This is a genomic window from Achromobacter sp. 2789STDY5608615 (genome assembly GCF_001298995.1).
GTDB classification, from domain to species: domain Bacteria; phylum Pseudomonadota; class Gammaproteobacteria; order Burkholderiales; family Burkholderiaceae_B; genus Achromobacter; species Achromobacter insuavis.
Map to the genome: position 1 here is coordinate 55,798 of NZ_CYTY01000001.1, position 55,559 is coordinate 111,356.

53 protein-coding genes and 1 tRNA gene (1 of these 54 running past the window's edge) are annotated in these 55,559 nt (G+C 67.4%); 36 read left to right on the forward strand and 18 right to left on the reverse strand.

Annotated features, from left to right (window positions below; translation table 11 throughout):
* The first annotated feature begins 608 nt into the window (after window positions 1-608).
* From rimP to typA, 6 genes are all read left to right on the forward strand, one after another.
* Entirely contained in the window at window positions 609-1,112 is a 504-nt protein-coding gene (gene rimP / locus AOZ49_RS00275) for a ribosome maturation factor RimP (protein ID WP_054429438.1), read from the forward strand.
* Window positions 1,109-2,587: a transcription termination factor NusA gene (gene nusA, locus AOZ49_RS00280; RefSeq protein ID WP_054473901.1), complete on the forward strand. Its 1,479-nt coding sequence runs from the start codon at window positions 1,109-1,111 to the stop codon at window positions 2,585-2,587. The genes rimP and nusA overlap by 4 nt, the downstream gene beginning before the upstream one ends.
* 92 nt (window positions 2,588-2,679) lie before the next feature.
* Complete coding sequence (gene infB / locus AOZ49_RS00285) at window positions 2,680-5,730, forward strand: translation initiation factor IF-2 (protein ID WP_054429437.1); 3,051 nt, start codon at window positions 2,680-2,682, stop codon at window positions 5,728-5,730.
* Between the two features lie 23 nt (window positions 5,731-5,753).
* Window positions 5,754-6,155: a 30S ribosome-binding factor RbfA gene (gene rbfA / locus AOZ49_RS00290; RefSeq protein ID WP_006388333.1), complete on the forward strand. Its 402-nt coding sequence runs from the start codon at window positions 5,754-5,756 to the stop codon at window positions 6,153-6,155.
* Window positions 6,156-6,194: 39 nt separating this feature from the next.
* On the forward strand, window positions 6,195-6,944 hold the full coding sequence (gene truB / locus AOZ49_RS00295) for a tRNA pseudouridine(55) synthase TruB (RefSeq protein WP_054429436.1): 750 nt from the start codon (window positions 6,195-6,197) through the stop codon (window positions 6,942-6,944).
* Window positions 6,941-8,764 (forward strand): translational GTPase TypA, encoded by a 1,824-nt coding sequence (gene typA / locus AOZ49_RS00300; RefSeq protein ID WP_054473902.1) that lies wholly within the window; start codon window positions 6,941-6,943, stop codon window positions 8,762-8,764. Before truB ends, typA begins: the two co-directional genes overlap by 4 nt.
* A gap of 142 nt (window positions 8,765-8,906) precedes the next feature.
* Here typA and AOZ49_RS00305 read toward each other — a convergent pair whose 3' ends face one another.
* Complete coding sequence (locus AOZ49_RS00305) at window positions 8,907-9,299, reverse strand: tautomerase family protein (RefSeq protein WP_054473903.1); 393 nt, start codon at window positions 9,297-9,299, stop codon at window positions 8,907-8,909.
* A gap of 106 nt (window positions 9,300-9,405) precedes the next feature.
* Here AOZ49_RS00305 and AOZ49_RS00310 point away from each other — a divergent pair, with 106 nt between their 5' ends.
* A complete protein-coding gene (locus AOZ49_RS00310; RefSeq protein WP_054473904.1) occupies window positions 9,406-10,266 on the forward strand; it encodes a LysR family transcriptional regulator in 861 nt (286 codons plus the stop codon).
* Here AOZ49_RS00310 and AOZ49_RS00315 read toward each other — a convergent pair.
* Entirely contained in the window at window positions 10,230-11,231 is a 1,002-nt protein-coding gene (locus AOZ49_RS00315; RefSeq protein ID WP_156355547.1) for a LysR family transcriptional regulator, read from the reverse strand. The genes AOZ49_RS00310 and AOZ49_RS00315 overlap by 37 nt on opposite strands.
* Window positions 11,232-11,358: 127 nt before the next feature.
* Between AOZ49_RS00315 and AOZ49_RS00320 the strand changes: the two genes are divergently transcribed.
* Together AOZ49_RS00320 and AOZ49_RS00325 are read left to right on the forward strand one after the other, a co-directional pair.
* The gene (locus AOZ49_RS00320; RefSeq protein WP_054474064.1) at window positions 11,359-12,342 is read left to right on the forward strand and encodes a Bug family tripartite tricarboxylate transporter substrate binding protein; all 984 of its coding nucleotides are present in this window, start codon (window positions 11,359-11,361) and stop codon (window positions 12,340-12,342) included.
* Window positions 12,343-12,425: 83 nt separating this feature from the next.
* Window positions 12,426-13,850 (forward strand): M20 family metallopeptidase, encoded by a 1,425-nt coding sequence (locus AOZ49_RS00325; protein WP_054473905.1) that lies wholly within the window; start codon window positions 12,426-12,428, stop codon window positions 13,848-13,850.
* A gap of 69 nt (window positions 13,851-13,919) precedes the next feature.
* On the opposite strand, the gene AOZ49_RS00330 is transcribed toward AOZ49_RS00325, so the two are convergent.
* Entirely contained in the window at window positions 13,920-14,546 is a 627-nt protein-coding gene (locus AOZ49_RS00330; RefSeq protein WP_054429429.1) for an LOG family protein, read from the reverse strand.
* A gap of 76 nt (window positions 14,547-14,622) precedes the next feature.
* On the opposite strand from AOZ49_RS00330, the gene polA reads away from it, so the two are divergent.
* From polA to AOZ49_RS00345, 3 genes are all read left to right on the forward strand, one after another.
* The gene (gene polA / locus AOZ49_RS00335; protein WP_054473906.1) at window positions 14,623-17,340 is read left to right on the forward strand and encodes a DNA polymerase I; all 2,718 of its coding nucleotides are present in this window, start codon (window positions 14,623-14,625) and stop codon (window positions 17,338-17,340) included.
* Between the two features lie 153 nt (window positions 17,341-17,493).
* A complete protein-coding gene (locus AOZ49_RS00340) occupies window positions 17,494-18,327 on the forward strand; it encodes a ZIP family metal transporter (RefSeq protein WP_054429427.1) in 834 nt (277 codons plus the stop codon).
* A 116-nt stretch (window positions 18,328-18,443) separates the two neighbouring features.
* Window positions 18,444-19,232: a dienelactone hydrolase family protein gene (locus tag AOZ49_RS00345; RefSeq protein ID WP_054429426.1), complete on the forward strand. Its 789-nt coding sequence runs from the start codon at window positions 18,444-18,446 to the stop codon at window positions 19,230-19,232.
* 659 nt (window positions 19,233-19,891) lie between these two features.
* On the opposite strand, the gene AOZ49_RS00350 is transcribed toward AOZ49_RS00345, so the two are convergent.
* Entirely contained in the window at window positions 19,892-21,553 is a 1,662-nt protein-coding gene (locus AOZ49_RS00350; protein WP_054433382.1) for a Na/Pi cotransporter family protein, read from the reverse strand.
* Window positions 21,554-21,728: 175 nt separating this feature from the next.
* On the opposite strand from AOZ49_RS00350, the gene AOZ49_RS00355 reads away from it, so the two are divergent.
* The gene (locus AOZ49_RS00355; RefSeq protein WP_006393694.1) at window positions 21,729-23,120 is read left to right on the forward strand and encodes an L-serine ammonia-lyase; all 1,392 of its coding nucleotides are present in this window, start codon (window positions 21,729-21,731) and stop codon (window positions 23,118-23,120) included.
* Window positions 23,121-23,259: 139 nt separating this feature from the next.
* Here AOZ49_RS00355 and htpX read toward each other — a convergent pair whose 3' ends face one another.
* Window positions 23,260-24,141, reverse strand: coding sequence for a protease HtpX (gene htpX / locus AOZ49_RS00360; protein WP_006393695.1), 882 nt, complete (start codon window positions 24,139-24,141; stop codon window positions 23,260-23,262).
* A 155-nt stretch (window positions 24,142-24,296) separates the two neighbouring features.
* Here htpX and AOZ49_RS00365 point away from each other — a divergent pair, with 155 nt between their 5' ends.
* Entirely contained in the window at window positions 24,297-25,151 is an 855-nt protein-coding gene (locus AOZ49_RS00365) for a DMT family transporter (RefSeq protein WP_054433381.1), read from the forward strand.
* Between the two features lie 37 nt (window positions 25,152-25,188).
* On the forward strand, window positions 25,189-26,040 hold the full coding sequence (locus AOZ49_RS00370; RefSeq protein WP_054473907.1) for a sulfurtransferase: 852 nt from the start codon (window positions 25,189-25,191) through the stop codon (window positions 26,038-26,040).
* Window positions 26,041-26,089: 49 nt separating this feature from the next.
* Here the strand turns inward: AOZ49_RS00370 and AOZ49_RS00375 are convergent, their stop codons facing one another.
* Together AOZ49_RS00375 and AOZ49_RS00380 are read right to left on the reverse strand one after the other, a co-directional pair.
* Window positions 26,090-26,659 carry a phosphonate degradation HD-domain oxygenase gene (locus tag AOZ49_RS00375; protein ID WP_054433379.1) on the reverse strand — a complete coding sequence of 190 codons (570 nt, stop codon included), beginning with the start codon at window positions 26,657-26,659 and terminating at the stop codon, window positions 26,090-26,092.
* A 51-nt stretch (window positions 26,660-26,710) separates the two neighbouring features.
* On the reverse strand, window positions 26,711-27,574 hold the full coding sequence (locus AOZ49_RS00380; protein ID WP_054473908.1) for a LysR family transcriptional regulator: 864 nt from the start codon (window positions 27,572-27,574) through the stop codon (window positions 26,711-26,713).
* 148 nt (window positions 27,575-27,722) lie between these two features.
* Here AOZ49_RS00380 and AOZ49_RS00385 point away from each other — a divergent pair, with 148 nt between their 5' ends.
* From AOZ49_RS00385 to AOZ49_RS00405, 5 genes are all read left to right on the forward strand, one after another.
* Complete coding sequence (locus AOZ49_RS00385) at window positions 27,723-28,853, forward strand: putative 2-aminoethylphosphonate ABC transporter ATP-binding protein (protein ID WP_054473909.1); 1,131 nt, start codon at window positions 27,723-27,725, stop codon at window positions 28,851-28,853.
* A gap of 28 nt (window positions 28,854-28,881) precedes the next feature.
* Window positions 28,882-30,624 (forward strand): putative 2-aminoethylphosphonate ABC transporter permease subunit, encoded by a 1,743-nt coding sequence (locus AOZ49_RS00390; RefSeq protein ID WP_054473910.1) that lies wholly within the window; start codon window positions 28,882-28,884, stop codon window positions 30,622-30,624.
* Between the two features lie 27 nt (window positions 30,625-30,651).
* On the forward strand, window positions 30,652-31,473 hold the full coding sequence (phnX, locus tag AOZ49_RS00395) for a phosphonoacetaldehyde hydrolase (RefSeq protein WP_054473911.1): 822 nt from the start codon (window positions 30,652-30,654) through the stop codon (window positions 31,471-31,473).
* A 112-nt stretch (window positions 31,474-31,585) separates the two neighbouring features.
* On the forward strand, window positions 31,586-32,608 hold the full coding sequence (locus AOZ49_RS00400) for a putative 2-aminoethylphosphonate ABC transporter substrate-binding protein (protein ID WP_054433374.1): 1,023 nt from the start codon (window positions 31,586-31,588) through the stop codon (window positions 32,606-32,608).
* Between the two features lie 87 nt (window positions 32,609-32,695).
* Window positions 32,696-33,826 (forward strand): TIGR03364 family FAD-dependent oxidoreductase, encoded by a 1,131-nt coding sequence (locus tag AOZ49_RS00405; RefSeq protein WP_054473912.1) that lies wholly within the window; start codon window positions 32,696-32,698, stop codon window positions 33,824-33,826.
* 80 nt (window positions 33,827-33,906) lie between these two features.
* On the opposite strand, the gene AOZ49_RS00410 is transcribed toward AOZ49_RS00405, so the two are convergent.
* The 3 genes from AOZ49_RS00410 to AOZ49_RS00420 all read right to left on the reverse strand — a co-directional run bounded on the left by AOZ49_RS00410 (window position 33,907) and on the right by AOZ49_RS00420 (window position 37,595).
* On the reverse strand, window positions 33,907-35,055 hold the full coding sequence (locus AOZ49_RS00410) for an aromatic ring-hydroxylating oxygenase subunit alpha (RefSeq protein ID WP_054433372.1): 1,149 nt from the start codon (window positions 35,053-35,055) through the stop codon (window positions 33,907-33,909).
* A gap of 341 nt (window positions 35,056-35,396) precedes the next feature.
* Window positions 35,397-36,407, reverse strand: coding sequence for an acyltransferase (locus AOZ49_RS00415; protein ID WP_054473913.1), 1,011 nt, complete (start codon window positions 36,405-36,407; stop codon window positions 35,397-35,399).
* Between the two features lie 219 nt (window positions 36,408-36,626).
* Entirely contained in the window at window positions 36,627-37,595 is a 969-nt protein-coding gene (locus tag AOZ49_RS00420) for a Bug family tripartite tricarboxylate transporter substrate binding protein (protein WP_054433370.1), read from the reverse strand.
* Window positions 37,596-37,774: 179 nt separating this feature from the next.
* Here AOZ49_RS00420 and AOZ49_RS00425 point away from each other — a divergent pair, with 179 nt between their 5' ends.
* The 12 genes from AOZ49_RS00425 to AOZ49_RS00480 all read left to right on the forward strand — a co-directional run bounded on the left by AOZ49_RS00425 (window position 37,775) and on the right by AOZ49_RS00480 (window position 47,930).
* Window positions 37,775-38,629 (forward strand): IclR family transcriptional regulator, encoded by an 855-nt coding sequence (locus AOZ49_RS00425; protein WP_054433369.1) that lies wholly within the window; start codon window positions 37,775-37,777, stop codon window positions 38,627-38,629.
* Between the two features lie 83 nt (window positions 38,630-38,712).
* Window positions 38,713-38,979: an exodeoxyribonuclease VII small subunit gene (locus AOZ49_RS00430; RefSeq protein ID WP_006393710.1), complete on the forward strand. Its 267-nt coding sequence runs from the start codon at window positions 38,713-38,715 to the stop codon at window positions 38,977-38,979.
* Between the two features lie 7 nt (window positions 38,980-38,986).
* Entirely contained in the window at window positions 38,987-39,898 is a 912-nt protein-coding gene (locus AOZ49_RS00435; RefSeq protein WP_054433368.1) for a polyprenyl synthetase family protein, read from the forward strand.
* Window positions 39,899-39,951: 53 nt separating this feature from the next.
* Window positions 39,952-41,814 (forward strand): 1-deoxy-D-xylulose-5-phosphate synthase, encoded by a 1,863-nt coding sequence (dxs, locus tag AOZ49_RS00440; RefSeq protein WP_054433367.1) that lies wholly within the window; start codon window positions 39,952-39,954, stop codon window positions 41,812-41,814.
* 190 nt (window positions 41,815-42,004) lie between these two features.
* Window positions 42,005-42,802, forward strand: a complete 798-nt coding sequence (gene folE2 / locus AOZ49_RS00445) for a GTP cyclohydrolase FolE2 (protein WP_054473914.1) — start codon at window positions 42,005-42,007, stop codon at window positions 42,800-42,802.
* Window positions 42,803-42,809: 7 nt separating this feature from the next.
* Window positions 42,810-43,724, forward strand: a complete 915-nt coding sequence (locus tag AOZ49_RS00450) for a DUF817 domain-containing protein (RefSeq protein WP_054473915.1) — start codon at window positions 42,810-42,812, stop codon at window positions 43,722-43,724.
* A gap of 234 nt (window positions 43,725-43,958) precedes the next feature.
* Window positions 43,959-44,333, forward strand: coding sequence for a 30S ribosomal protein S6 (gene rpsF, locus AOZ49_RS00455; protein WP_006393715.1), 375 nt, complete (start codon window positions 43,959-43,961; stop codon window positions 44,331-44,333).
* Between the two features lie 52 nt (window positions 44,334-44,385).
* Window positions 44,386-44,709, forward strand: a complete 324-nt coding sequence (gene priB / locus AOZ49_RS00460) for a primosomal replication protein N (RefSeq protein ID WP_054433365.1) — start codon at window positions 44,386-44,388, stop codon at window positions 44,707-44,709.
* Window positions 44,710-44,815: 106 nt separating this feature from the next.
* Entirely contained in the window at window positions 44,816-45,088 is a 273-nt protein-coding gene (gene rpsR, locus AOZ49_RS00465) for a 30S ribosomal protein S18 (protein ID WP_006218308.1), read from the forward strand.
* Window positions 45,089-45,102: 14 nt separating this feature from the next.
* Window positions 45,103-45,558 (forward strand): 50S ribosomal protein L9, encoded by a 456-nt coding sequence (gene rplI, locus AOZ49_RS00470; protein WP_054433364.1) that lies wholly within the window; start codon window positions 45,103-45,105, stop codon window positions 45,556-45,558.
* 153 nt (window positions 45,559-45,711) lie between these two features.
* Window positions 45,712-46,551, forward strand: a complete 840-nt coding sequence (locus AOZ49_RS00475) for an RIO1 family regulatory kinase/ATPase domain-containing protein (protein ID WP_054473916.1) — start codon at window positions 45,712-45,714, stop codon at window positions 46,549-46,551.
* Window positions 46,548-47,930 carry a replicative DNA helicase gene (locus AOZ49_RS00480; protein WP_006393719.1) on the forward strand — a complete coding sequence of 461 codons (1,383 nt, stop codon included), beginning with the start codon at window positions 46,548-46,550 and terminating at the stop codon, window positions 47,928-47,930. Before AOZ49_RS00475 ends, AOZ49_RS00480 begins: the two co-directional genes overlap by 4 nt.
* Window positions 47,931-47,997: 67 nt before the next feature.
* Here the strand turns inward: AOZ49_RS00480 and AOZ49_RS00485 are convergent, their stop codons facing one another.
* From AOZ49_RS00485 to AOZ49_RS00505, 5 genes are all read right to left on the reverse strand, one after another.
* A complete protein-coding gene (locus tag AOZ49_RS00485; RefSeq protein ID WP_054433362.1) occupies window positions 47,998-48,975 on the reverse strand; it encodes a bile acid:sodium symporter family protein in 978 nt (325 codons plus the stop codon).
* A gap of 132 nt (window positions 48,976-49,107) precedes the next feature.
* Window positions 49,108-50,088, reverse strand: coding sequence for a 4-hydroxythreonine-4-phosphate dehydrogenase PdxA (pdxA, locus tag AOZ49_RS00490; protein ID WP_082380255.1), 981 nt, complete (start codon window positions 50,086-50,088; stop codon window positions 49,108-49,110).
* Window positions 50,089-50,102: 14 nt separating this feature from the next.
* A complete protein-coding gene (locus AOZ49_RS00495; protein ID WP_054433361.1) occupies window positions 50,103-50,411 on the reverse strand; it encodes a hypothetical protein in 309 nt (102 codons plus the stop codon).
* 70 nt (window positions 50,412-50,481) lie between these two features.
* On the reverse strand, window positions 50,482-50,940 hold the full coding sequence (locus AOZ49_RS00500) for an Lrp/AsnC family transcriptional regulator (protein WP_006393724.1): 459 nt from the start codon (window positions 50,938-50,940) through the stop codon (window positions 50,482-50,484).
* 45 nt (window positions 50,941-50,985) lie between these two features.
* Window positions 50,986-51,597, reverse strand: a complete 612-nt coding sequence (locus AOZ49_RS00505; RefSeq protein ID WP_054473917.1) for a hypothetical protein — start codon at window positions 51,595-51,597, stop codon at window positions 50,986-50,988.
* A 120-nt stretch (window positions 51,598-51,717) separates the two neighbouring features.
* Between AOZ49_RS00505 and AOZ49_RS00510 the strand changes: the two genes are divergently transcribed.
* Together AOZ49_RS00510 and AOZ49_RS00515 are read left to right on the forward strand one after the other, a co-directional pair.
* Window positions 51,718-51,963 (forward strand): hypothetical protein, encoded by a 246-nt coding sequence (locus AOZ49_RS00510; protein ID WP_006393727.1) that lies wholly within the window; start codon window positions 51,718-51,720, stop codon window positions 51,961-51,963.
* A 215-nt stretch (window positions 51,964-52,178) separates the two neighbouring features.
* Window positions 52,179-52,433 (forward strand): hypothetical protein, encoded by a 255-nt coding sequence (locus AOZ49_RS00515; protein WP_006393728.1) that lies wholly within the window; start codon window positions 52,179-52,181, stop codon window positions 52,431-52,433.
* Between the two features lie 12 nt (window positions 52,434-52,445).
* On the opposite strand, the gene AOZ49_RS00520 is transcribed toward AOZ49_RS00515, so the two are convergent.
* Both AOZ49_RS00520 and AOZ49_RS00525 read right to left on the reverse strand, forming a co-directional pair.
* Window positions 52,446-53,012, reverse strand: a complete 567-nt coding sequence (locus AOZ49_RS00520; RefSeq protein ID WP_054473918.1) for a DedA family protein — start codon at window positions 53,010-53,012, stop codon at window positions 52,446-52,448.
* Entirely contained in the window at window positions 53,009-54,448 is a 1,440-nt protein-coding gene (locus tag AOZ49_RS00525) for an aminotransferase-like domain-containing protein (protein WP_054433358.1), read from the reverse strand. Before AOZ49_RS00525 ends, AOZ49_RS00520 begins: the two co-directional genes overlap by 4 nt.
* A gap of 109 nt (window positions 54,449-54,557) precedes the next feature.
* On the opposite strand from AOZ49_RS00525, the gene AOZ49_RS00530 reads away from it, so the two are divergent.
* Both AOZ49_RS00530 and AOZ49_RS00535 read left to right on the forward strand, forming a co-directional pair.
* Complete coding sequence (locus tag AOZ49_RS00530; protein WP_231689802.1) at window positions 54,558-54,998, forward strand: hypothetical protein; 441 nt, start codon at window positions 54,558-54,560, stop codon at window positions 54,996-54,998.
* Window positions 54,999-55,018: 20 nt separating this feature from the next.
* Window positions 55,019-55,095 (forward strand) — tRNA-Met (locus AOZ49_RS00535).
* A 70-nt stretch (window positions 55,096-55,165) separates the two neighbouring features.
* Here the strand turns inward: AOZ49_RS00535 and AOZ49_RS00540 are convergent.
* Window positions 55,166-55,559: the 3' portion of a hypothetical protein gene (locus tag AOZ49_RS00540; RefSeq protein ID WP_156355548.1), read on the reverse strand. The gene runs 107 nt beyond the window's last position; the window shows 394 of its 501 coding nt (coding positions 108-501); the start codon falls outside the window, past its right edge — the gene reads right to left on this strand; the stop codon is at window positions 55,166-55,168.

Genomic DNA, 55,559 nt, shown 5'->3' on the forward strand with positions numbered 1-55,559 from the left:
GGTGGCAAGCCTGGCGGCAAGCCGCGCGCGGCCCGCAATGCGGGTTCGTCCCGTGGCGACGACTGGCAGCCTCGCGGCGCGTCGGCGCATGAATCGCGCCTGGGCGTGATGGGCGGCCGGGGCGGCCGGGGGCGCTAAACCCGCGCCACAGCGGCGTCCGCGCGGCGCCGCTGGCTGGATCCGTCCCACATAAACGTAAGCCCGTGACGAATCAGGCGTTTTTCCGGTTTATCTGGTAAAATCAATGGTTTTCATGGCTTCGCGTCTGTTGGCCCGCGCCGTTGCTTTGCCGCTCATGCGGCGTTTTTCATGGGTGCGCGGGTTGTACAGGTTGTATGGGCTGACGGGTCGCTGGGTGAGTCGTTGGCCGGTTTCATGGCTGGAATCCATGTGGCCGCAGTGGTTTTGCGGCGCAGGTGGTCCCGGTGAAACGGGTCTGGGCTGACTGCCCTCGCGGAGTTGGCGGGTGCGTCGCAAGGGCGGCGCGAGCCGAAATTTAGGTCGCAATATAGGGCACTGCCCAGCATTGCTCCTTACGTGCAGTAGGGTGGCGGCTGGGCACTGTGCAATACGGTGGGCTGGGCGTGCAGCCCATTTTTTTTGAGTATATGGCTGATTTATTCGCATTGACCGAAGAGGCACTGGCCGGCATGGACGTCGAACTCGTCGACGTCGAACGTGCCGCGCTGGGCCTTTTGCGCGTCACGATCGATCGGGTCGGCGGTGTGCGCATCGAAGACTGCGAGCAAGTGTCCCGCCAATTGTCGCGGGTGTACGAGGTCGAGAACATCGACTACAAGCGGCTGGAAGTCGGTTCGCCGGGCATTGACCGCCCGCTGCGCAACGAGGCCGAGTTCCGCCGTTTCGCAGGCGAACGCATCGAGATCAAGCTGCGCGAGGCATTGGACGGACGCAAGGTCTTTTCCGGCACGTTGACCGTGCCCGAAGACGCGCCCGCAGCCCCGGACGCCGCGGCTGGGATGCAAAAGACCGTGTTCGGTCTCGAATTTGAGGCAAAAAAGAACGAAGTCCAGGTGTTGAATTTCACGGTCGAGGATATCGAGCGTGCAAAACTGGATCCCGTTCTGGATTTCAAGGGCAAAAAGCGATGAGTCGCGAAATTCTTCTGTTGGTCGATGCCTTGGCGCGTGAAAAGAACGTCACGCGTGATGTCGTGTTCGGGGCGCTGGAAAGCGCGCTGGCCTCGGCCATGAAAAAGCGCTTCAAGGATGATGCGGACATTCGTGTTGCCATCGATCGTGAAACCGGTGACCACGAAGGTTTCCGCCGCTGGCTGGTGGTGCCCGACGAAGCGGGCCTGCAAGAGCCCGACAAGCAGGAAATGCTGTCGGACGCCGTCGAGATCGTGCCCAACATCCAGGTGGGTGAGTACATCGAGGAACCGCTCGAGCCGATCGAGTTCGGCCGTATCGGCGCCCAGGCCGCCAAGCAGGCGATCCTGCAGAAGATCCGTGACGCCGAGCGCGAGCAGGTCCTGAACGACTTCCTCGACCGCGGCGAAACCATCGTGTCCGGCACCATCAAGCGCATGGACAAGGGCGATGCCATCATCGAGACCGGCAAGATCGAAGCGCGCCTGCCGCGCTCCGAAATGATCCCGAAGGAAAACCTCCGGGTCGCCGACCGCGTCCGCGCTTTCGTCCTGCGCGTCGACCATGCGGCCCGCGGCCAGCAGGTGATCCTGTCGCGCACCTCGCCCGAGTTCATCCGCCAGCTGTTCGAGAACGAAGTGCCCGAGATCGAGCAGGGCCTGCTCGAGATCAAGGCGGCGGCGCGTGACGCCGGCGTGCGTGCGAAGATCGCCGTGGTGGCATACGATAAGCGTATTGACCCGATCGGCACCTGCGTCGGCATGCGCGGTTCGCGCGTGACCGCCGTGCGCAACGAGCTGGGCGGCGAGCAGGTCGACATCGTGCTGTGGTCGGAAGATCCCGCGCAGTTCGTCATCGGCGCCCTGGCGCCGGCCAATGTCGAGTCCATCGTGGTGGACGAAGACAAGCACGCGATGGACGTGGTGGTCGACGAGGAAAACCTGCCGAAGGCGATCGGCGCCAAGGGTCAGAACGTGCGCCTGGCGTCCGAGCTGACCGGCTGGCAGATCAACATCATGACGCCGGAAGAAAGCCTGAACCGCCAGGAAGTCGAGCGTTCGGGCCTGCGCACCACGTTCATGAACAAGCTGGACGTCGATGAGGAAGTCGCCGACACCCTGATCGACGAAGGTTTCACCGGTATCGAGGAAATCGCCTACGTCCCCATGCAGGAACTGCTGGAGATCGAGGCGTTCGACGAAGACACCATCAACGAGTTGCGCGCCCGTGCCCGCAATGCGCTGCTGACCGAGGCCATCGCCCAGGAAGAGCGCCTTGAGACCGCGCAGGATCTGCTTGAACTCGAAGGCGTGACGCCGGAACTGGCTGCCAAGCTGGCCGAGCGTCAAGTGCATACGCGTGATGATCTGGCCGAACTGGCGACGGACGAGCTGGCGGAAATCGCCGGCCTGACCGAGCAGGAAGCCAGCGACCTCATCATGCGTGCCCGCGCCCATTGGTTCGATGAAGAATAACCAAAAGGACACGGGTCTGCGGCGGATGGCCGTCAAGTCCGCCGCATGTTCACGTTGTTTGTAATAGCTGCATATAGGGAAGAGAGAGCCTAATGTCGAGTAACACCGTCGCCCAGTTCGCTACCGAGCTGAAAATGCCTGCCAATGTGCTGCTGGAACAGCTGCGCTCGGCTGGCGTTGACCTCAAATCGGTGGACGATTCCGTCACCGACAGCGACAAGGCGAAATTGCTCGAATCGCTGCGTCGCGCCCACGGCGCGACCGAAGGCAAGAAGATCACCTTGACGCGCCGCCAGACCTCCGAGATCCGCCAGGCTGATGCCACCGGCCGCTCGCGCACCATCCAGGTCGAGGTCCGCAAGAAGCGCGTGTTCGTCAAGCGTGATCCCTCCGAAATCGCCCTTGAGCAAGCCGCCGCCGCCCGCGCCGAAGAGGAAGCGGGCGCGGAAGAAGCCCAGCAGGTGTCCGCACCGGCCGCGCCCGAAGTGGTCGCGCCGGTCGAACCGCGCGACGCCGCGCCGGTCCAGGCTCCCGCTCCGGCCCCGGTGCAAGAGCCCGTTGCTGTAGAAGCGCCCGCGCCGGTTGAAGCGCCCGCGCCTGTTGAATCCGTCGCGGCCGAAGTGCCCGCCCCCGTCGCGGCTCCCGCCGCCGAAGTCCAGGCCCAGCCTGAACCGGAACCGACGCCGGCGCCCGCTCCTGCCGAGCCCGTGGCCGAAGAGGCCAAGCCCGAAGTCAAGACTGAATCCACCGAGCCCAAGGCTGAAGAAGCCAAGCCGGAACCCGTTGTGCTAGCCAATAAGTCCGAACCATCGTCCTCCCAGGCCGCCGCGCCTGTCGCCCAGGTGCCGCCTGCCGCGAAGTCTGAACCCCTGAAATCCGCCGCCAAGCCGGTCGAGTCCGCTGCGCCCGCCGCCAAGGTCGGCAACCGCATCGACAACCGCCGCGCCGGCCCGCCGCTCGCCGCCTCCGCCACTGGCGCTGGCCGCGACGAGGCCCGCCGTGCCGCCGAGGCCGAAGCCGCCGCGCTGCGCGAGATGCTGAACCGCCCGCGCAAGGTGCTGCGCGCTCCCGAACCGGAAGCGCCCGCCGCCGCGGCCGCCCCGATCTCGGGCACGCTGCACAAGCCGGCCGGCAAGGCCGCCGCCGCGCCTGGCGCCAAGAAGGATGCCAAGCCCGCCGCGCCCGGCACCAAGAAGACCATCAAGACCGCCGAAGTCGCTTCGACCTGGTCGGATGACGCTTCGCGCAAGAAGCCGGCCGACAAGCCGGCGGCGCCGGCCAGCCGTGACGGCTGGCGCGCCGGCGGCAAGGGCGGTGGCAAGAGTGGCGGCCGTGGCGGCCGCAACCAGCAGAACGACCGCCGCAACGAGCCCGCGCCGCAGGAATTCATCGCGCGTGAAGTGCACGTGCCGGAAACCATCAGCGTGGCCGACCTGGCCCACAAGATGTCCGTCAAGGCCGCCGAGGTCATCAAGCAATTGATGAAGCTGGGCCAGATGGTCACCATCAACCAGGTGCTGGACCAGGAAACGGCCATGATCGTGGTCGAGGAACTGGGCCACGTGGCGATCGCCGCCAAGCTCGACGACCCGGAAGCCTTCCTGGACGAAACCGCCAGCGTGTCGGAAGCCGAACAGCTGCCGCGCGCCCCGGTCGTGACCGTGATGGGCCACGTCGACCACGGCAAGACCTCGCTGCTGGACTACATCCGCCGCGCCAAGGTCGCCGCGGGCGAAGCCGGCGGCATTACGCAGCACATCGGCGCCTACCACGTGGAAACCGAGCGTGGCATGGTGACCTTCCTGGATACCCCGGGCCACGAGGCGTTCACCGCCATGCGTGCCCGCGGCGCCAAGGCCACCGACATCGTCATCCTGGTCTGCGCGGCCGACGACGGCGTGATGCCGCAGACGCGCGAAGCCATCCACCATGCCAAGGCCGCGGGCGTGCCGATGGTGGTGGCCATGACCAAGATCGACAAGCCCAGCGCCAACCCCGAGCGCGTCAAGCAGGAACTGGTCGCCGAGGAAGTGGTGCCGGAAGAATACGGCGGCGACGTGCCGTTCGTGCCGGTGTCGGCCAAGACCGGCGAGGGCATCGACGCGCTGCTCGAGAACGTGCTGCTGCAAGCCGAACTGCTGGAACTGAAGGCGCCGGTCGACGCGCCCGCCAAGGGCCTGGTGATCGAAGCCCGCCTGGACAAGGGCCGCGGCCCGGTCGCGACCATCCTGGTCCAGAGCGGCACGCTGAACCGCGGCGACGTGGTGCTGGCTGGCGCCAGCTTCGGCCGCGTCCGCGCCATGCTCGACGAGAACGGCAAGCCGATCCAGGCCGCCGGCCCGTCGATCCCGGTGGAAATCCAGGGCCTGACCGAAGTGCCGGCCGCCGGCGACGAACTGATGGTGCTGTCCGACGAGCGCAAGGCGCGCGAAATCGCGCTGTTCCGCCAGGGCAAGTTCCGCGACGTCAAGCTGGCTCGCCAGCAGGCCGCCAAGCTGGAGTCGATGTTCGACAACCTGGGCGAAGGCACCCAGACCCTGGCGCTGATCGTCAAGACCGACGTCCAGGGTTCGCAGGAAGCGCTGGTGCAGTCGCTGACCAAGCTGTCGACCGACGAAGTGCGCGTGCAAGTGGTGCACGCGGCCGTGGGTGGCATCTCGGAAAGCGACATCAACCTGGCGATCGCCTCGAACGCCGTGGTGATCGGCTTCAACGTCCGCGCCGAAGCCAGCGCCAAGAAGCTGGCCGAGACCAACGGCATCGACGTGCGCTACTACAACATCATCTACGACGCCGTGGACGAGGTGAAGGCAGCCATGTCGGGCATGTTGGCGCCCGAGAAGAAGGAAGAGATCATCGGCCTGGTCGAGATCCGCGAGGTCTACAGCATCTCCCGCATCGGCAACATCGCCGGTTGCATGGTGCTCGACGGCCTGGTGCGTCGCGATTCGCAGGTCCGCCTGCTGCGCAACAACGTGGTCCAGTGGACCGGCCAGCTCGATTCGCTGCGCCGCTTCAAGGACGACGTCAAGGAAGTCAAGTCGGGCTTCGATTGCGGTCTTACGCTGCGCGGCAACAACGACATCCAGGTGGGCGACCAGCTGGAAGTCTTTGAAATCAAGGAAATCGCGCGTACGCTGTAAGGCGTCGCGAGGCATTGTTTCTAATGAGCCGTCACAAGTCCAAAGCCATCCCCGGTCGCAATCTGCGACTGGCCGACCAGATCCAGAAGGATCTGGCCGGGATCATCCAGCGCGAGATCGACACGACCCGCGCTGGCTTGATCACGCTCTCCGGTGTGGAACTGTCGACCGACTACGCGCATGCCAAGGTGTATTTCACGGTCCTGGGCGCCGAGCCCGAGGCCGCGACCGCCTTGCTGAACGAGAAGGCCGGCTGGCTGCACTCCCAGCTGTACAAGCTGCTGCACATTCACACTGTCCCCACTTTGCGCTTCTTCCACGACGAGCAGATTGCCCGTGGTATCGAAATGTCGATCCTCATCGACCGCGCAAACCGGCCCGGCCCGCACTCGGGCGTGCCCGACGAACCTGAAGACCAGTCCTGATCGGGCTGTCGTCACTGCTTTAATTTCCGGATTCCGACGATGGCTAAACGACGCGGGCTTGCGCTCGACGGTGTGCTGTTGCTCGACAAACCCGTAGGTTTGTCGAGCAACCACGCGCTGCAACGCGCCAAGCGTGCCATGGACGCGGCGAAAGCTGGCCATACCGGCACCCTCGACCCCTTCGCCACCGGCCTGCTGGTGTGCTGCATGGGCCGGGCAACCAAGATTTCCGGCGCGATGCTCAACGCCGACAAGGCATATCGCGCTACGCTTCAATTTGGCGAGGAAACCGATTCGGGCGACCTGACCGGCAACGTGGTGTCCACCGCCGCCCCCGGCTTCGTGGTCGAGGAACAGGCCCTGCGCGATGCGCTGTCACGTTTCTCGGGCACGATCGAGCAGATTCCGCCCATGTATTCGGCGCTCAAGCGCGACGGCAAGCCGTTGTACGAATACGCGCGGCAGGGCATCGAGCTGGAACGCCCGCCGCGGCAGATTACGATTTACCGCATCGAGCTGCTGTCCCTGAACGGGACGCAGGCAGAGATCGATGTGGCTTGCAGTAAAGGCACATACATCCGGACGCTGGCCCAGGACATCGGGCGCGCGCTGGGCTGTTACGCCCACCTGGCGGCGCTGCGGCGCACGCACGTCGGGCCATTTTCTCTGGAACGCGCCGTTGCGCTGGATGCCTTGCAGGCGATGCCAGACCCCAAGCAGGCATTGCTTGCACTGAACGAATTGCCGGCGGGCTTGCTGCCCGCCACCACCTTAAAGGACTCGCTATGACTCGCGCCTTGCGCAACGTCGCCATCATCGCCCACGTGGACCACGGTAAAACCACCCTGGTCGACCAGCTGCTGCGCCAATCCGGCACCTTCCGCGAAAACCAGGCGCTGACCGAACGGGTCATGGACTCGAACGACCTGGAAAAAGAACGCGGCATCACGATTCTGGCCAAGAACTGTGCCGTTGAATACGAAGGCACGCACATCAACATCGTCGACACCCCGGGGCACGCGGACTTCGGTGGCGAAGTCGAGCGCGTGCTGTCGATGGTCGACGGCGTGCTGCTGCTGGTCGATGCCGTCGAAGGCCCGATGCCGCAGACCATCTTCGTGACCCGCAAGGCGCTGGCCCTGGGCCTCAAGCCCATCGTGGTGGTCAACAAGGTCGACCGTCCGGGCGCCCGCACCGACTTCGTCATCAACGCCACGTTCGACCTGTTCGACAAGCTGGGCGCGACCGACGAGCAGCTGGACTTCCCGGTGGTGTACGCCTCTGGCCTGTCCGGCTACGCCGGCCTGAGCGCCGACGTGCGCGAAGGCGACATGCGTCCGCTGTTCGAAGCCATCCTGCAGCACGTGCCGCAGCGTGACGACGATCCCAACGGCCCGCTGCAGATGCAGATCATCTCGCTGGACTACAACAGCTACGTCGGCAAGATCGGCGTGGGCCGCATCAACCGCGGCCGCATGCGTCCCGGCATGGAAGTGGCCTACAAGTTCGGTCCCGAGGGCCAGGGCGGCCGTGGCCGCATCAACCAGGTGCTGAAGTTCCACGGCCTGGAGCGCATCGTGGTGGATGAAGCCGAAGCCGGCGACATCGTGCTGATCAACGGTATCGAAGACCTGGGCATCGGCTGCACCGTGACCGACCCGGTGACGCAGGACGTGCTGCCGATGCTGCGCATCGACGAGCCGACGCTGACCATGAACTTCATGGTCAACACCTCGCCGCTGGCCGGCCGTGAAGGCAAGTTCGTCACCAGCCGCCAGCTGCGCGACCGCCTGGACCGCGAACTGAAATCGAACGTGGCGCTGCGCGTGCGCGACACCGGCGACGACACCGTGTTCGAAGTGTCGGGCCGCGGCGAACTGCACCTGACGATTCTGCTGGAAACGATGCGCCGCGAAGGCTACGAGCTGGCCGTGTCGCGTCCGCGCGTGGTGTTCAAGGAAGTCGACGGCGTGAAGTGCGAGCCGTTCGAATCGCTGACCATCGACGTCGAAGACGCCCACCAGGGCGGCGTGATGGAAGAACTGGGCCGCCGCAAGGGCGATCTGCAGGACATGCAGCCGGACGGCCGTGGCCGCACCCGCCTGGAATACCTGATCCCCGCCCGTGGCCTGATCGGCTTCCAGAACGAGTTCCTGATGCTGACGCGCGGCACCGGCCTGATGAGCCACATCTTCCACGAATACGCGCCCATCAAGGAAGGCTCGATCGGCGAGCGCCGCAACGGCGTGCTGATCAGCCAGGACAACGGCGACGCCGTGGCCTACGCGCTGTGGAAGCTGCAGGATCGCGGCCGCATGTTCGTGAACCCGGGCGATGCGCTGTACGAAGGCATGATCATCGGCATCCACAGCCGTGACAACGACCTGGTCGTGAACCCGATCAAGGGCAAGCAGCTGACCAACGTGCGCGCCTCGGGCACCGACGAAGCCGTGCGTCTGGTGCCCCCGATCCAGATGTCGCTGGAATACGCCGTGGAATTCATCGACGACGACGAACTGGTCGAAATCACGCCCAAGTCGATCCGCCTGCGCAAGCGTCACCTGCAGGAAAACGACCGCAAGCGCGCCGCACGCGAATCCGCCGTGTAAGGCGAGGCGGGACGTCTGTCCCGCGCGCCTGGCAATCGGAAAAGCCGCACACCCTTCGGGGTGCGCGGCTCTTTTCATTCATGGCCGGAGGCTTGCCGGCGGCGGGGCGCAGCGGCCGCCGCCCGTGCGCCGGCACGCGGGCTCAGGCATGCTGGTGCCGGTATTCCTGGGTCTTGCCGCCATAGCCATAGGCCGCCGCGCGCGCGTCGATCACGTGCACGTAGGAGCATTCGTGCAGCTCGCCCAGGATCTCGCTGAAGGACGCGTAGATCTCCTGGATGAAGCGCGCCTTCTCGGCCTTGGTGTTGGTCTCGTCGGTGACGCTGATATCCAGGTGGAAGGCGTTCCTGCCCGCTTCCGACAGCGGGCGCGCGCCGATGAACCACTGGTCGTGGGGGATGTGCTGCAGCGTGATGGCGATGACCGGCAGTTTCTTGCCGAGCACGGATTGGGTCAATCCGGCGACCGAATCGACGATGCGGCGGGTGCGGGCGGCGTCGGGCTGGCCGGAAACGTGGATGACGATGTGGGGCATGACAGGCTCCTTGGGTGAGGGGAATGGAGCCAGTGTAGGGACCGCATTGACATCGGAAAAGCGGGAATTTACGATTTCAGCCATCGTATAAGCCGTTGGATAAATCATGTCCGGATTCGATCTCGACCAGCTGCGCACCCTGGTGGCGGTGCTGGACGCCGGGAGCCTGACCGCCGCCGCGCCCAAGGTGTTCCTGTCGCAGTCGTCGGTCAGCGAGCAGATGCGCAAGCTGGAGGAACGGGCCGGCCAGCCGCTGCTGATCCGCGGCAAGGCGGGCGTGATCGCCACCCCCGCCGGCGAGCGCCTGCTGGCCCACGCGCGCGCCATCCTGGCGCTGAGCGACGAGGCCTTTCGCGACCTGCGCGGCGTGGCGCTGCGCGGCGAGCTGCGGCTGTGCATCACCGACTACTTCCGCCCCGGTGACGTGGCGCGGCTGCTGCGGCGGCTGAACGAGCAGTACCCGCAGGTGCGCATGCACGTCACCATCATGAAGAGCGGCACCATCGAAGCCGCCTACGAACGCGGCGAGGTCGATGTCGGCATCTCGATGGTGATCCAGGAGCGCGGCGCGTCGAAAGGGCGGCCGCAGGGGCCGTTGCTGCGGCGCGAGTCATTGCTGTGGATGGCGGCCGAGGGCGCGCTGGCGCCGCCGGAGCCGCTGCCGTTGCTGGCGTTGCCCGAGACCTGCGCGTTGCGCCAATACGCCGAGCGGCTGCTGGCGCGGCGCGCGGTGCCGTACACGGTGGCGCACGTGGCCTCGGGCGTGGCGGGGTTGCAGCTGGCGATCGCGGCGGGGCTTGGCGTGGCCTGCCTGAACGAGTCGGCGCTGACGCCCGGCATCGGCCGCCTGCAGGCGCCGGGCCTGCCGCCCTTGCCCGATGTCGAGTTCCGCCTGCTGCCGCCGCGACCGGGCGAAGACCCTTTTATCGGTCAGGCGCGCGAGGCGATCGAGCGGGCGCTGCGTTGAGCCGGCCTCGGCGCGGAGGCTAGGGGGGCCTGCCGGTCCGGCGCGCGCATCAGCCAGTGCAGGAATTCGCGGCCCGGGCCGGCCTCGCCCACGAGGGCGCCGATGGGCTGGAACGCACCCGGCGACTCGATCCGCAGTCGCTGGAAATGGCCGTGCTGCAGATACCAGCCGGCCAGCGTCAGCGGCACCATGGCCAGCGCCTGCTGCGCCTGCATGACCGCGATCAGCAGCGGCATGGGCGGCGCGGCGCTGGCCAGGCGGCACAGCCGCGGCACCACGCCGGCGCGCTCGAAGAAGGCGGTAAAGACGGCGTGGATCGCCAGTTCGGGCCGCGGCTGTATCCAGAGCTGGGACGTCACCTGGGCCAGGGTGGGCGCGGCGTCGCCGGCCAGCAGGGGATGGCCGGGCGTGGCGACGATGACGGCGGCATCCTGTCGCAGCGGCACGAATTCCAGGCCGGCGGGCACCGCTTCCGGACGCCGGCACAGCAGCAGGTCCAGGTTGCCGGCGGCCGCCAGCGGCAGCAGCTGTTCGCGGCTGCCTTCCTGGAAGTCCACCTGCAGGTCGGGATGGGTCCGCATGTAGGCCGGCAGGCGTTCGGCCAGCAGGCCGCTGCTGGCCGCCGGGATGGCGCCCAGGCGCAGGTTGCCCGAGGCCCCGCCACGCAGGGCGGCCACCGAGTCGGTCGAGGCGCGCAGCGTGGTGAGCATGCCGCGCGCGCAATCGGCCATCAGTTGTCCGCTGCGGGTGGTGCGCATGCCGCGGGCGTGGCGCTCGAACAGTTCCACGCCCAGCAGGGATTCGATGTCGGCCAGGGCGTGGGTGGCGGCGGGCTGGCTCATGCCGATCTGGGCGGCGGCCTGCTGCAGGCTGCCCAGTTCGGCCACGCCGGCCAGCAGTTGCAGGTGACGCAGGCGGCCCTTGGCCAGCAGGCGGGCAAGCAGGGTAGCGGGGGCGACATCCATGGCGCGGGGGAATGAGCTATTCAAAATGCGAATATATGAGTCCATTAATGTATTTGAAATAAGGATATGCCCTGCCCAGAATGGCGTGACGCCGGCTACCGGTTTCCATTCGAGGATGCGCCGTTCCATGAAGTCCCGTCTGTTGCATGCTGTCGTCTGCGCCGCCCTGGCCGGCGCTTCTTCCGTGGCGCTCGCGCAGGGCGCCTATCCCTCGCAGCCGGTGCGCCTGATCGTGCCGTTCGCGCCCGGCGGTTCCACCGACGTGCTGGCACGGGCCGTGGCCGATGGCCTGCGCAAGCAGCTGGGCCAGAGCGTGGTGGTGGAAAACCGCGCCGGCGCTGGCGGCCTGATCGGCACCGAGGCGGTGGCGCGCGCCGAACCCGATGGCTACACCCTGGGGATGGCCACGGTCAGCACCATGGCGGTCAATCCGCTGCTGTACGGCACCGCCCGCGTCGATCCGGCGACCCAGTTGAAGCCGGTCGGTTCGGTGGCGAACGTGCCGGTGGTGTGGATGGTCAACCCGGCGTTTCCGGCGACCGACTTCGCCCAGTTCCTGGCCGAACTGCGCGCCCATCCCGGCAAGTATTCCTTCGGTTCGCCGGGCGTCGGCTCGCTTGGCCACCTGAACCTGGCGGCGATGAATGCCGACCTCAAGGTCGAGGTGCTGCACGTGCCGTACCGCGGCATGGGGCCGGCGCTGACCGCCGCGGTGGGCGGCGAGGTGCAGGTGCAGCAGGACCAGTACGCCTCGGCGCAGTCGCTGATCAAGGCGGGCAAGCTGCGCCCGATCGCGGTGGCCGCGCCGACGCGCCTGGCGGGCCTGCCGCAATTGCCGACGCTGGCCGAACTGGGCTATCCGCAGTTGAACGAGCTGGGCCAGACCTGGTTCGGCCTGGTGGCGCCGGCCGGCACGCCCGACGCGGTGGTGGGCAAGCTCAATGACGCGGTGCGGCAAGCCATGGCGGATCCGGCGCTGGTGCAGCGCCTGGCCGGCCTGGGCGCCGAGCCCGACACCGGCACGCCGCAGGCCTTCGGCCAGCGCATCGCGCAGACGCTGGCCGCCAACCGCAAAATCATTGAAACTGCGGCCATCAAGCTTGACGAGTAAGCGTTGCACCGCCGGTGGCGTGTCGTCTCCGGCGCGGGTAGATCCTGTAGAACCAATCCTGTAGAACCGCCACTGGAGACACGATGGGAGCCATCGACAAACTTGCCCCGTTCATCGACGCCCGCAGCGACCGCTATGCGGAACTGAGCGACCGCATCTGGAGCCTGGCCGAGCTGCGCTATGACGAGCACAAATCGGCCGAACTGCACATCGCCATGCTGGAAGAGGCCGGCTTTCGCGTCACCCGCGACGCGGCCGGCATCCCGACGGCGTTCGTCGCCGAGGCCGGCGCGGGCGGCCCGGTCATCGGCATCCTGGGCGAATACGACGCCCTGTCGGGCCTGAGCCAGGAGAGCGGCGCCTACGCCTGCCAGCCGTCGCCGGAAACGCCCAATGGCAACGGCCATGGCTGCGGCCACCACCTGCTGGGCACTGCCGCGCATTTCGCCGCGGTGGCGGTCAAGGAATTCCTGGAGAGCAACGGCCTGCCGGGCCGCATCCGCTTCTACGGCTGTCCGGCCGAGGAGGGCGGGTCGGGCAAGACCTTCATGGCGCGCGCCGGGCTGTTCGACGACCTGGACGCGGCGCTGACCTGGCATCCGGCTTCGCACACCGGCATCTTCCACCAGTCGTCGCTGGCCAACATCCAGGCCTATTTCCGCTTTCGCGGCGTTGCCGCGCATGCCGCCAATTCGCCGCACCTGGGGCGCAGCGCGCTGGACGCGGTGGAGTTGATGAACGTGGGCGTGAACTATCTGCGCGAGCACATGGTGCCGGACGCGCGGGTGCACTACGCCGTGACCAACAGCGGCGGCATCTCGCCCAACGTGGTGCAGGCCCGCGCCGAGGTGCTGTACCTGGTGCGCGCGCCCATCAATTCGCAGGCCGCCGAGCTGTATGAACGGGTCAAGAACGTGGCCCGCGGCGCGGCGCTGATGACCGATTGCGAGCTGGAGATCGTGTTCGACAAGGCCTGCTCGAACTACATCCCCAACGGCGTGCTCAACCAGGTCATGTACGCCAACATGCAGGCGCTGCAGGGGCCCGAGTACACCGAAGGCGAACAGCAGGCCGCGCGCCGCATGTGGGACGCGATTTCCGCCGATGACATCGACAATGCCGGCAAGAACCTGGGGGCGGTGCTGCGCAATCCGACGCCGCTGTTCAGTGGCGTGGCGCCGTACGAACCGGGCAAGCGCGAGATCAGCTATGGCTCGACCGACGTCGGCGACGTCAGCTGGGTGACGCCCACGGCGCAGTGCTGGGGCGCCTGCTATGCCTACGGCACGCCGTTCCATTCGTGGCAGATGGTGGCGCAGGGCAAGCTGTCGCTGGCGCACAAGGGCATGGTGCACGCGGCCAAGGTCATCGCGGCCACCGCCGCCGATCTGTACGGCCAGCCCGAGGCGCTGGCGCGCGCCAAGGAAGAACTGCTGGAGATGCGCCGCGGCCAGCCCTATGTCTGCCCGATTCCGGCCGACGTGCTGCCGTCGTTCATGCGCAAATAAGCGGGGCGGGACGGCCGCTGGCGGCGGCCGCCCGGAGTGTCCGGCCCGCGCGCGGCGGGCCGGCGCCGGTCAGGCCGGCAGCGACGGCGCGTATTGCGCTTCCGTGCTGGCCTTCTGGTGGAATTCGACCACCTTGCGCACGACCTTGCGCGGATCGTCCTCGATGATGAAAAGATCCAGGTCATGCGCGCCGATCATGCCGTTGCCCAGCACCTGGCCGCCCAGCCATTCGACCAGGCCCGACCAGTACTCGCTGCCCACCAGCACGATGGGCGCGGGCGGGACCTTGCCGGTCTGGATCAGCGTCAACGCTTCGAAGAGCTCGTCCAGGGTGCCGAAGCCGCCCGGCATCGCCACGTAGGCGAAGCTGTGCATGAAAAACGTGGCTTTGCGTGAAAAAAAGTACTCAAACGATAGACTGATGGTTTGATACTCGTTGTTGTGCGCTTCGTGCGGCAGGCTGATGTTCAGCCCGATGCTGGTGCCGCCGGTTTCGAACGCGCCCTTGTTGGCGGCTTCCATGATGCCCGGGCCGCCGCCCGCGATGACCGCAAAACCCGCCTCGGCCAGGGCGGCCGAGATTGCCACGGTGGTTTCGTAGTGGGGGGAGTTGCGGCTGACGCGCGCACTGCCAAAGACACTGACTGCCGGCCCGATGTTCGCCAGCTTTTCGGCCGCCGTCCGTATCTCTGACATAATCAGCGGAATTTGTTTTTCGGCGGGCGTCGCCGCAATTGTTGCCGCAGTTGTTGCCATATCTGCCTTTGTAACCATGAAAAAAACCTTATTGCTGGTCGACGGTTCAAGCTACTTGTACCGCGCTTTTCACGCTATGCCTGATTTGCGCAATGCGCAAGGCGAACCTACGGGTGCGCTGTACGGCGTGGTCAATATGTTGCGCAAGCTTGTATCCGACTATAAGGCAGAGTATGCCGCATGTATTTTCGATGCGCGTGGCAAGACCTTCCGGGACGACCTGTACCCGGAATACAAGTCGCACCGCCCGCCCATGCCGGAAGACCTGGCGGCCCAGATCGAACCCATCCACCGCGCCGTGCGCGCGCTGGGCTGGCCGGTGCTGGCCATCGAGGGCGTCGAGGCCGATGACGTGATCGGCACGCTGGCCTGCCGCGCCGCCGAGCGCGGCGTGCACACGGTGGTGTCCACCGGCGACAAGGACCTGGCGCAACTGGTCAACAGCCACGTCACGCTGGTCAACACCATGAGCGGCGAGGTGCTGGACGAGGCCGGCGTGGTCAACAAGTTCGGCGTGCCGCCGGACCGCATCGTCGACTACCTGATGCTGGTGGGCGATACCGTCGACAACGTGCCGGGCGTGACCAAGGTCGGCCCCAAGACGGCCGCCAAGTGGATCTCGGAATTCGGTTCGATCGACAAGCTGGTCGAGGGCGCCGAGGGCATCAAGGGCGTGGCCGGCAGCAACCTGCGCGAAGCGATCCCCAACTTCCCGCTGACGCGCCAGTTGCTGACGGTCAAGTGCGACTGCGACCTGACCGGTCACGTCGACAGCGTCGACGACCTGACCCCGCGCGGCCGCGACGAGGCCACGCTGACCGAACTGTACGAGCGCTATGGTTTCCGCACCTGGCTGCGCGACCTGACCGGCGACGCCGAGCGCGTGCCCACGGGCGACGCGCGCGTGGCGGTCGAAGCGCCGGCCGCGCCGACGGAACTGGATTACCGCATCATCGACAACTGGCAGGCGTTCGACGCCTGGATGGAGCTGGCTCAGGGCGCCGAGCTGGTGGCGCTGGACACCGAGACCACCTCGCTGGACGAGATGCAGGCCAAGTTGGTGGGCCTGTCGATGTCGGTGGCGCCGGGCGTGGCCTGCTACATCCCGGTGGCGCATCGCGGCCCCGATGGCGCGACCCAGCTGCCCAAGGCCGAGGTGCTGGAGCGCCTGCGCCCGTGGCTGCAGGACGCCTCGCGCGCCAAGCTGCTGCACCACGCCAAGTACGACACCCACGTGTTCGCCAACGAAGGCATCCGCCTGGCGGGCATCGCCGAAGACACCATGCTGCAGGCCTACGTGCTGGAGTCGCATCGCGGCGTCGGCCTGAACGACCTGGCGCAGCGCTACCTGGGCCGCAGCGGCGTCTCGTACGAAGACCTGTGCGGCAAGGGCGCCAAGCAGATCGGCTTCGACGAAGTGGCGGTGGACAAGGCCGGCCACTATGCCGCCGAGGACGCCGACTTCACGCTGCAACTGCACCAGGTGCTGCGTCCGCAGGTGGCGGCCGATGCCGGGCTGGAACGCATCTACCAGCTGGAAATGCAGGTGTCGGCGGTGCTGACCACGATCGAGCGCAACGGCGTCAAGGTCGATGCGGCCGAGCTGGGCCGCCAGAGCCACAAGCTGGGCCAGGAAATGCTGCAGCTGGAACAGAAGGCCTATGAACTGGCCGGCCAGCCCTTCAACCTGAATTCGCCCAAGCAACTGGGCGAGATCCTGTTCGGCCGGATGGAATTGCCGGTGGTGCGCAAGACCGCCGGCGGCGCGCCGTCGACCGACGAGGAAGTGCTGAGCAAGCTGGCGCAGGACTATCCACTGCCGCAGGTGCTGCTGGAGTACCGCGGGCTGTCCAAGCTCAAGTCCACCTACACGGACAAGCTGCCGCGCATGATCAACCCCGACACCGGCCGCGTGCACACGCACTATTCGCAGGCCGCGGTGATCACGGGCAGGCTGGCCTCGTCCGATCCCAATCTGCAGAACATTCCCGTGCGCACCGAGGCCGGGCGCCGGGTGCGCGAGGCGTTCATCGCCGAGCAGGGCCTGCTGCTGTCGGCCGACTATTCGCAGATCGAGCTGCGCATCATGGCGCACGTGTCGGATGACGCCAACCTGCAGCGCGCCTTCGCCGCCGGCGAGGACATCCACCGCGCCACCGCTTCGGAAGTGTTCGGCGTATCGCTGGCGGACGTGTCGTCCGAGCAGCGGCGCGCGGCCAAGGCCATCAACTTCGGCCTGATCTACGGCATGGGCGTGTTCGGCCTGGCGTCGAACCTGGGCATCACGCGCGACGCGGCGCAGGCCTATATCGACCGCTACTTTGCCCGCTATCCCGGCGTGGCGATGTACATGGAGAACACGCGCCGCGTGGCGCGCGAGCAGGGCTACGTCGAGACCGTGTTCGGGCGCCGGCTGCAATTGCCGGAGATCCGCGGCGCATCCGGTCCGCGCCGGCAAGGCGCCGAGCGCGCGGCGATCAACGCGCCGATGCAGGGCACCGCGGCCGACCTGATCAAGATGGCCATGGTGGCGGTGCAGGACTGGCTCGAGGCTGAAAAGCTGCAGACCCGCATGATCATGCAGGTGCACGATGAACTGGTGCTGGAAGCGCCCGACGCGGAGCTGGAAGTGGTCAAGGAAGCCCTGCCGCGGCTGATGTGCAACGTGGCCGAGCTGCGCGTGCCGCTGGTGGCCGAGGTGGGCGTGGGCAAGAACTGGGAACAGGCGCACTGACGCCTGGTCGACGGCGCCCGGAAACGGGCCGCTCGCCGCGAACCTCTTGAATCGGGCCGTCCGGGTCGCACAGCGGTCCGGCGGCCCATTTCCGCTTTTGCGGCTGCAACAATATAATGTTGCGCTTCCCCTTGACCATAATACGTCCCCCAAATGCTGCTGCTCTGGGTCCTGCTTGCCACCGTCACCGGTGGCCTCATCGCCGTCCTTGTCGCCAGCTGGCTGGCCTACAAGGTGTTCGCCCATTACCTGCATCACATGGTCAGCCTGTCCGTGGGGGTGCTGCTGTCGGTGGCGCTGCTGCACCTGCTGCCGGAAGCCTTCGAGAGCGGCGTGGCCGACGCGCATGTGCTGTTCGGGCTGATGCTGGCGTCGCTGATCGGCTTTTTCGTGCTGGAGAAGATCGCGCTGCTGCGCCACAGCCATCACCACGAGGGCGACGGGCATCATCATCACCATGGCCATGACCGCCACGAGGCGGGGCGCGGGGGCGTGCTGATCCTGATCGGCAGCTCGCTGCACAATCTGTGCGACGGCGTGCTGGTGGCGGCGGCCTTCCTGACCGATCCGCTGCTGGGCGTGCTGACGGCGGCCTCGATCATCGTGCACGAGGTGCCGCACAAGCTGGGCGACTTCGTCGTGCTGCTCAATGCCGGCCTGGCGCGGCGCCGCGCCTTCGCGCTGATCCTGTTCACCAGCTTGTGTTCAGCCTTGGGCGGCATAATAGGTTACTTCGTGCTGCAGCAGGCCCAGGACTGGGTGCCGTACGTATTGGTGGTTGCCGCCAGCAGCTTCCTCTACATCTCGGTGGCCGACCTGATGCCGCAGATGCACGAACGGGTATCCCTGGCCGATGCGGTGCCGCAACTGCTGCTGGTGGGCGTGGGCGTGGCGCTGATCTACAGCGTGACGACCCTGATGCACCACGGGCATGAGCACGAGGCGGGCGCCGGCGCGGCACGCACGGAGCACGTCCACACACATTGAGGCGTGCGGTCGCGATACCCGGCTTTGTTTCCGATCCTGGCCGGTCCTGTCGCGCTCGCCCCGATGGCGAACCGCGGCGCGCCGGCTCCGCGTTGATCCCTACACAGGAGTTCGCCATGAGTTTTTCCGCCGCCGCCGGCAACGTCGCCCCCACCGTGATCCACACGGATGCCCAGGGGCTGGTTCACGGGGATTTCCAGCTGCCCGTGGCCGATGGATCCATCAGCGCCTATTACGCCGCCCCCGAGGGCAAGCGCGACCTGCCGGTGGTGCTGGTGGTTCAGGAGATCTTCGGGGTGCACGAGCACATCAAGGATGTCTGCCGCCGCGTGGCCAAGGCCGGTTATCTGGCCGTGGCCGCGAACCTGTACGAGCGCCAGGGTGACGCGTCGACCTATACCGATATCCCCAAGCTGATCGCCGAGATCGTCAGCAAAGTGTCCGACGAACAAGTGTTCGCCGACCTGGACGCCAGCGTGGCCTGGGCCGCGCAGCATGGCGGCGATCCGAAGCGGGTGGCGGTGACGGGGTTCTGCTGGGGCGGGCGCCTGACGTGGATGTACGCGGCGCACAACCCGGATGTGAAGGTGGGCGTGGCCTGGTACGGCAAGCTGAGCGCGGGCCACGGGCCGTTGATCAAGCGCTATGCGTTCGATGTGGTCAATGAGCTGCATGCGCCGGTGCTGGGGTTGTATGGCGCCAAGGATACGGGGATTCCGGTGTCGGATATCGAGATCATGAAGGGCAAGCTGGCGGCGGGGAACGAGCATGCCCGGCGCTCGGAGTTCGTGGTGTATCCGCAGGCGGATCATGCGTTCATGGCGGATTACCGGATGAGTTATCAGGCGGAGGCGGCCAAGGACGGGTGGGGGCGGATGCTTGAGTGGTTCAAGCGGTACCTTTGAGGGGGATTTTTCCTCTGGGCGTGATGAAGCCGCTGCGCGTTTGCGTGGCGGTTTTTTTTTGGCGATTGTTGCTTCGTAGGCCGCCCGGCGCGGGTGGCGCACGGGTGGGCGCGCCTGCGATTGCGGTCCGGAGCGTTCGCTCCGGACTTCCCCTTCGTCAACCTCGTCCGCCTTCGGCTCCCTGCGGTTTCCGCCGGGCGCATCTGACGGCGCGCCCACCCGCGCGCCACCCGCACCGGGCTACCGGTTTCGAGGCTAGGGGCGCTGCTGGACCGAGGCGGCATGCGGAGGTTGGCGGGGCCCGCCAGGGTCGGCTGCGCGGGCAGCCGGCCCTGGCATACGTGGTGTGCGGCGTCGGGGCCGGGTTCGCTGCGCGCGGATGGCGATGTGTGTTGTGCTGGTGTGCGGGTAGGGGTGACGCCCCATTGCGTGGTGCATCGTGATGCGTCGTGCACACGTTGCATGTACCGGTGTTTCCGCCTTGCGGCATTGCTGCTTCAAACCGGGGTAGCCCCCAACGGTGGCAGCCAGTGAGGGGCAGCGCGGGAACCCTCAAAAACCTCCCGCTAGGATAGCCGGCCCGCCGCCCGGCCGCCCGAAGGCGGGCCAGCCCCCTCGGGGGGCAGCAAGCGCGCGTAGCGCGCGCCGCGTGGGGGCCCTCAATTCCCCGCTTCGCGCAGGCGGCTGGGGAGGAGTTCGCCGTGGCGGGCCAGGAGGGGGTAGGCGGCGGCGCCGACGAGGTGGGAGTTGATGCCCTTCATGTCGCGCAGGATGTCGAGGTAGAGGGCGCCGACTTCGGCGGCGTCGACCTGGCCTGCCTTGATCTTCTGCAGGTGGGCGTCGGCGGCCTGGGTCTCGATGGTGCGGAAGCGCGATTTTTCGCCGGCCAGGGCGCGGGCCTGGCGCAGGTCGTCGTTGACGAAGAGGGCGGCGGCCTGGCGTTGGTTGGCGATCAGTTCGCCGAGGGTGTTATCGAGGCTGGCGCGTTGTTCGGGCGAGAAGGTCCAGCCCTGCTTGCGCAGCTTGGCGATGTGGCTGAGCAGGCCGTGGTGGGCGATGTCGCCGGCATGGCCGATGTTGCTGGTGAAGGCCAGGATGCCATCGAGGCGTTGCAGGTCCTCGCGCGTCATGTTTTCCTGGTCCAGGGTGGCCAGGTAGGTGGTGATGGCGTTTTCCAGCTTGTCAAGGGCAGCGTCGAGCTGGCGTGCCTGCACCATGCGGTGGCGGTTGTCGCGCTTGAAGCCGGCGCGGGCGTACAGCAGCAGGGTCTGCAGCATGTCGGCCATGCGCAGCGCTTCGCGCGCGGCGTTGCCCAGGGCGACGGCGGGCACGTCGTGGGCCCATTCGTCGAGGTATTGGGGACGGGCCGGGTCGTTGGGGTCGGTGCGCTTGGGCAGCCAGCGGGTCAGCAGCGCGGCGTACGGCGCCAGCAGCGGCAGGAAGGCCAGCGCGATGACGGCGTTGAAGAGGGTGTGGAAGTTGGCGACGGCGCGGGCCGGGTCGCTGGACATCTCGCTCATCAGCGGTTGCAGCCAGGGCAGCAGCACCAGGCCGGCCAGCACGCCCAGGATGCGGGTCAGCAGGTTGCCCAGCGGCAGGCGGCGCGCGGCGGGGTCGTCGCCGGTGACGCCTTCGATCATGGGGTTGATGGCGGTGCCGAGGTTGGCGCCCAGCACCAGCGCGAAGGCGACGTGCGGGGCCACCATGTGATGGCTGGCGAGCGACATGACCAGCACCACCACGGCGACGCTGGAGTGGGCGGCCCAGGTGAAGGCGGCCGACAGCAGCACGGCGGCCACCGGCTGGGTCGCCAGGGCATCCAGGATCATGCCCAGCATGGGGGCGGTCTGGAACGGCTCGAACAGTTCCACCAGCTGGTGCAGCGACAGCAGCAGCAGGCCCAGGCCGATGAAGACCCGGCCCAGGTCGCGGGTGCGGCCCGGCGGATAGCGGCGGAACATCCAGACGCCGGCCAGGATCAGGATGGGCGCCAGCGAGGTCAGGTCGAACGACAGCAGCTGGACGATCAGCGTGGTGCCGACGTTGGCGCCCAGCATGGCGGCCAGGGCCGGCACCAGGCCGACCACGCCGCCGGCGGCGAAGCCGGTGATCATCAGGCCGGTGGCGGTGCTGCTCTGCAGCGCGGCGGTGATGCCCAGGCCGGCGGCGAAGGCCCGCAAGCGGGTTCCCAGGGCGCGGCCCAGCGCGGCGCCGAGGGCGGCGCCAAAGGCGCGCTGCACGCCCGTCTGGACCATGTGGACGCCCCAGAGCAGCAGGGCGACGTAGCCGGCGAAGTCAAGCAGGGTAATGAGTCCGGACATCCTGGGGTAGTTCCATTCTTTTTATGACAAGAAATAATTCTGTAATGATCGCATGCCAAGGCGGGCGGGGAAACCCGTGGCTTGAATACAGCATACGCCCCGCGGGGCTTTGCTGCGCACGGCCGGACCTTCCGCGTATCATTGCCGGATCATTCTTGGATGCAGGGGATTTCCGGTGGCCGTTTCCGTCTTCGATCTGTTCAAAATAGGCATAGGTCCGTCGAGTTCCCATACCGTCGGCCCCATGCGGGCCGCTTTGTTGTTCGCCCAGGGCCTGGAGCGCGACGGCCTGATGCCGCGGGTGGCCAACGTGCGCGCCGAGCTCTATGGCTCGCTGGGCGCCACCGGCAAGGGCCACGGCACCGACAAGGGCGTGCTGCTGGGCCTGATGGGCGAGGCGCCCGACACGGTCGACCCGGCCGCCATCGCGGGCATGATCGCCTCGGTGCGGGCCAGCCGCCAGCTGCCGCTGCTGGGCCACTATCCGGTGCCGTTCGTGGAAAAGGAACACATGATGTTCTACCGCCGCGAAGCCATGGCCGAACACCCCAACGGCATGAAATTCCACGCCTTCGACGCCGAGGGGCAGTCGCTGCGCGAGGCCCGCTACCTGTCGGTGGGCGGCGGCTTCGTGGTGACGGCGGGCGCGTCCAACAGCCAGGTCATTGCCGCGCATGACCAGCTGCCGTACCCGTTCCGCACCGGTCGCGAGCTGTTGACCATGTGCCGCGAAAGCGGCCTGAGCGTGGCGCAGCTGATGATGAAGAACGAGCTGACCTGGCGCGATACCGGCGAGGTCGCGGGCGGGCTGGACCGCATCTGGCAGGTGATGCAGGACTGCGTCTCGCGCGGCTGCGGCATCAATTATCCGGAAGCCGACGGCGAGCTGCCGGGCCCGCTGCGGGTGCGCCGCCGCGCCCCTGAGCTGTACCGCAACCTGACCCAGCGCGCCGAGCGCACGCTGTCCGATCCGCTGTCGGTGATGGACTGGGTCAACCTGTACGCCATGGCGGTCAACGAGGAGAACGCCGCCGGCGGCCGCGTGGTGACGGCGCCCACCAACGGCGCGGCGGGCATCATCCCGGCGGTGCTGCATTATTACGATCGCTTTGTCCCTGGTTCCAACCGGGAAGGCGTGCGCGACTTCCTGCTGACCGCCGCGGCCGTGGGCCTGCTGTACAAGTACAACGCCTCGCTGTCGGGCGCCGAGGTCGGCTGCCAGGGCGAGGTCGGGGTGGCCTGTTCGATGGCGGCGGGCGGCCTGGCCGCGGCGCTGGGCGGCTCGGTCGAGCAGGTCGAGAACGCGGCCGAGATCGGCATGGAGCACAACCTGGGCCTGACCTGCGACCCGGTCGGCGGCCTGGTGCAGATTCCCTGTATCGAACGCAACGCGATGGCCTCGATCAAGGCCGTCAACGCGGCCCGCATGGCGCTGCGCGGCGACGGCCAGCACTATGTGTCGCTGGATTCGGTTATCAAGACCATGCGCGAGACCGGCGCCGACATGAAGACCAAGTACAAGGAAACGGCGCGCGGCGGCCTGGCGGTGAACATCGTCGAGTGCTGAGGCGGGTCCGCCCCAAGCAAAAAGCCCCTTGATCGCTCAAGGGGCTTTTTTCATTGCCGAACCGCCTCACGATGAAAGCGCCCCGGGGGACGCAAGCCGAAGGCGCGGCCTGGGGGCTTTTCCCAGGCCTGTGCCGGGATCAGATCACGCGGGCGTTCTGCAGCGCGGCGATGCGGGCCGGGATCGGCGGGTGCGAGGCGAACATGGCCGCCAGGCCGCCCTTGCCGGTGATGCCGGAGGCTTCGAACGACTTGGGCAGTTCGCCCGGCTCCAGGCCGCCCAGGCGGGCCAGGGCGCGGATCATGGGTTCGCGGGCGCCCATCAGGTGGGCCGAGCCGGCGTCGGCGCGGTACTCGCGCTGGCGCGAGAACCAGGCCACGATGATCGAGGCCAGGATGCCGAAAATGATCTCACAGACGATCACGGTGACCATGTAGCCCGGGCCGAGGCCGCGTTCGTTCTTGAACACCACGCGGTCGATGAAGTAGCCGACCACGCGCGCCAGGAACACCACGAAGGTGTTGACCACGCCCTGGATCAGGGTCAGCGTGATCATGTCGCCGTTGGCGATGTGGGCCACTTCGTGGGCCAGCACCGCGGCGACTTCCTCTTCGCTCATGCTTTCGAGCAGGCCGGTCGACACCGCCACCAGCGAGTCGTTCTTGAAGGCGCCGGTGGCGAACGCGTTGGGCGCGCCGTCGTAGATGGCGACTTCCGGGCGGCCGATGCCGGCGCGGTCGGCGAGCTGGTGGACGGTGTCCAGCAGCCAGGCCTCGCGCTGGTTGCGCGGCGCGTTCGGGTCCAGCACCTGGGCGCCGGTGCTCCATTTGGCCATCGGCTTGCTGATCAGCAGCGAGATGATGGCGCCGGTGAAGCCGACCACCACCGAGAAGATCAGCAGCGCCTGCAGGTTCAGGCCGTTGGCGGTCAGGTAGCGGTCTACGCCCAGGATGCGCAGCGTGGCCGACAGCACGAGCATGACGGCCAGGTTGGTAATGACGAAAAGGATGATGCGTTTCATGCTTTTTTTGTTCCTCAGCGAGCGGGACTTGTGCGGGATTGGACTGTGCCGCGGCATGGCAGTTCCCCGACTGCCGGCGCCGCTCCCGGTGACGGAGAGTATAGTATCGCTTTCCCCTATTTCCCCCTCACTTTCACCTGAGCGCAAACCCCCAAATGCAGGCACTTTGGATGTTGCTGGCGTCCGCCATGTTCGCCATCATGGGGTCGTTCGTGAAGCTGGGCACCGAGCACGGCGCGTCGTTGCCGCAAGTGGTGCTGTTCCGTGGCCTGCCGTCGGTGGTGCTGTTGCTGTTGTGGGCCCGCGCCGGGCGCCAGTCCATCGTGCCCACCAGCTGGAAGCTGCACCTGTGGCGCAACCTGTCCGGCGTCACCTCGATGTGGCTCGGTTTCTTCGCCATTTCCCACCTGCCGCTGGCCACCGCCACCAGCCTGAACTACACGGCGCCGCTGTTCATCGCCTGCTGGATGCTGGGGTGGGGCGGGGCGCAGCGCGATCCGGTGCGGATCGCCGCCGTGGCTCTCGGCTTTTTGGGCGTGATCGCCGTGTTGCGGCCCAGCATCAACGAAGACCAGTGGCTGGCCGCCCTGCTGGGCCTGGGGGCGGGCGCCATGTCGGCGATCGCCATGATGCAGATCCGCCAGCTGGGCCGCATCGGCGAGCCGGAATGGCGCACGGTGCTGTTCTTTTCGGTGGCGGTGTGCGCCTCCAGTTTCGCCGGCCTGGGCTTCGAGGGCTGGGGCCATGCCGACTGGACCGGCTACAGCTCGCTGCTGGGCGTGGGCGTGACCGGCCTGTTCGGCCAGCTGGCCATGACGCGGGCGTTCGGCCTGGGTTCGGCGCTGCTGACCGCGGCCCTGCAGTACAGCACGATCATCTTCGCGGCCCTGCTCGGCATGGGCTTCTGGGGCGATACCCTGGACGGCCTGGCCTGGGCCGGCATGGGCCTGATCATCTCGGCGGGCCTGCTGTCGGTCTGGCGCACCCTGCGCGACCCCAAGCCGGCCTGACCCCCGCGAACCCGATCCCATCAGAGGAGTTGTCCCGATGAGCATGACCCTGATTTCCGCGGCCGATCTGGCCACGCACCTGGGCGCGGCGGACGTGCGCGTGTTCGACGTGCGCCACGACCTGACCAACCACGCGGCCGGCCGCGAGGCCTACGCCGCGGGCCACATCCCCGGCGCCCGCTACCTCGACCACGAGACCGAGCTGGCCGCCCCCCGGACCGGCAAGAATGGCCGTCATCCGCTGCCCGAGCGCGGCCAGTTCGGCGCGCTGATGGCGGCGCACGGCGTCACGCCGCAAACCCTGGTGGTGGCCTATGACGCCAGCGGCGGCATGTACGCCGCGCACCTGTGGTGGATGCTGCGCTGGCTGGGCCACGACCGCGTCGCCGTGCTCGACGGCGGCTGGCAGGCCTGGCAGGCCGCCGGGCTGCCGACCTCCACCGAGGCGGCCGCGCCCGTGCGGGCCGGCGCGCCAGTGACGCCGGCCGCGCCGCGGGTCGGCAGCGTCGATGCGCAGGCGGTGCTGGACAACATTGCCCGTCCCGCCTTCATCGTGATCGACGCGCGCGCGGCCAACCGCTATCGCGGCGAGGTCGAGCCGATGGATCCGGTGGCCGGCCACATTCCGGGCGCGCTGAACCGCCCGAACGGCCAGAACCTGCAGGCCGACGGCCGCTTCAAGGACGCGGCGCAATTGCGCGAGGAATTCACCGCGCTGCTGGATGGCCGCGATCCCGCGGCCATCGTGCACCAGTGCGGCTCGGGCATCACCGCCTGCCACAACCTGCTGTCGATGGAAATCGCCGGCCTGGCGGGCTCGCGCCTCTATCCGGGCTCGTGGAGCGAGTGGTGCAGCGACCCGTCGCGGCCGGTGGCCAAGGGCGAGTGAGCGCGCGGCAAGGGCCTGGCCGAAGCCAGGCCTGACGCCGTTCGCGGTGTTACCAGACCGCCGCCAGCTTGACCCGGCCGGAGACGCTTTCGGCGATCTCCAGGAAGTGGTCCAGCGGCGGCGTGGCCAGCCCCGGCACCTTGGCCATGTCGTCCCAGCGCCTCAGGCGGATCGCATCCGGCGCGCCCGGCATGCTGGCGAAATCCACCGCCTGGCCCGCATCGAAGCTGCCCCCCTGAAGTGCCAGGCTGCGTTTCGAATCCTCCGAAAGCGTCGCTTCATACTGCGGCTCCACGTAGCAGAGGTAGCGTTTGGCCTCCACGTGCAGCCGGATCGGATCCAGCACCGCCGAACTGAACAACCCGCGCAGGAACGGCAGCACGAAATACTGATGCTTGTCGTCGATGCCGCGCAGGGTGGGCGTGTCCGGATGGTCCGCGATCAGGTGGCCCAGGTCGTGCAGCAGGCAGGCAGTGATCAATTGGGCGTTGGCGCCATGGCGTTCGGCCAGCGCCGCGGTCTGCAGCGCGTGCCGCAGGTGGCTGACGGATTCGCCATGGTAGGAACGGTGCCCGCGTTCCAGGAACAGTTGTTCGATATCCTGCAAGGTCAAGGCCATGGTTGTCTCCTGAGTGGCCGCAAGGGGAAGAGGCGGGCAGTGATCCGAGGATCATCCGGCTGCCGGCGCCATCTCCAGAAAGCGCGCGATGAGTTGCACCGGTTGGCGCTCGCGCAGGCAGTACAGGTATTCATGCATCACGACATCGGCGCCCTCGATGTCCAGGGCCGCCAGTTCGGGATGGGACGGGATCTCGCGCGACGGGATCAGGCTGATGCCGAGTTCGCACAGGATCGCCTGGCGGATCGATTCGCGGCTGCCGATCTCCAGGGTGCGGCGGACGGTCACGCCGGCCGCCTGCAATGCCTCTTCGGTCAGCTGGCGCGTCATCGAGCCCGGTTCGCGCAGCAGCAGCGCGTGGTCGGCCAGGTCGCCCAGCGCCACCTTGCCGCGCCGCGCCAGCGGGTGGTCGCGATGCGTCACCACGCGGATCGGGTCGGCCGCGATCATGCGGCGGTACAAATGCTTGTCATCCATCAGAAACGAGGACGTGGCAATCTCGATGCGATAGTCATGCAGCGCCTGCAGCATGCTCTGCGAGTTGCCGATGGCCACGGTCAGGTCGATGCCGGGGTAGAGCTGGTTGTAGCGGCGCACCGTGTCCATGATGTAGTACGGGCCGGTGGCGCCGATGCGCAGGTTGCCCTCGCGCAGGTCGCTGGCGTCGCGCAGGCGGAAATCGATCTCGGTTTCCTGCTGCACCAGCTTTTCCACCATCGGCATCAGGCTGTGCCCGGCGTCCGACAGCCGCATGCCGCGGCCCTGGCGGTGGAACAGTTCGACGCCGTAACGCGACTCCAACTGGCGCAGTTGCCCCGTCACCGTGGGCTGGCTCACGCCCAGCTGGGCGGCGGCCTTGGTGACGGTACTGCAGCGAGCCACGGCATAGAAGGACTTGAGTTCGGCGACGAGCACGGTGTAGGGGGCCTGTAAATGGACGCAATGCGCAAGACCGCCAGTACACCAAAATAATTTGATGTTTTTATTACTGCATTTGCGCGAAGTGTCATAAACACTCAATACGCGCCTTCCATACTGCCTTCGTTCCCAGACCGGAGGCCCCATGGCCCAACAGCTCCAACGCGATACCAACACTGTTCCGACGGGCGCTACGCCCCAGCCCGGAGCGCAGCGCGGGGGCTTTCTTTCGGTCAGCAATCTCGTCAAGCGCTTCGGTAGCCACACGGCGCTGTCGGATGTGTCGCTGGATATCCGCGCCGGCGAACTGGTGTGCCTGCTGGGCCCCTCGGGCTGCGGCAAGACCACGCTGCTGCGCGCCATCGCCGGGCTGGAGCGCCAGGACAGCGGCACCATTTTGTTGTCGGGCCGTGACATCTCCCACGCCGAGCCGCAGGAGCGCGACTACGGCATTCTGTTCCAGTCCTATGCGCTGTTTCCCAGCCTGACGGTGGCCCAGAACGTGGCCTACGGCCTGAGCGGCAAGCGCGCCCATCGCAAGCACGTGGCCGACCGGGTCGAGGAAATGCTGACGCTGGTGGGCCTGGCCGGCGCCTCCCATAAATATCCGGGACAGATCTCCGGTGGCCAACAGCAGCGCGTCGCCCTGGCCCGCGCCCTGGCGCCGTCGCCGTCCCTGCTGCTGCTGGACGAGCCGATGTCGGCCCTGGACGCCCGGGTGCGCGAACATCTGCGCATCGAGCTACGCGCCCTGCAGAAGCGCCTGTCCATCACCACGCTGATGGTGACGCACGATCAGGAAGAGGCCATGGTCATGGCCGACCGCATCGCCGTCATGAACGGCGGCGTCATCGAACAATTCGGCACCCCGCGCGAGCTGTATCGCCAGCCGGGTTCGGCCTTCATCGCCGATTTCGTCGGCGAGGCCAACTGGCTGCCGTTCGAGCGCATCGACGCGCACCGCGCCCGCGTCGGCCGCCAGGAACTGGCGGTGGACGAGGCGCTGGAGCGCAACGTCGGCAAGCTGTTCGTGCGGCCCGAGGCGGTGCGCGTGAGCGTGGCGCGTCCGGATCAACCCAACAGCATGCTGGCCGACGTGCTGGATGGCGTGTTCCTGGGCCGCGGCTACCGCCTGGCGCTGCGCCTGGAAGGCGTGCCCGGCGCCACCGTGCACTCGATCGTGTCCCCTGAAACCGGAGATGCCCTGCTGGGTCCTCACGCTGCCAGCCGTTGCTGGGTGGAGCTGCCGCGCCATGCGATTCGCGCCTACGCTTGATCCGGCTTCGAGCCCCGTTCCCGCCGCCATGTCCGCGCCCGCCGACACGTCTGTCGCCCCTGTCGCTCCGTCATTGGGCCGCCGGCCGCTGCCCGCCTGGGTCGGCGCCTTCGGGCTGACGCTGGGGCAGGGCGCCCTGGCGCTGGGCCTGGCGCTGTTCCTGGCCTTGCCGCTGGTGGCCATTCTGGCCAAGTCGGTCACCGACGCCAATGGCGACTGGGCCGGCCTGTCGGTGGTGCTGGGCATCATCGGCGCCGACGGCTTCCTCGGCATGGTCGGGCGCAGCCTGACGGTGGGCGTGGTCACCATGATGCTGGTGGTGCCGTGCGCCTATGCCTTCGCCTATGCCCTGACGCGCAGCCGCATTCCCGGCAAGGGCCTGCTGCGCACCATCGCGCTGCTGCCGCTGCTGGCGCCGTCGCTGCTGCCAGGTATTGCGCTGGTCTACCTGCTGGGCAACCAGGGCCTGCTGAAAGGCCTGTTCGGCGGCGCGACCATCTATGGCTTCTGGGGCATCGTGGTGGGCGAGGCGTTCTACACCTTCCCGCACGCGCTGATGATCCTGCTGACCGGCCTGACGCTGGCCGACGGCCGCCTCTATGACGCGGCGCGCGCCATGGGCGCCGGACCGCTGCGCACCTTCATGACGGTGACCCTGCCCGGCACGCGCTATGCGGTGTTCTCGGCCTGCTGCGTGGTGTTCACGCTGACCGTGACCGACTTCGGCGTGCCCAAGGTGGTGGGCGGCGACTACAACGTGCTGGCGATGGAAGCCTACAAGGCCGTGGTCGGCCAGCAGAACTTCCCCAAGGGCGCCGCCATCGGCATCCTGCTGCTGCTGCCGGCGCTGCTGACCTTCGTGCTGGACCGCCGCCTGCGGGCCCGCCAGGGCGCCCAGCTGAGCGGCCGCGCCCAGCCCTACGCGGCCGGCGCCAACCGCCGGCGCGACGCGGCCTTCCTGTTGCTGGCGGGCGCCATGGCCGGGTTCCTGCTGCTGATCATCGGCGTGGCGGTGTGGGCCTCGTTCGTGAAGATGTGGCCCTACAACCTGTCGCTGTCGCTGCGTTCGTACGACTTCGACAACATGGATGGCGGCGGCTGGCTGGCCTGGCGCAACAGCCTGGAACTGGCCTTCTGCACCGCGGTGATCGGCACGGTGGTGGTGTTCCTGGGCGCCTGGATGATGGAAAAGGTGCCGGCCCGCAGCGCCTCGTCGCGCGGCCTGCGCGGCGTGCTGGGCATGCTGGCGCTGATGCCGATGGCCGTGCCCGGCCTGGTGCTGGGCCTGGGCTACATCTTCTTCTTCAATGGCGCCGCCAATCCGCTCAACGTGCTGTACGGCACCATGCCGCTGCTGGTGCTGTGCACGGTGGTGCACTTCTACACCAGCGCGCACCTGACGGCGGCCACCGCGCTCAACGCGCTGGACCCGGAATTCGAAGCCGCCTCGGCCTCGCTCAAGGTGCCGCGCCTGACCACCTTCGTGCGCGTGACGCTGCCGATGTGCCTGCCGGCCGCGCTGGACGTCGCCCGCTACCTGTTCGTTTCCGCCATGACCACCGTGTCGGCCGTGGTGTTCCTGTACAGCCCGTCCACGGTGCTGGCCGCCGTGGCGGTGCTGAACATGGACGACGCCGGCTTCATCGGCCCCGCCGCCGCCATGTGCAGCGTGATCATGGCCAGCTCGGCGGTGGCGGCGTTGCTGCTGCACCTGGCCAGCCGCGCCCTGGTGGCGCGCAGCCAGGCCTGGCGCCGGCCCGCGGCCCTTTGATTTGAATACTCTGCAAGGAAGACCCTCATGACTGTTGCGCCTCTGCCCGTCCGCCTGGAAGCGGTGATTTTCGATTGGGCCGGCACGCTGGTCGACTTCGGTTCGTTTGCCCCGACCAAGGTGTTCGTCGACGCCTTCGCCGAGTTCGGCATGGAAGTCACGCTGGAACAGGCCCGCGGCCCGATGGGCGTGGGCAAGTGGGACCACATCCGCGCGCTGTGCGACGAACCCGCCATCGCCAAGCAATACCAGGCCCAGTTCGGCCGCCAGCCGACCGACGACGACGTCACCGCCATCTACGAGCGCTTCCTGCCGATGCAGCTGGACAAGGTGGCCCAGTACTCGGCGGCCATTCCCGGCGCGGCCGAACTGCTGCGCGCGCTGCGCCAGCGCGGCCTGAAGATCGGCTCGTGCTCCGGCTACCCCGGCAGCGTGATGCGCCGCGTGGTGGAGCGCGCCGCCAGCGAAGGCCTGGAACCCGATTGTATCGTCGCCAGCGACGACGTGCCGCGCGCCCGCCCGGCGCCGGCCATGGCGCTCAAGAACGTGGTGGAGCTGGGCCTGACGGACGTGGCCGGCTGCGTCAAGGTCGACGACACCGCCCCCGGCATCGAGGAAGGCCGCCGCGCCGGCATGTGGACCGTCGGCCTGCTGCTCTCGGGCAACGCCGCCGGCCTGACGCTGGACGAATACCTGAGCCTGGACGAGAACGGCCGCCAGGCGGCCCGCGAACGCGCCGGCCGCGAACTGTCGAGCGCCGCGCCGCATTACCTGATCGACACCGTGGCCGACCTGCCCGGCGTCATCGCCGATATCGAATCCCGCCTGGCGGCGGGACAGCGACCCTGAGGCCGCGACCGCCGACCCCGACCAACCCTTTTTTCGCAACGCACCGCGGCGGGCATCCGCCGGCCGCGGGGACCTGACTCACCCTTTTTCCGCTCACCCACGGAGTTCCTTCATGAAACGCTTCACGCTGCTTGCCCTGGCCGCCGCCTTCGCCGGCATCACCGGCGCCGCTTCCGCCGAGACCACGCTGACCGTCTACACGGCGCTGGAAGCCGACCAGATCAAGGCTTACCAGGCCGCCTTCGAGAAGGCCAACCCCGACATCAAGATCCAGTGGGTGCGCGACTCCACCGGCATCATCACCGCCAAGCTGCTGGCCGAAAAGGGCAACCCCAAGGCTGACGTGATCTGGGGCCTGGCCGGCACCTCGCTGGGCCTGATGGACAAGGAAGGCATGCTGCAGCCCTACGCCCCCAAGGGCCTGGACCAGATCGCCGCCAACATGCGCGATGCCAAGGCCGAGCCCACCTGGGTCGGCATGGACGGCTTCGCCGCCGCCATCTGCTTCAACACCGTCGAAGCCGAAAAGCAGAAGCTGCCCAAGCCCGAATCGTGGCAGGACCTGACCAAGCCGGTCTACGCCGGCAAGATCGTCATGCCGAACCCGGCCTCGTCGGGCACCGGCTTCCTGGACGTCAGCGCCTGGCTGCAGATCTTCGGTGAAGAGAAGGGCTGGGCCTACATGGACGCCCTGCACAAGAACATCGGTTCGTACACGCACTCGGGCTCCAAGCCGTGCAACATGGCCGCCGCCGGCGAATTCCCGATCGGCGTGTCGTTTGACTACCGCGCCGCCAAGCTCAAGGCCGACGGCGCGCCGGTCGAAGCCGTGTTCCCGTCGGAAGGCCTGGGCTGGGAAGTCGAAGCCACCGCCATCGTCAAGGGCACCAAGAACCTGGAAGCCGCGCGCAAGCTGGCCGACTTCTCGGCCAGCCGCGAAGCCAACGAGCTGTACAAGACCAACTTCGCGGTGCTGGCGATTCCCTCGATCGCCACGTCCAACCCCAACCTGCCGGCCGACCTGACCAAGCGCATGATCAAGAACGACTTCGTCTGGGCCGCGACCAACCGCGATCGCATCATCGCCGAGTGGACCCGCCGCTACGACGGCAAGTCCGAGCCCAAGAAGAAGTAATCGGGCCACCGCGGCGGCCACGCCGCCGCGGCAGGGGAGGCGCCCGGGCGGGCGCTTCCCGCGCAACCTCTTTGCCTCGTTTTCCAAATGAAAAAATTCGACGTAGTCGTGGTCGGCGCCGGCATGCTCGGCATCGCCCATGCCTGGGCCGCCGCCAAGCGCGGCCTGTCCGTGGCCGTGATCGAACGCAGCCGCCAGGCGCATGGCGCGACCATCCGTAATTTCGGCCAGGTGATCGTCACCGGCCAGGCCCCCGGCATGATGCTGTCGCACGCCCAGCAGGCGCGCGAGCTGTGGCTGGAACTGGCGTCCAAGGCCGGCTTCCATGTGCGCGCCAACGGCGCGCTGGTGCTGGCGCGCGATGCCGGCGAAGCCGACGTGCTGGACGAGTTCGCCCAGACCCGCCTGCGGCAGGAAGGCTATCGCGCCGAGCTGCTGTCGGGCCGCGACGTGGCCAGGCTGTACGACGGCCAGCTGGCGCACCACTGCGCCGCGCTGCACGGACAGGACGACCTGCAGATCTACTCGCGCGAAGCGCTGCCGGCCATCACCCGATACCTGGCCGAATCGCTGGGCGTCCAAATCATCACCGGCACGCTGGCGCGCGCCGTCGAGCAGGGCCAGGTCGCGACCACCGCGGGCGACTTCGCCGGCACGCACGTGTTCGTCTGCCCCGGCCACGATTACCTGACGCTGCTGCCCGAACAGTTCGCGCCGCTGAACCTGGAGGTGACGCGCCTGCAGATGCTGCGCGCGGCCTTCGAGACGCGGCCGATGGCGCTGGATCGTCCGCTCTTGACCGGCCTGTCCTGCGTGCACTACGGCGCCTTCTCGGACCTGCCGTCGGCGCTGGCGCTGCGCGACCAGATCCAGGCGCGCACGCCGATGCTGCTGGAAAACGGCATCCATCTGCTGATCAGCCCCACGCCTTATGGCGAGCTGATCATCGGCGACTCGCATCGCTATGGTCAGGATGCCTTCCCGTTCAACGACGAGGCCGTCGACAACGCCATGCTGGACCTGGCGTCGCAGGCGCTGGGCGCGCGGCTGCGCGTTCTGGAGCGCTGGCAGGGCGTCTATGGCACGCATGGACCGGCGCCGTTCTCGGTGATGCCGGTGGACGCCGCCACCACGGTGGCGGTGATGCACTCGGGCGTGGGCATGACGGTCGGGCTGGCGATCGGCGAACGCACGGTCGCCGGCGCGCTCGGCCGCTGACCGCGCGCCGCGCGGGCGGCCGCGCCAGGGCGAAAAAAAGGGCTCGCGATGGCGAGCCCTTTTTCATGCGTGTGGTGGCCTCAGAGCCGCTCCTGCATGATGCGGCGGTACCACTCGTGGAAGTGCTGCATGCCGTCTTCCATCGGCGACTGGTAGGGGCCGGTCTCGTTCACGCCGCGCAGCATCAGGGCCTTGCGGCCGGCGTCCATGCGCTCGGCGATCTCGTCGTCCTCAATCGCCGTTTCCATGTAGGCGGCGCGCTGGGCCTCGACGAATTCGCGCTCGAAGGCGGCGATTTCCTCGGGGTAGTAGAACTCGACCACGTTGACCGTTTCCTGCGGGCTCTTCGGGTACAGCGTCGACAGCACCAGCACGTGCGGATACAGCTCGATCATGTGGGTCGGGAAATACGTGACCCAGACCGCGCCGAAATCGGGCGCGTCGCCGTCGCGGAACGACAGCAGGCGGTCGTGCCATTGCTTGTAGACGTCGGAACCCGGCTGGGCCAGCGCGTTGTGCACGCCGACCTTCTGCAGGCTGTACCAGTCGTTGAACTCCCAGGTCAGGTCGTCGCAGGTGACGAAGCGGCCCAGGCCCGGATGGAACGGGCCGACGTGGTAGTCCTCGAGGTAGACCTCGATGAAGGTCTTCCAGTTGTAGTTGCACTGGTGCACTTCGACGTGGTCCAGCACGTAGTCGCCGAAGTCGAACTCGGGCCGCGCGAACAGCGGCGCCATGTCGGCGGCCGGATCGCGCGGGCCCTCGAACAGCAGGCCGTGGCAATCGCGCAGGCGGAACTTCTGCAGGTTCATGCAGGGCGTGGTGTCGAACTGCGGCGCGCCCAGCAGCTCACCCTGGTTGTTGTAGGTCCAGCGGTGCAGCGGGCAGACGATGTTGCCGCCGGTGGCCTTGAGGCTGCCGTGCGAATTGCAGTGGCCGGTCACGTCGCCGGCTTCGCCGCCCAGCATCAATGCCTGGCGGTGGCGGCAGACATTTGAGATGAGGTCAACGCCTTGCTGGTTGCGAACCAGCACGCGCCCTCCATTTTCCTGGGCCAACGTGCGCCAATCCCCGATTTCGGGCACCAGCTTCTGGTGGCCGACGTACAGCGAGGATTGCTTGAAAATGAGTTCTTGCTCGCGGGCAAAGAGGGCTTCGTCAAAGTAAGCACTGACGGGTAGCTGGGTGCGAGCTGGCACAACATGTGCCATCCGACCGATGTCGGTCATGATTCCCTCCGCTCGGATGAATATTTCCCCCAACGCCGTGCCCACTCAGTACTGCGTACGCGGTGGGCGGGCTGCCCTCAATGGGGGCCTCTTTCTTGGGGCGGCCCGGCGTTAAAAAGCCAGGACGGCTTGAGCTTCGCCACGCCCTAGCTGTTCGGAAGGGGGTGGCTAAATCCGTTCTGGCGCGAAGAAAAATCGGTGTCTGGCCGATCAAGTAAGCCGTGAATTGTACCCCAACCCTTTTCCCCCCGCCCGTGAAGATCGGTGAAGCTTAGTGAAGATCCGGCCCCGGCGGCTTGACCCCGCGCAAATCGCGATTAACCCTTCGCGCCGTAGGTTTTTCAGACCAGTCTGCGGGTGGCGGGATGGCGTCGCAACAACCAGCTGCTGGCCGCCGACAGGGCGAACACGGCCAGCGTCAGCAACGGCACGGCCCAGGCGTCGCGACGCCCGCCGCCGATGGCCCCGGCCCGCTGCGCCACGTCCAGGAACAGCGGATGGATCAGGTAGACCCCGAACGTCAGCGGCGCCAGCGAGGCCAGGCGGGGCAGGCGCGGCGACGAGACGATCCACTGGAACGCGGCCAGCGACATGAACGGCACGGTCAGGCTGAAGTAGTCGTAGAAGTAGGTGTCCAGCGTCCGCGAGCTGGACATGGCGTATACGCCCAGGGCCGTGGCCGCGACGCTGGCGCCGAGCATCAGCGCCGGACGCGGCACGCGCAGTTCGCCATCGAAGATCTGGCGGCCGGCGACGAAATAGCCCAGGTAGGGCAGGAACCAGGTCAGGAAAAAGCCGGGCTGGGCGCCGAGCGTGCGGCGGTACAGCGCATCCAGGACCGCCAGGCCCAGGATGCCCACCACCCACAGCGAACGCGAGCGCGGCGTGCTGCGCACGTACAGCAGGCGCACCAGCGGCGCGAACAGGTACAGCCCCACGATCATGTACAGATACCAGAGGTGGTAGTAGGGCTCGCCCTGGGCCACCTTGCGCGGCCAGAACGAAAAGTCGACGTGGCCGTCGTCCCACCAGTCCAGCCCCGTGCGCCAGGCCAGGTAGAAGAGGGTCCAGAACAGCAGCGGCGTGCAGATCCGCGCCACCCGCTTGCTGTAGAAGCGCCGCGCGTCCTGCGGCTTGTCGGGGTCGAGCAGCAGGGCGCCGCTGACCATCACGAACACCGGCACGCACCAGCGGGCCGCGGAGTCATACAGATTGGCGGCCAGCCAGGCGCCGTTGCCGTAGGCCGACGGGTCGCTGACGATCAGGGCGGCGCTGTGCAGCAGCACCACCGCCGCGGCGGCGAGCCAGCGGGCGGCATCCAGCCGGGCGTAGCGGTCATCGGTCAGTGGCATCGGGCTCCCAGGTGAAGGTGTATCGGGGGCGGGCGCGGCGGCCATCCTCGCTTTTCACCTTAGCAGCCGGGGCGCCGCGGGTTCTGTATCCAGGGGTTAGGGGGCGCATGAAAAACCGACAGGGCCCGCAAGGCGCTGTCGGTCGGTGGCCCCGCGGGGGCGGGGGTTCGCGGGCCGGCGCGGCGCCGCGAACGTTTTGTCACGAAACGGCTGGGGCCGTCATTGCAGGACGATGTTGGCCTGCTTGATCAGCTGCGACACGATGGGCTGTTCGCTCTTGACCTGCTTGTCCAGCTCGGCGGCGCTGCCGGAGCGCGGCTCGATTCCCATGTCGAGCATGCGCTTTTGCACGGCCTCGTCCTTGAGCGTCTCGGCCAGGGCGGCCTGCAGCTTGTCCAGCACCGGCGCCGGCGTGCCCTTGGGGGCCACGAAGCTGAACCAGGCGGTCATGTCGAAGGCCGGATAGCCTTGCTCGGCCAGCGTCGCCAGCTTCGGCTCGGTGGCCAGGCGGGTGGGGCTGGTGATCGCGAATACCTTGACCTTGCCGGCCTCGGCCTGCGGCATGCCGGTGGCGACCATGTCGAAGAACAGGTCCACGTCGCCGCTGATCAGCGCCGGCAGGGCCTGAGTCGCGCCCTTGAACGGCACGTGCAGGATGTCGACGCCGGCGCGTTCCTTGAACAATTCGCCGGCCAGATGCGACGACGTGCCCGCGCCGAAGGTGGCGAAGGTCAGCTTGCCCGGATTCTGCTTGGCGTAGGCGACCACGTCCGCGGTGCTGTTGAACGGGCGCTTGGGGCTGGACAGCAGCACCAGCGGGCCGATCCCGACCATGCCGATGGGCGCGAAGCCGTCGGGGTCGTAGGGCAGCTCCTTATACAGATAGCGGTTGGTGACCAGCGTGGAGTTGGTGGCCATCAGGATGGTGTAGCCATCCGGCGCCTCGCGCGAGACGAAGGCGGCGCCGATCGAGGTGCCGGCGCCGGCCTTGTTCTCGACGATCATGGGCTGGCCCAGGGTCTTGGCCATGCGTTCGGCCAGCACCCGCGTCAGCACGTCGGTGGCGCCGCCCGCCGGGAATGGCGAGACCACCTTGATCGGGCGGGACGGGTAGGTATCTGCCTGGGCGCCCAGCGCGGCGAGGCTGAGCAGTAGACCCGCCAGGAACGGGTAGCGCTTGCGAATCATGTTTTCCCCTTGAAATCGCGTGCTTGAGAGTGGTCGGCCGGGCCCGGCTCGGCCCGGCCAGCCTGCCGGTGAGGGCGGGGCGGGCAGGGCTTGCCAGGTCTCCATGGATGTTTTAAATTCCGTTAATTGGAATTTAATTTTGTTATTCGGAATAAACTATAAAAACGAAGCGAATAGAAATGCAATCTTTTTCTGACCCCAAGCGCATCCCCCATCCCGCCGCCAAGCCCGACCAGAAGCTGGCGCTGAGCGCCCCCGCGCGTCGTAAGCGCGCCGGCGCCGTGGGCGAGGGGCCGGTGTCGCCCGACTTCATCACAGCGCTGGCGCGCGGCCTGGAAGTGCTGCGCTGCTTCCGGCCGGGCGTGGCGGCGCTGGGCAACCTGGACCTGGCGCGCCTGACCGGCCTGCCCAAGCCCACCATCAGCCGCATCACCTACACGCTGACCGAGCTGGGCTACCTGCGCTATCACCCGGACACAGGCAAGTATTCGCCGGGCTACGGCGTGCTGGCGCTGGGCTTCGGCCTGCTGGCCGGGCTGGAGGTGCGCGAGCTGGCCAAGGCGTCGATGACCGACCTGGCGCGCGAGACCGGCGGCGCGGTGGCGCTGGGCGCCTTCGATGGCGACGCCATGACCTACGTCGAGGCCATCCACGGCTCGTCCGCCCTGTATTTGCGCCTGCCGGTGGGCTACCGCGCCAGCCTCGACAGCGCCATGGGCCGCGCCTATCTGGCCAGCCTGCCGGCGGCGGCCTGCGCCGACGTGCTGGAACGGCTGGGGCCGGCAGCGCCGGCGGCGGCCGCGATCGAGCGCGCCCGCGCCGAGCTGCGCGACACCGGTTGCTGCTTTGCGATCGGCGAGTGGCAGTCCGGCATCAATGCCGTGGCGGTGCCGTTCACGTCCGTGACCGGGGAGGGCGTGTTCGTCATGAGTTGCGGCGGCCCGGAGGGCCTGCTGCCCGAGGCCGGGCTGCGCACCCAGGTGGCGCCCGCGCTGCGGGCCGCCATCGCGGGCCTGGCGGGCGCGCCGGCCTGAGCGCGGCGGCGCGTCGTGGCGGGGGCGTGGTATCTCGTACAATTCACGGATTGATCCACCCCCAAGTGCCCCCGGAGGCCCGTTTGGCCAAACCTTCTCAAGCCGATCCGCAGACCGACGACCGTCCCTTGCCCCAGGATTTCGAAACGGCCCTGGCCGAACTGGAATCGCTGGTCGCGGCCATGGAAGACGGTTCGCTGCCGCTGGAGCAGTCGCTCGCCGCCTACCGGCGCGGCGTGGCGCTGACGCGGGTCTGCCAGGAACGCCTGGCCCAGGCCGAACAGCAGGTCAAGGTCCTGGAGGGCGACTTGCTGCGCCCGCTGGACGCCGCGGCGCTGGATGACGAATAAGAATCGGATGAAGCAAATTCAACTCGCTTTCCCGGAGTGGCTGCAGGGCCGCGTGCGGCATGTCGAAGACGTGCTCGACGACCTCCTGCCGCCCGCCGACGTTGTGCCCGCCCGCCTGCATGAAGCCATGCGCTACGCCGTGCTCGGCGGCGGCAAACGGGTGCGGGCAGCGCTGGTCTACGCCGCCGGCCAGGCCTGCCCGGTCAGCGGCAGCGTGCTGGCCGTCGAGGCCTCGCTGGACCGCGCCGCCGCGGCGGTGGAACTGATCCACGCCTACTCGCTGGTGCACGACGACCTGCCCTGCATGGACGACGACGTCCTGCGCCGCGGCCGTCCCACCACCCACGTGCAGTTCGACGAAGCCACCGCCATGCTGGCCGGCGACGCGCTGCAGCCGCTGGCCTTCGAATTGCTGGCCTCCATGCCCATCGCGCCGGCCCTGATCGTGCAGGCCACGCAGTCGCTGGCGCGCGCGGCGGGCAGCCAGGGCATGGCCGGCGGCCAGGCCATCGACCTGCTCAGCGTCGGCCACCGGCTGTCGCGCGACGAACTGCAGCAGATGCACAGCATGAAGACCGGCGCCATGCTGGCCTGCAGCGTGGCGCTGGGCGGCATCGTCGCTGGCGCCAGCTCTGCCTCGCGCCAGGCGCTGGACGTCTACGCCCAGGCCATCGGCCTGGCGTTCCAGGTGGTGGACGACATTCTCGATGTGACCGCCGATTCCGCCAGCCTGGGCAAGACGCCGGGCAAGGACGCGGCCGAAAACAAGCCGACCTACGTCTCGCTGCTGGGCCTGGACGAGGCCCGCGCGTTCGCGAGCGAGCTGCGCGAAGCCGCGCTGGCCGCGCTCGAACCGCTGGGCGACGCCGGCAAGCGCCTGGCCGAGCTGGCTGATTTCATCGTCCTCCGAGACCGCTGAACCGTGACCCGTCCGGGCTGGCCGCAGGCCGGGCATACGAACCCCATACAAGCATGACGACAGAATTACTGGACCGCATCCAATCCCCGGCAGACCTCAAGCGCCTGGATCGTCGCGAGCTCAAGCGCCTGGCCGACGAGTTGCGCGGCTTCGTGCTGGAGTCGGTCTCCAAGACCGGCGGCCACCTGTCGTCGAACCTGGGCACGGTCGAGCTGACGCTGGCCCTGCACCAGGTCTTCGACACGCCGCATGACCGCATCGTCTGGGACGTGGGCCACCAGTCCTATCCCCACAAGATCCTGACCGGGCGCCGCGCCGGCATGGCCAAGCTGCGCCAGCAGGGCGGCATCTCGGGCTTTCCCAAGCGCAGCGAATCCGAATACGACGCCTTCGGCACCGCGCATTCGTCGACCTCGATCTCGGCCGCGCTGGGCATGGCGGTGGCCTCGCGCAACGCCGGCGTGCAGCGCCAGCACATCGCCGTCATCGGCGACGGCGCGATGTCCGCCGGCATGGCCTTCGAGGCCATGAACAACGCCGGCGTCACCGCCAACATCAACCTGCTGGTGATCCTGAACGACAACGACATGTCGATCTCGCCGCCGGTGGGGGCGCTGAACCGCTACCTGGCGCGCCTGATGTCCGGCCGCTTCTACGCCGCCGCCAAGAACGTCGGCCGCGCCGTGCTGCAGCACGTGCCGCCGGTGCTGGAACTGGCGCGCCGCTTCGAGGAACATGCCAAGGGCATGGTCACGCCGGCCACGCTGTTCGAGGAGTTCGGCTTCAACTACGTCGGCCCGATCGACGGCCACGACCTCGACGCGCTGGTGCCGACGCTGCAGAACCTGAAGGCGCTGCAAGGCCTGCAGTTCCTGCACGTGGTCACCAAGAAAGGGCAGGGCTACAAGCTGGCCGAGGCCGATCCGGTGCTGTACCACGGCCCGGGCAAGTTCGACCCCGCCGTCGGCATCCAGCAATCGAAGGCGCCGGGCAAGCGCACCTTCACCCAGGTGTTCAGCGACTGGCTGTGCGAGATGGGCGAACAGGATTCGCGCCTGGTCGCCGTCACCCCCGCCATGCGCGAGGGTAGCGGCCTGGTCGAGTTCGAGAAGCGCTTCCCGCAGCGCTACTTCGACGTCGGCATCGCCGAACAGCACGCCGTGACGTTCGCCGGCGGCATCGCCTGCGAGGCGCAGAAGCCGGTGCTGGCGATCTACTCGACCTTTCTGCAGCGCGGCTACGACCAGCTGATCCACGACGTGGCCCTGCAGAACCTGGACGTCACCTTCGCGCTCGACCGCGCCGGCATCGTCGGCGCCGATGGCGCCACGCACGCCGGCAACTACGACACCGCGTTCCTGCGCTGCGTGCCGAACATGGTGGTGGCCACGCCCTCGGACGAAAACGAAACCCGCCTGCTGCTGTCCACCTGTTATCAGTATCCCGGCCCGGCCTCGGTGCGCTATCCGCGCGGCGCGGGCTGCGGCGCGGCGGAAACGGCCGGCCTGGACACGGTCGAACTGGGCCGCGGCGTGGTGCGCCGCGAAGGCCGCAAGATCGCCATCCTCGGTTTCGGCACGCTGGTGCAGCCGGCGCTGGCGGCGGCCGAAAAACTGGACGCCACCGTGGCCGACATGCGCTTCGTCAAGCCGATCGACCGCGCGCTGATCCTGGACCTGGCCAGCCGCCACGACGCCCTGGTGACGATCGAGGACGCCGCGATCATGGGCGGCGCCGGCAGCGCCGTGCTGGAAGTGCTGGCCGCCGAAGGCATCGCGATTCCTGTGCTGCAGCTGGGCTTTCCCGACGAGTTCATCGACCACGGCGACCAATTGGCGCTGCTGGCCGGGATCGGCCTGGATGCCGCCGGCATCGAGCAATCGATCCGGGCGCGCTACGCCTCGCTGCTGGCCTGATTGGCCGCACCCACGGACCGGCCCGCCGGTTTGGTCCGTGTGGCGAAACAGTGTGTTCCGGCCCCGCCAGCCTACGAATGAAAGGGTTTTCCCTGGCGCTGGCGGGACTTTGGGCGATAATGGCCCCCTCTTAAAGATTCCTGGGTCTGCGTGTTCACGCCACGCTCGTCGCCCAGACAGGTAAGCCGAAATGAATTCTCCGATCGACCCCGCCATCGTGATGCCCGACGTCCAGAGCTCGACGGACACGCGGCACATCCCGATCCAGCGCGTGGGCATCCGTGGCGTGCGCCACCCCATGCTCATCGAGAACGCCGACGGTTCGCCCCAGGGCACCGTGGCCAACTGGACCCTGACGGTGGCGCTGCCCCCCGAAGAAAAGGGGACGCACATGTCCCGCTTCGTGGCGCTGCTGGAAAAGTACCGCAGCACCCCCATGACGCCGACGCTGTTCCGCGCCATGGCGGCCGACATGCTGCCGCTGCTGCACGCCGAGCGCGGCGACATCACCGCGGCTTTCCCGTACTTCATCAACAAGTCGGCGCCGATCTCCGGCGTGCAGAGCCTGCTGGACTACGAAGTGCAGTGGATCGCCCGCGCCCAGGCCGACAAGGTCGAGTTCGAGCTGGTGGTGCAGGTGCCGGTGACCAGCCTGTGCCCGTGTTCCAAGGCCATCTCCGAATACGGCGCGCACAACCAGCGTTCGCGCGTGACGGTCTCGGCCATCCTGGAATCCGACATCAGCATGGACGGCGTGATCCGCCTGATCGAAGACGAAGGCTCGTGTGAGCTCTGGGGCCTGCTCAAGCGCCCCGACGAGAAGTACGTCACCGAACGCGCCTACGACAACCCCAAGTTCGTCGAAGACCTGGTGCGCGACGTGGCGGCCCGCCTGAACGCGCATCCCGGCATCGCCCGCTACCGCGTCGAGGCCGAGAACTTCGAATCGATCCACAACCACTCGGCTTGCGCCGTGGTGGAAGGCTGAGTCCTCCGTGCGGCATCCGGCGGCCAGCGACTGGCCGCTCATTGCGCGACTGGCGGGATGGGAAGCGCGGCTGGCCGATCACCTGGCCGGCCGCGGTCGTTTGGGCGTCGCCTTCTACGAGTTCTTCCGCTTCGGCGTGAAGCAGGCCTGGGCCTGCCTGTTCGGCGGCCTGATGTGCGCGCTGCTGCTGGCCACGCACTGGTGGTATCCGCAGGACGCCTGGCTGGCGCGCTACGACTTCCTGACGCTGGCCGCGCTGGCCATCCAGGCCGCGCTGCTGGCCCTGCGCATGGAAACCTGGGACGAGGCCAAGGTCATCCTGATGTTCCATGTGGTCGGCACCGGCATGGAGCTGTTCAAGACGGCGGCCGGCTCCTGGATCTATCCCGAGGCCAGCGTGCTGCGCATCGGCGGCGTACCGCTCTTCACCGGCTTCATGTATGCCGCGGTCGGCAGCTATCTGGCGCGGGTCTGGCGCCTGTTCGATTTCCGCTTCCGGGCCCATCCGCCGCTGGCCGCCACCGTGGCGCTGTCGGTGCTGATCTACGTGAATTTCTTCGCGCATCATTTTGTCCCCGATTTTCGTCTGGCGCTGTTCGGCCTGACGGCGCTGCTGTTCGCGCGCACCTGGGTCTACTTCCGCATCTGGCGCGACTACCGCCGCATGCCGTTGTTGCTGGGCTTCGTGCTGGTGGCGCTGTTCATCTGGTTCGCCGAGAACATCGGCACCTTCGCCAACGCCTGGCGCTATCCCAACCAGTCGCAGGGCTGGGAACTGGTCTCGATAAACAAGCTGGGCTCGTGGTTCCTGCTCATGATCATCAGCTACGTGATGGTCAGCGTGGTCAGCCGGCCGCAGGAGATCGGTGTGGCCGATGCGCCGCGTCCGGTGGGGCCGGATAACGCGTCCCCGATTTCCTGAGCGCCGCCGGCTTGCGTCGAGCGGTCCGATCGGCGATAATCGAGAGCTTTCTTGCTCGACCGCCCATGTTTTTTGGGTAGCGGGCTGCCCCTTGCAAGCCATACGCCTTGAAGAAAAAGACCAGTGATAGAGAAAGCACTGGAAAGCCGGAACTGACCGCGAGCACGATGCGCGCGCGGGCTGATGACGGTGTCAGGCGGACGGCGGGCAAGACATCCTCAAGGAGTTTTACTCATGCGTCACTACGAAGTGGTGTTTATCGTTCACCCCGACCAAAGCGAGCAAGTGCCCGCCATGGTCGAGCGTTACCAAGCGCTGGTCACGGGCCAAGGCGGCTCGGTGCATCGCCTGGAAGACTGGGGTCGCCGTCAACTGGCCTACCCGATCCAGAAGCTCGTCAAGGCTCACTACGTCTGCCTGAACATCGAGTGCGGCCAAGCCACGCTGGATGAGCTGGAACACTCGTTCCGCTACAACGACGCCGTTCTGCGCCACCTGGTCATCAAGACCAAGAAGGCCCAGACCACGCCCTCGATCATGATGAAGTCGGTCGAGCGCGAAGAAGCCCGCAAGGCTTCGGCGGAAGCTGTCGCGGCTCAGGCCGAGTAAGCAGGGCTCACGCGAGAGCCCATCCCATGAAGTCCCCTCGGTGCCTGGCAGGATGAACAAGCTGGAACTCAGCGCCCGCGTTCTCGAATGCGAGCCTTTGCGCCACACTCCCGCCGGTCTGCCAGCCCTGGAAATGGTGCTGGCGCACGAATCTGAGGTCATCGAAGCCGGCCATCCGCGCCGTGTCGAACTGACGATCTCGGCCGTGGCACTGGGCGATCTGGCGTTGCTGTTGCAAGGAACGGCGCTGGGGTCCGAATTGCACGTGCAGGGGTTTCTGGCCCCGGTGCGCAAGGACTCCGTGAAGTTCAAGCTGCACCTGCAGCAGGCGCGCAAGATCCGCGGCAGCGCAGGACGCGATCCGCTGGTGGCTTGACGGGAATGGGTGACGGGCGCGAGAGCGCCTTCTGAATACGGATAGGTTACGGGGAGTCGGGCCCGATCAAGGTAGACCCGGTCCTCTCAAACATAAGGCACATATCATGGCTTTCTTCGGAAAACGCAAGGAAAAACGCAAATTCACGCAGCAGAACCCGCTCTTCAAGCGTCGTAAGTTCTGCCGCTTCACCGCCGCCGGCGTCGAAGAGATCGACTACAAGGATCTGGACACCCTGCGCGACTTCGTGCAAGAAAACGGCAAGATCATCCCGGCTCGTCTGACCGGCACCAAGGCAATCTACCAGCGCCAGCTGGACACCGCCATCAAGCGCGCGCGCTTCCTGGCCCTGTTGCCTTACACCGACAACCACAACTAATCCGGGGCACTGAAATGCAAGTTATTCTGCTCGAAAAAGTCGTCAACCTGGGTAACCTCGGCGAAGTCGTCCGCGTGCGTGATGGTTACGCCCGCAACTTCCTGATCCCCCAGAAGAAGGCCCGTCGCGCAACCGACGCCGCCCTGAAGGAATTCGAAGCCCGCCGCGCCGAACTGGAAAAGATCCAGGCCGAGAAGCTGGCCGCCGCCCAGGCTCTGGGTGAGCGCGTCAACGGCTACCAGCTGAAGATCGTCCAGAAGGCTGGTGTCGACGGCCGTCTGTTCGGCTCGGTCACCAATGCCGACGTCGCCGAAGGTCTGAAGAAGGCCGGTTTCGAAGGCATCGAGAAGTCGCAAGTGCGCATGCCCAACGGCCAGCTGAAGGCCGTCGGCGAGTTCCCGATCCAGGTCGCCCTGCACGCCGACGTCGTCGTCGACGTCACGGTGCTGGTCGAAGGCGAACTGTCCTAAACCGGACTCCGCGCCAGGAAAGAAAGCCGGCCCGCGTGCCGGCTTTTTTTCTTTTCCCGGCGCGCTTGCTTTTCCCCGCTTTGCCATCCGGTGTTTGCGTGTAGTCTTTCGGGCTGCATGCCCACCTTCCACGCTGTTGCCACCGAGGACCTCTTGACCCAGCCGCCCGTCCACCACAACGCCCCCCCCGGATTGCGCGCCTGGCTCGACAGCCTGGACGCCGAGCGCGAGCCGTCGGTGCGGGACGCCACCATCGATGGGGTGCGCTGCATCGTCAAGCGCCGCCGGCCTAGCCTGGCGAGCGGCGTCAGTTATGTGCTGCGCTATGCGCGCGCGCTGTTCCTCGGGGTGGGCTGCAAGCTGTTCCTGGGTGAATTCCCGCGTCCCGGCATCCTGCTGCGCAATGGCCTGGAGCATGAGGCCCGGCGCCTCAATCAACTGTTGCAGGCCGGCTGCCGCGTGCCCGAGGTCTGGTGGCAGGAGCAGGGCCTCCTGGTGCTGGAATTCGTCGGCGAGGACCTGGCCGACCTGATCCGCAACGAGGACACCACCTTGCGCCTGTGGCTGACGCGCGCGGCCGCGACCGACCTGGCCGCTTTCCATGCCCGCGGGCTGTGGCACGGCGGCGCGCAGATCCGCAACATCACGCTGCAGGACGGCGAACTGTGGCGCATCGATTTCGAAGAGAACATCGGTTCCACGCTGTCGCGTCCGCTGGCCCAGGCCTATGATCTGTTCCAGATGCTGGCCTCGCTGGTGTCGTTGCGTAAATTGCCCGACGACGTGGGCCGGACGCTGGGTAAACTGGCGCTGGACGTCTATTTCGAATGTAATCCCGACCCCGAGGTCAAGGCCCGCCTGCGCCGCCTGACCCGGGTGCTTTCCTTCATCGCCACGCCGCTGCGGCCCCTGCTGGGCCGCCTGCCGTCGCGCGATGTGCAGGGTTTCTTCCGCGTCGCGGATATCCTGCAGCCGTTATTATTGAAGCCATGAACACACCTGCCGACTCCCAGCTTGAATACCTGCGCGTTCCCCCGCATTCCATCGAGGCGGAGCAGTCGGTGCTGGGCGGCCTGCTGCTGGACAACGCAGCCTGGGACCGCATCGCCGACGTGCTGGTCGAAGAAGACTTCTACCGCCACGACCATCGGCTCATCTGGCACCATATCGCCCGGCTGATCGGGCTGGCGCGGCCGGCCGACGTCATCACCGTGCACGAATCGCTGGTCAGCGCCGGCAAGGCCGACGACGCCGGCGGCCTGGCCTACCTGAACGCGCTGGCGCACAACACGCCGTCGGCCGCCAACATCCGCCGCTATGGCGAAATCGTGCGCGAGCGCGCCATGCTGCGCAAGCTGGTGTCGATCGCCGACGAGATCTCCTCGGCCGCCATGAACCCGCAGGGCAAGGAAGCGCGCCAACTGCTGGACGAGGCCGAATCCAAGGTGTTCCAGATCGCCCAGGAAGGCGCGCGCGGCGCCGCCGGCTTCCAGGAAATCCAGCCGCTGCTGACGCAGGTGGTGGAACGCATCGACGAGCTCTATCACCGCGAAAGCACTTCTGATGTGACCGGCGTGCCCACCGGTTTCACCGACCTCGACAAGATGACCTCGGGCATGCAGGGCGGCGACCTGATCATCGTGGCCGGCCGCCCGTCGATGGGCAAGACCTCGTTCTCGATGAACATCGGCGAGCACGTCGCCATCGAAGAGGGCCTGCCGGTGGCGGTGTTCTCGATGGAAATGGGCGCGGTGCAGCTGGCCATGCGTATGCTGGGTTCGGTCGGCCTGCTCGACCAGCACCGCATGCGGACCGGCAAGCTGATCGCCGAAGACTGGCCGCGCGTGACCCATGCGGTGCAGTTGATGCAGGACGCGCAGGTCTACATCGACGAATCGCCCGCGCTCAGCCCGATGGAAGTGCGCGCCCGCGCGCGCCGCCTGGCGCGCCAGTGCGGCCAGCTCGGCCTGATCATCATCGACTACCTGCAGCTGATGTCGGGCAACGGCTCGGGCGAGAACCGCGCCACCGAAGTGTCGGAAATCAGCCGCTCGCTCAAGGGTCTGGCCAAGGAACTGAACTGCCCGCTGATCGCGCTGTCGCAGCTGAACCGAAGCCTGGAGCAGCGTCCCAACAAGCGTCCCGTGATGAGCGACCTGCGCGAATCGGGCGCCATCGAACAGGACGCCGACGTGATCCTGTTCATCTACCGCGACGAGGTCTACAACCCCGATTCGCCGGACAAGGGCACTGCCGAGATCATCATCGGCAAGCAGCGTAACGGCCCCATCGGCTCGGTGCGCCTGACCTTCCAGGGTTCGAGCACGCGCTTCCTGAATTTCTCCGGCGCGCAGCCGCGGGACCTGTACTGAGCGCCTGTCGCCCACTCAAAAAAAACCGCGCCCCAGGGCGCGGTTTTTTCATGGCGGCGTGGCGGATTCATTCGTCCGTTTCGGGCCGCTTGCCGTAGCGCGCGGCCAGCACGCCGCAGACCATCAACTGGATCTGGTGGAACAGCATCAGCGGCAGCACGATGGCGCCCACCGCGTGGCCGGCGAACAGCACCTGGGCCATCGGAATGCCGCTGGCCAGGCTCTTCTTGGAGCCGCAGAACAGCAGCGTGATTCGGTCGGGCAGGTTGAAGCCGAACATCCTGCCGGCCAGCGCCGACAGGCCCAGCGCCAGCGCCAGGATGACGGCGCAGCACACCACCAGGCCCAGCAGCGCCGGGATCGGCGTGGAACTCCACAGGCCTTCGTTGATGGCTTCCGAGAACGCCGTGTAGACCACCAGCAGGATCGAGCCCTGGTCGACGAACTTCAGCATCGCCTTGCGCTTGTGCACCCAGGCGCCGATCCAGCGGCGGGCGAACTGGCCCAGCACGAACGGCAGCAGCAGCTGCAGCATGATCTTGCCGACAGCGTCGAACGAGATCGGCGCGCTGCCGGCGTTGGCGACCACGGTGCCCACCAGCAGCGGCGTCAGGAAAATGCCCAGCAGGCTCGAGGCCGAGGCGCTGCAGACCGCGGCCGGCACGTTGCCGCGCGCCATCGACGTGAAGGCGATGGCCGATTGCACGGTGGCGGGCAGGCAGCACAGGAACAGGATGCCGAGATACAGCTCGGGGGTGACCAGCGGTTCCAGCACCGGCTTGAGCGCCAGGCCCAGCAGCGGGAACATCAGGAAGGTGGCAGAGAAGATCGTGAGATGCAGCTTCCAGTGGGTGAGGCCGGCGATGATGGCCTCGCGCGACAGGCGCGCGCCGTGCAGGAAGAACAGCAGGCCGACCGCGATGTTGGTGATCCAGCCGAACACCACCACGCCCTGCCCGTGGGCGGGCACGATGCTGGCGATGATGACGGTGCAGATCAGGTAGAGGGTGAAGCGGTCGGGCAGGAGACGGACAAGGCGTGACATGGAGGGGGTAGGGGGATGACGGAAAGCGGCGGCGCGCCTGGCGCGCCGGAATCGGGGCGTATTGTAGACCCCGGGGGCTTGCAGGCCGCTGGCGGGCCGGGGCGGGTGTCCGCCTGTCGGGCCCCTTGGGGTTCAGGGCGTCATGGCCAGCGCCAGATCGAACGCGGCGATCAGCGAGGCCTGGTCGGCCACGCCCTTGCCGGCGATGTCGAAGGCGGTGCCATGGTCGACGCTGGTGCGCACGAACGGCAGGCCGACGGTGACGTTGACGCCATGGTCCACGCCCAGGTACTTCACCGGGATCAGGCCCTGGTCGTGGTACTGGGCCACCACGATGTCGAACTCGCCGCGGCGGGCCCGCATGAAGACCGTGTCGCCAGGCCACGGGCCGCTGGCGTCGATGCCTTCGTCGCGGGCGCGGCGGATGGCCGGCGCGATGATGTCGATGTCCTCGCGGCCGAACTTGCCGCCTTCGCCGGCGTGCGGGTTCAGGCCGGCCACCGCGACGCGCGGATGGGCGATGCCCATCTGGCGGCAGGCTCGGTCGGCCAGGCGCATGGCGGTCAGCTCGGCCTCGGGCGTGATGCGCGCCATGACGTCGGCGAGGGCCACGTGGATGGTCACCAGCAGCACGCGCAGCTCGTCGTTGGCGAGCATCATGGCGAAGTCGTCGGTGCCCGAACGTTCCGCCAGGATCTCGGTGTGGCCGGGATAGTCGATGCCGGCCGCGTGCATGGACTGCTTGTTCAGCGGCGCGGTGACGATGGCGCGGATGCGGCCGGCCTGGGCGTCGTCGATGGCGGCGCAGACGTAATCGTAGGCGGCGCGTCCGGCCGCGGCGTTGATCTGGCCGAAGGGCAGGTCGGGCGGCAGCGCGGGGCCACAGGCGATGACCTCGATGCGGCTGGCGTCGCCGCTGGCCAGGCCGGCGTGCGCGATCTCCGTGATCGCCAGGCGCGCGCCCAGCGCGCTCGCGGCGCGGCGCAGGGCGCCGGCATCGCCGTAGACCACACAGGGCGCATTCAGGCCCTGGGCGCAGGCCTTGACGATGATTTCGGGGCCGATGCCGGCGGCATCCCCCATGGTGATGCCCACGGGCGGGGGAGTATTCACGATGTGTTTCCGGATTACTGCTTGGCGTTCTTCGGCGGTTCGATCTCGCCGCATTCGAACGTGACCGTGGCGCGCTTGGAACCCAGGCCCGTGGCGTGATTGGACGTCACCGACGGCTTCTGCAGCTTGCGGCCGATGGACTGGCAATACTGGTCGGCGCGCTGCAGGGCCTGGTTCTTGATTTCGACCCAGGTCAGCAGCTGCGTGCCGGAACTGTAGGTGACGCTGTAGCCATTCTTGCCGGTGGGCGTCACTTCGCTCATGCTGGAGCAGGCGGTCAGCAGGGCGAGCATGGCGGAGACGAAGGCAAGGCGTGCGAGCATGGGAGATCCGTAAAAGGCAATTGGCCAGATTACAACATTATGCCGCCCCCGCCGCGCGCCGGGGAGGGGCTCAGGGCGCGCCCACCGCGCTGCGGCGGTCGACCTTGCGGCTGAGCACGATGGAGGTCTGCGTCTGTTTCACGCCTTCGATCAGGCCGATGCGGTCGAGCAGCTCGTCGAGCTGTTCATGGGTTTCGCAGCGCAGGAAGATCAGGTAGTCATACGGGCCGCTGACCGAGGACACTTCTTCGACCTCGGGCATTTTCTCGAGCTCGCGGATGACCGCCGCCGGCGTCTTGGGCAGGACGCTGATGAAGCAGTAGGCGCGCACCGCGGCCTCTTCGAGCAGGCGGCCGAGCCGCACGCCGTAGCCCGCCACGATGCTCTCGCGCTCGAGCCGGGCGATGCGCGCCACCACGGTGGTGCGCGCCAGCCCCAGCTTGCGCGCCAGGATGGCGGCGGGTTCGCGGGCGTTGGCCTGCAGCAGGCTGAGCAGTTGCCGGTCGATGGCGTCTAGGCGTTCGTTCATGCGCCCGACCATACAGGGGCGGCGCGGCGCAAGTCAATGCGCGGCTCAGTCGTCGGATTCGGGCGGAATGCCGCCTTGATAGACGCGGCCGTCGAAGGCAAAGCGGGTGATGGTCCGGGAAGCCGCGTCGAAGACCCGGTCGCGGCGCGCGGCGTCCGCCTCGCGCGCCGATGCCAGCGTGAAGCGGCAGAGGTCGGCGGCGCTGTCGTAGCGGGCCTCGCGCACCAGGTCGCTGACGCCGAACTCCTGCACATGATGGGCGAACTCGCGCAGCTGCTCCATTTCGTGGAAGGCGCCGCGGTCGCTGACCAGCCGCATGCCGAACTTGTGCTCTTCCAGGGCGGCGGGCGGGGCGGCCGGCGCTGGCGTGAGGGTGGACGCATCGGAGGCGCCGTAGTCGAAGCGCGCGCCGGCCTCGCGCATGGCCGCCAGCACGCCTTGCCAGGCCGTCTCGTCCAGCGTCAGGCGGGCGGCCATGCCCAGCAGTCGCTGCTGCCCCAGCGCGCGCGGCTGCGGGCCGCCGACATAGCTGGACCAGGGCACGGCGGCGTCCAGGCCGGCCAGCTCGGCCATCTGCGCATCGCTGTATCCCAGCCGTTCCTGCAGCCGCCGCAGCGAAGCCGCGTCGGGGGGCACATAGTCGTGGATCGTCTTCATGGACACGCTCCGTTTACGCCGCGCTACGCTTGATGCTAGCGCGCACGGCGGCGCTTGCCCAGCGGGCCGGCCGGCCCATGCTAGGATTTGCGCCGATATTCATTGCCAGGAGGCTTTTCCATGGACATCCAGGAACAAATCGCGGTCATCGTGCATACCATTTCGCACCAGGGCGGCCGCATCGACGCGCTCAACTCGGCGCTGCTGACGATGCTGCACCTGGCCAAGGGCTCGCCCGGCCTGCGCGAGGCGATCGAGGCGCAGCTGGAGCAGAACTATTCCAGCCTGCTGGCCCGTTCGGAAAACCCGCAATACGTGGCGGGCTTCGAAAGCGTGCGCGACCAGATCATCGCCGCGCTGAAGTAGCCGCCGGCCGCCCGCGGCCTGTCGAAGTTACCCACAACTTCTGTGGACAAGCCTTGGGATAGCGCGGGCATAGAAAGCCTTTTTCCTTTAATTACAACGGCTTGCAAAGTGCGATCAAAGGCGGCGCCAAAACCGCCTGTGTTCGCCGCGCGACAGGGGCCGGCAGAGGTCCCGCAAGCCGGGTAATATGCCGCCCCATGCGGAATCAGTATCCATTGGAATACCGGAATCGTGGCCTCGCGGCCCGGGTTTCGGAAGCGGCAAAGCTGGCGGCGTTCGACCCCGGCAAACTCTCCCCCGAGGCGCGTCAGAGCTGGGAGCGCCTGGGCCATGGCTTCAAGGCCTGGCACGACTTCGACCAGCGTCATCCCATCCTGCGGCGGCTGGCCCTGCTGCCGTTCATCGGCCCGCTGTATCGCAAGGCGCGCCGCCGGCACGTGTTGCGCGCCAGCGGCAAGCTGGTCTTCTGAGCGGCGCGCCGGTCACCGGCGCCGCCGCCGCGCAAACAGCCAGTAGGCCAGCCAGGTCGCCACGCCGATCACGGCGGCCACCGCCAGCTTGGTTTCCACGCCATGCAGACGACCGAGCAGGGACTCGATCGTCTGCCCGAACACATATCCCACCAGGCTGAAGCACACCGCCCAGATCGCGGCCGCGATGGCGTTGAGCACCAGAAAGCGCAGCGAGGACACCTGCGAGACCCCCAGCGCCACCGGACCGACCGTGCGCAGTCCATACAGAAAGCGCAACGCCAGGATGAAGCCGTGCGGATAGCGGTCGACCGCCGCCAGCGCTTTGCTGAACGCGGGCTGGGCGCGGATCCGCCGCACGTAGCGATGCTCGCGGTAGCGGCGGCCCAGATAGAACAAGGCCTGGTCGGCGATGAACGAGCCGGCGAACGCGCACAGCATCACGTAGGGCAGGTGCAGCAGGCGCTGATGCGACAGGAAGCCCGCCAGCACCACCACGCTTTCGCCCTCGAGCAGGGTGCCGCCCAGCACCGCCCACAGGCCGTAGTCGACGATGAATTGATGCAGGTGTGGATTCATGCCTGGCGCTCGCCGACGATGCGTGCCAGCGTCACCAGCGCCCGCGCGATCTCGGGCGTGTGGCGTTGCCCGCAACTGATGCGCAGGAAGTGGTTGTAGCGCGCGCCGTTGGAGAACATGGCGCCGGGCGCCACGCGGATGCCCTGCTGCAGCGCGGCCTCGAAGACATCCAGTCCCGAGCGGCCGTCCGGCATCTCCAGCCACAGCAGCATGCCGCCGGTCGGCATGCTGAGGCGGGTGCCGCGCGGGAAGTGCGCCGCGATGACTTCGGCGGTCTGCTCGCGCTGCGTCTTCAATTGCCGGCGCAGCCGCGCCAGGTGCCGGTCGTAGGCGCGCGATCCGAGGTATTCGGCCACGGCGATCTGCGCCAGCGGTTCGTTGGGCCGGCTCTGCGCGAATTTCAGCATGGCGATGCGCGCCTTCCAGCGGCCGCCCAGCAGCCAGCCCAGCCGCATGCCCGGCGCCAGCGTCTTGTGCAGCGACGAGCAGTAGATGACGTTGCCGGTCGGGTCCCAGGACTTGGCCGCGGCCAGCGGCGTGTCGTCGTCGTTCAGCGCGCCATAGGTGTCATCCTCGATCAGCGGCACCTGCTGGCGTTCGCACAGGGCCACCAGGCGCGCCTTCTCGGCGTCGGGCATGACGCAGCCCAGCGGGTTCTGGAAGTTCGGCACCACCACCACCGCGCGGATGTTGCCGTGGGTCTGGAACGCCAGGTCCAGCGCCTCGATCGACAGGCCGTGCTGCGGACTGGTGGGAATCTCCAGCGCGCGCATGCCCAGGCTTTCGAGGATCTGCAGCAGGCCGAAGTAGGTCGGCGACTCCACCGCGATGGTGTCGCCCGGGCGGGCCACGGCGCGCAGCGCCAGGTTCAGCGCCTCGATGCAGCCATGCGTGACGATGACGTCATCGGGCGTGGCGTTGATGCCGTTGGCCAGCGCGCGCCGCGCCAGCACCGTGCGCAGTTCGGGATGGCCCTGCGGCGGCACCGGGCTGACCAGCACCTGGGGCGACTGCCGCAGCGCGCGGATCATGGCCTGCTTCAGGTCTTCCATCGGATAGGCTTCCGGCACCGCCGCGGCCAGCGCGAAGTTGGCGCTGACGGGATGGGCCTCGCACTTGGCGATGAAGTCCGACACGCGGTCATGGATGCCGACGTACTGGGCCGTGCCCAGCGCCTGGCGGATGTCCGGCTCGTTGACGGGGGGAATGCTGTTGCGGCGCGGCTTGAGGACGAAGTAGCCGGACCGGGGACGGGCCTCGATCAGGCCGTCGTCCTCGAGCAGGCGGCAGGCCTGCAGCGCGGTCGAGAGGCTGACGTGGTGGGTGCGCACCAGGGTGCGCACGGACGGCATGCGCTGGTCGGGGGCCAGGACCCCGGTCTGGATGGCGCGCCGGTAGTGGTTCGCCAGGCGTAGGTATAGCGGTTGCGGGTCCATGCGCCGATCATGCTCCCCGAGGTTGGGTTGAGGGTAGGCACAGATTCACGCAAAGTACACCATAACAGAGCGAAAATCGAGAACCTGCATCGGTACAGAAAGTCAGATTGTGTGGCTGTTGCGCAAAACAGGGCGGGCGCAGACTGTGGGCGTCAGATTGGAGATGACCATGGCCCTTTTTCCCGCCCCCGAACCGCGTTCGCAACGTATTGATCTGCTGGCCGGCGCCAGCCGCCAGGTGCGCCTGCGCGGCGGGGCGCTCATCGTCTGCACCAGCGGCAGCCTGATGGTGGCCGAGCCGCCGTACCGCTCGGATATGCCGCCAGGCCGGTATTTGCCGCCGCCGATGCGCCTGAACGCGGGTGAAAGCCATTGCCTGCCGGAAGGCGGTCCGTTGACGCTGACGGCGGTCGGCCAGGCGCAGGCGATCTGCCTGGATCCGCCCGGGCTGCTGGCGCGCGTCGCGGCCATCGCAACGGGTTTTTTTGGCTCGGAAAGCAAAAATAATCGGCCCAATTCGCTGGGTGCGCTGCACAAGATTTCAAAATGATGTATGATTCACACATCAGACGCGGGGTGGAGCAGTCTGGCAGCTCGTCGGGCTCATAACCCGAAGGTCGTAGGCTCAAATCCTGCCCCCGCAACCAGCATTCGAAGCCTTGATTTCATGACGAAATCAAGGCTTTTTTGCTTTCTGGCGCGCGCCGTCGGTGCGAATCAGAACCTGGCTTTTGCCGGCGGCGTGTAGGCAGGCCCTGGAGATGGACTTGCATCGTCAAGCGAAACCGGTTCGATATTGTGCAGGTCGAGCTGCTCGAAGACCGATTTGCCGGATTTGAGATTCAGTCTGGCAGGAAACAGCTTGTCCAGTTCGTCGTTGCGCCAGATCACCTCTTCAGGTCCCACGTGCAGGCTGGCCAATACGCCCGACGCGAAGCTCAGGACGCCCCAGCCACGGTCATTCGCTTCACTTTCCGCATCCACCATCAGCGTGTACACGTGCTTGGGCTCCGACGCGTGGCGCATCAACATGATGGGTATCTTCTCGACCTCGGCATACGCAAAGGTCACGGTGTCGAGATCATCCTGTGCCGTCTCGAAATCGAGGCCG

What these genes read in the sequence shown, in the direction of transcription:
- rimP (WP_054429438.1), top strand. Translation starts at nt 609, where the DNA reads ATGGCTGATTTATTCGCATTGACCGAAGAGGCACTGGCCGGCATGGAC.
- nusA (WP_054473901.1), top strand. Translation starts at nt 1,109, where the DNA reads ATGAGTCGCGAAATTCTTCTGTTGGTCGATGCCTTGGCGCGTGAAAAG.
- infB (WP_054429437.1), top strand. Translation starts at nt 2,680, where the DNA reads ATGTCGAGTAACACCGTCGCCCAGTTCGCTACCGAGCTGAAAATGCCT.
- rbfA (WP_006388333.1), top strand. Translation starts at nt 5,754, where the DNA reads ATGAGCCGTCACAAGTCCAAAGCCATCCCCGGTCGCAATCTGCGACTG.
- truB (WP_054429436.1), top strand. Translation starts at nt 6,195, where the DNA reads ATGGCTAAACGACGCGGGCTTGCGCTCGACGGTGTGCTGTTGCTCGAC.
- typA (WP_054473902.1), top strand. Translation starts at nt 6,941, where the DNA reads ATGACTCGCGCCTTGCGCAACGTCGCCATCATCGCCCACGTGGACCAC.
- AOZ49_RS00305 (WP_054473903.1), bottom strand. Translation starts at nt 9,299, where the DNA reads ATGCCCCACATCGTCATCCACGTTTCCGGCCAGCCCGACGCCGCCCGC.
- AOZ49_RS00310 (WP_054473904.1), top strand. Translation starts at nt 9,406, where the DNA reads ATGTCCGGATTCGATCTCGACCAGCTGCGCACCCTGGTGGCGGTGCTG.
- AOZ49_RS00315 (WP_156355547.1), bottom strand. Translation starts at nt 11,231, where the DNA reads ATGGATGTCGCCCCCGCTACCCTGCTTGCCCGCCTGCTGGCCAAGGGC.
- AOZ49_RS00320 (WP_054474064.1), top strand. Translation starts at nt 11,359, where the DNA reads ATGAAGTCCCGTCTGTTGCATGCTGTCGTCTGCGCCGCCCTGGCCGGC.
- AOZ49_RS00325 (WP_054473905.1), top strand. Translation starts at nt 12,426, where the DNA reads ATGGGAGCCATCGACAAACTTGCCCCGTTCATCGACGCCCGCAGCGAC.
- AOZ49_RS00330 (WP_054429429.1), bottom strand. Translation starts at nt 14,546, where the DNA reads ATGTCAGAGATACGGACGGCGGCCGAAAAGCTGGCGAACATCGGGCCG.
- polA (WP_054473906.1), top strand. Translation starts at nt 14,623, where the DNA reads ATGAAAAAAACCTTATTGCTGGTCGACGGTTCAAGCTACTTGTACCGC.
- AOZ49_RS00340 (WP_054429427.1), top strand. Translation starts at nt 17,494, where the DNA reads ATGCTGCTGCTCTGGGTCCTGCTTGCCACCGTCACCGGTGGCCTCATC.
- AOZ49_RS00345 (WP_054429426.1), top strand. Translation starts at nt 18,444, where the DNA reads ATGAGTTTTTCCGCCGCCGCCGGCAACGTCGCCCCCACCGTGATCCAC.
- AOZ49_RS00350 (WP_054433382.1), bottom strand. Translation starts at nt 21,553, where the DNA reads ATGTCCGGACTCATTACCCTGCTTGACTTCGCCGGCTACGTCGCCCTG.
- htpX (WP_006393695.1), bottom strand. Translation starts at nt 24,141, where the DNA reads ATGAAACGCATCATCCTTTTCGTCATTACCAACCTGGCCGTCATGCTC.
- AOZ49_RS00365 (WP_054433381.1), top strand. Translation starts at nt 24,297, where the DNA reads ATGCAGGCACTTTGGATGTTGCTGGCGTCCGCCATGTTCGCCATCATG.
- AOZ49_RS00370 (WP_054473907.1), top strand. Translation starts at nt 25,189, where the DNA reads ATGAGCATGACCCTGATTTCCGCGGCCGATCTGGCCACGCACCTGGGC.
- AOZ49_RS00375 (WP_054433379.1), bottom strand. Translation starts at nt 26,659, where the DNA reads ATGGCCTTGACCTTGCAGGATATCGAACAACTGTTCCTGGAACGCGGG.
- AOZ49_RS00385 (WP_054473909.1), top strand. Translation starts at nt 27,723, where the DNA reads ATGGCCCAACAGCTCCAACGCGATACCAACACTGTTCCGACGGGCGCT.
- AOZ49_RS00390 (WP_054473910.1), top strand. Translation starts at nt 28,882, where the DNA reads ATGTCCGCGCCCGCCGACACGTCTGTCGCCCCTGTCGCTCCGTCATTG.
- phnX (WP_054473911.1), top strand. Translation starts at nt 30,652, where the DNA reads ATGACTGTTGCGCCTCTGCCCGTCCGCCTGGAAGCGGTGATTTTCGAT.
- AOZ49_RS00400 (WP_054433374.1), top strand. Translation starts at nt 31,586, where the DNA reads ATGAAACGCTTCACGCTGCTTGCCCTGGCCGCCGCCTTCGCCGGCATC.
- AOZ49_RS00405 (WP_054473912.1), top strand. Translation starts at nt 32,696, where the DNA reads ATGAAAAAATTCGACGTAGTCGTGGTCGGCGCCGGCATGCTCGGCATC.
- AOZ49_RS00410 (WP_054433372.1), bottom strand. Translation starts at nt 35,055, where the DNA reads ATGACCGACATCGGTCGGATGGCACATGTTGTGCCAGCTCGCACCCAG.
- AOZ49_RS00415 (WP_054473913.1), bottom strand. Translation starts at nt 36,407, where the DNA reads ATGCCACTGACCGATGACCGCTACGCCCGGCTGGATGCCGCCCGCTGG.
- AOZ49_RS00420 (WP_054433370.1), bottom strand. Translation starts at nt 37,595, where the DNA reads ATGATTCGCAAGCGCTACCCGTTCCTGGCGGGTCTACTGCTCAGCCTC.
- AOZ49_RS00425 (WP_054433369.1), top strand. Translation starts at nt 37,775, where the DNA reads ATGCAATCTTTTTCTGACCCCAAGCGCATCCCCCATCCCGCCGCCAAG.
- AOZ49_RS00435 (WP_054433368.1), top strand. Translation starts at nt 38,987, where the DNA reads ATGAAGCAAATTCAACTCGCTTTCCCGGAGTGGCTGCAGGGCCGCGTG.
- dxs (WP_054433367.1), top strand. Translation starts at nt 39,952, where the DNA reads ATGACGACAGAATTACTGGACCGCATCCAATCCCCGGCAGACCTCAAG.
- folE2 (WP_054473914.1), top strand. Translation starts at nt 42,005, where the DNA reads ATGAATTCTCCGATCGACCCCGCCATCGTGATGCCCGACGTCCAGAGC.
- rpsF (WP_006393715.1), top strand. Translation starts at nt 43,959, where the DNA reads ATGCGTCACTACGAAGTGGTGTTTATCGTTCACCCCGACCAAAGCGAG.
- priB (WP_054433365.1), top strand. Translation starts at nt 44,386, where the DNA reads ATGAACAAGCTGGAACTCAGCGCCCGCGTTCTCGAATGCGAGCCTTTG.
- rpsR (WP_006218308.1), top strand. Translation starts at nt 44,816, where the DNA reads ATGGCTTTCTTCGGAAAACGCAAGGAAAAACGCAAATTCACGCAGCAG.
- rplI (WP_054433364.1), top strand. Translation starts at nt 45,103, where the DNA reads ATGCAAGTTATTCTGCTCGAAAAAGTCGTCAACCTGGGTAACCTCGGC.
- AOZ49_RS00480 (WP_006393719.1), top strand. Translation starts at nt 46,548, where the DNA reads ATGAACACACCTGCCGACTCCCAGCTTGAATACCTGCGCGTTCCCCCG.
- AOZ49_RS00485 (WP_054433362.1), bottom strand. Translation starts at nt 48,975, where the DNA reads ATGTCACGCCTTGTCCGTCTCCTGCCCGACCGCTTCACCCTCTACCTG.
- AOZ49_RS00495 (WP_054433361.1), bottom strand. Translation starts at nt 50,411, where the DNA reads ATGCTCGCACGCCTTGCCTTCGTCTCCGCCATGCTCGCCCTGCTGACC.
- AOZ49_RS00500 (WP_006393724.1), bottom strand. Translation starts at nt 50,940, where the DNA reads ATGAACGAACGCCTAGACGCCATCGACCGGCAACTGCTCAGCCTGCTG.
- AOZ49_RS00505 (WP_054473917.1), bottom strand. Translation starts at nt 51,597, where the DNA reads ATGAAGACGATCCACGACTATGTGCCCCCCGACGCGGCTTCGCTGCGG.
- AOZ49_RS00510 (WP_006393727.1), top strand. Translation starts at nt 51,718, where the DNA reads ATGGACATCCAGGAACAAATCGCGGTCATCGTGCATACCATTTCGCAC.
- AOZ49_RS00520 (WP_054473918.1), bottom strand. Translation starts at nt 53,012, where the DNA reads ATGAATCCACACCTGCATCAATTCATCGTCGACTACGGCCTGTGGGCG.
- AOZ49_RS00525 (WP_054433358.1), bottom strand. Translation starts at nt 54,448, where the DNA reads ATGGACCCGCAACCGCTATACCTACGCCTGGCGAACCACTACCGGCGC.